This window comes from Streptomyces sp. NPDC048257 (assembly GCF_043201855.1).
In the GTDB taxonomy this organism is placed as follows: Bacteria; Actinomycetota; Actinomycetes; order Streptomycetales; family Streptomycetaceae; genus Streptomyces.
Map to the genome: position 1 here is coordinate 54,473 of NZ_JBICZI010000021.1, position 55,448 is coordinate 109,920.

Here is a 55,448-nt window from a genome sequence, read left to right on the forward strand (position 1 = left end):
GTGAGCGCACCGCCGTGTTCCGGGCCGTGCAGCCGGATTCCGCTCCGGCTCCGGCTCCGGCGGCCGAGGTCGAGAAGCCCGAGGTCGAGCAGCCCGTGGACGGTGAGCGCACCGCCGTGTTCCGGGCCGTGCAGCCGGATTCCGCTCCGGCTCCGGCTCCGGCGGCCGAGGTCGAGAAGCCCGAGGTCGAGCAGCCCGCGGACAGTGAGCGCACGGCTGTGTTCCGCGCCGTGAAGCCTGCTTCCGAGGCGGCGAAGCCGGCTGCCGAGGCCGAGAAGCCCGCGACTGAGGAGTCCGCGGACAGTGAGCGTACGGCCGTGTTCCGGGCCGTGAAGCTGGATTCCGCTTCAGCCCCCGCCCCGGAGCGGCCCAAGCCCGCGCCCGCGGCCGAAGAGTCCGCCGACAGTGAGCGTACGGCTGTCTTCCGGGCCGTGAAGCCCGATTCCGCTTCGGCTTCCGCTCCGGCTTCCGCTCCGGCTCCGGCTCCGGCCGGGAAGCCGGCGGACAGCGAGCGCACCGCCGTCTTCCGTGTCCCGAAGGTGGACGCGGTCAAGGCGGACACCCCGAAGCCCGCCGCCGTCAAGCCTGCTCTCTCCAAGCCGGCCCCGGCCAAGCCGGGCGAGGCCACCAAGCCCACCGAAGCCCGGCCCGCCGCCGAGGCGCCCAAGGGCAGCACCTTCGTGCCGCTGCGCCCGGAGGGCATCGCTCCGACGCCCACGGCCGGCCGGCCGCCCAAGCCCCCGGTGCCCGCCACCCCCCGGATCGACCTGTCCGACCGGTCCGAGCGGACCACGCAGCAGCCGCTGCCGCCCAAGCCGCCGCTCGACATGCTGGCGGACCTCACGAACAACCCGCCCCCGCCGCCGAGCCCCATGCGCACCGCCGTCCGGCGGTTCAAGATCTACGCGCCGCTCGTCGCGCTCCTGGCGATCATCCTGGCCGTCGTGCAGCTGGTGCGCCCGCTGCCCGAGCCGACGCTCGTGATGACCGAAAAGTCCTCGTACACCTTCGACGGTGCCAAGCCCCAGCTGCCGTGGCCCGCCGAGGGCCAGGCGTACATGGCGGCCGCCGGCCTCGGCACGCTCGGCCAGTCCGGCGAGCAGAAGCCCGTGCCGATCGCGAGCGTCACCAAGTCGATGACGGCGTACATCATCCTGCGCGACCACCCCATCAAGAAGGGTGAGCAGGGCCAGATGATCGACATCGACAAGACGGCCGAGACCGAGGGCAAGAAGAACAACTCGACCGACAACGAGTCGACCCTCGACACGGTCAAGGAGGGCGACAAGATCTCGGAGTACGACGCGATCGCGGCCCTCATGATCCCGTCGGCCAACAACATCGCGCGGCTGCTCGCGCGCTGGGACTCCGGTTCGCAGGAGGCGTTCGTCAAGAAGATGAACGACACCGCCAAGGAACTCGGCATGACCAAGACCACGTACACGGACCCCTCGGGTCTGGACGCGACCACGGTCAGCACCGCCGAGGACCAGGTGAAGCTGGGCCTGAGGCTCGTCGAGATCGAGACGCTGCTGGACATCACCAAGAAGCCCAGCTGGGTCGACCCGTCGGGCAAGAACTGGCCGAACTGGAACCGCCTGGTCCCGTACAACGACTCGCTCGGCATCAAGACCGGTACGACGACGAAGGCGGGCGGAAACCTCCTCTTCGCCGCGCAGAAGAAGGTCGGCGACACCAACCAGCTGATCGTCGGAGCCGTCCTCGGCCAGCACAAGGCGCCGATCATCGACACCGTCATCGCCGCGAGCAAGCAGCTGATGCTCGCCACCCAGAAGGCCCTCGAGGGCGCGACCGTCGTGAAGAAGGGCGCTGTCGTGGGCTACGTCGACGACGGTCTCGGCGGCCGGACCCCGGTCGTCGCCACCGCGGACGTGCAGGCGGTCGGCTGGGCCTCGCTGACCGTGGACGTCAAGCTCGGGGACGGTGGCGGCAAGCTGCCGCAGACCGCGAAGGCCGGTACCGAGGTCGGGTTCCTGACCGTGGGCGAGGGCGCCAGCCAGGTCAAGGTGCCGGTGGCGCTGAAGGGCGACCTCGCTGCACCGGGGATCGGCAGCAAGCTGACGCGCGTCGGCTGACATCCGGTGAGAACGTGGATCCGGCGCCCCGGGCAACCTCGGGGCGCCGGGCCGCGTCTTGGCTCCCGGGAAGTGTGGACTCATGTGTGGGGAGTGCGGCAGTGACCACCGCTGAGCAGCAGGGCCGACGCCAGGAGGCCAACGCGTCGGCCGTCGGCAGCGGTGACGACGGTCCCGGTACCGGGACCACTGTCATTTTCGCTCCCGGTGCCGGTGCGGGTGCCGGTACCGGGGGCGCCGCCGGTGCCGATGCCGCTTCTGCCGCCACTGGCGAGCCCGGCGGCATACGGCCGCTCCACGGGCGGCTGCGGGCCCTTCTCGACGGGGCCCGGCGCCGCCCGGTGGCCGTCGCCACCGTCGTCGCCGGGCTGCTGCACGTCGTCTGGTTCTTCGCCTTCGCCAACAGCGGCGGCGACCTGGCCGCGCAGGACGCCTGGGCCGAGTTCGTCGGCCGTCATCCCGACTCCGCGTACAACCTCGCCTGGTACGGCGGCATGCACCCCGTCTCGTACAGCGTGGTCTCGCCGTACCTCATGCACATGCTCGGCGTCCGGACCACGATGATGATCGCCGGTACCGTCTCGGCCGGGCTGTTCGCGTTGATCCTGACCCGCTGCCGCGGTGCCGTGCGCGAGCCTCTGTGGCCCGCGCTGGCCGGGGTCTACGGACTCTTCTGCAACGCCCTCTCGGGCCGCGTCACCTTCGGCCTCGGCGTGATGTTCGCGCTCGGCGCCGTCGCCGCCGTCTTCTGCTGGCCCCGCAAGTGGGCGGAGCGGCGCTGGGCCAAGGCCGCGGTCGCGGCCCCGCTGGCCGGCCTCGCGACCGCCGCGAGCCCCGTGGCCGGGCTGTTCCTCGGGGTGATCGCGGCCGCGCTGTTCCTGAGCGGGCGGCGCCCGGGTGCGTACGCGCTGGGGCTGGCCCCGGTGGCCGTGGTGGGGCTGTCGGCGTGGCTGTTCCCGTTCTCCGGGACGCAGCCGATGAAGCTGGGCTCGGCCGGGCTGCCGTTCGTGTTCGGGCTGCTGATCCTGTTCCTCGTACCGAGGCGGTGGAAGACCGTCCGGATCGCCTCGGCCGTCTACGCCCTCGGGGTCTTCCTCACCTGGGTGATCGACTCCCAGGTCGGCTCGAACGTCACCCGCCTGGTGATGCTGTTCGGCGGGGCCGTGCTGCTCGCGGCCCTCCCGTACGAGGTGCCGCGCTCGCGGCGCTGGTACGGGGTGCTGCTGGCGGTCGTCGGGCTGAACGCCTGGATCACCACCAACAGCGTCACGGACATCGTCCGCACCACCCCGCTGGCCTCCTGGAGCCGCGAGCTGGCCCCGCTCGTCGACCAGCTGCAGAAGGCGGGCGCCGAGCGCGGCCGGGTCGAGGTGGTCCCGGCCAGCAGTCACCGCGAGTCCTCCGCCTTCCCCTCGTACGTGAACCTCGCGCGCGGCTGGAACCGGCAGGCCGACCTGGAGCGCAACCCGCTCTTCTACGACGACAGCCTCACCGCCGACAGCTACCGGGGCTGGCTGGAGCGCTGGGCCGTGCATTACGTGGTGCTGCCGGCCGACAAACCCGACTCGGGCGGGGAGGACGAGGCGAAGCTGGTGCGCGCGGGGGTCCCGTACCTCCAGCAGGTGTGGGGCGACGCGAACTGGCAGCTCTTCAAGGTCCTCGCGCCGACCGACCTGGTGTCCGGGCCGGCGACCGTGGTGCGGGCGAGCGCCGACCGGCTGGTCGTCGACGTGAAGCAGCCGGGACGGGTGCTGGTGCGGATCCCGCACTCGCCGTGGCTCGGGCTGGTGGACGCGGCGGGCAAGCCGGTGCCGCCGCCGCAGGAGACCTTCGCCTCCAAGGCGCGGGGTGGGAGCGGGGAGGGCGGCGCGCTGCGGAAGCAGTACGCGAACACGGCGGGATGCCTGTTCAAGGCCGCTCCGGACGACACCGGGGACGTGTGGACGGAGCTGCTGGCGCCGGCGCCGGGGGAGTACCGGGTGGCGGCGAAGTACCAGCTGCCGCGGGGGACGCCCTGCCCGGAGGACCTGGTGCACCAGACGCTGGGGCAGCCGAACCGTCCGGCGCCGCCGCGTCCTTGATCAGGGCTCTTGATCAGGGCTCTTGATCGGAATTCTTTGCCACCGGTCCGGGTGCGTTGGTCCGTATATGTGCATACGATCCCAGTAGTCCGATTGGGTGCTTCCCGAAGGAGTTGACGACGGGATGAACAAAGAGCAGAAGCGGGATGTCCGGGCGGCCATCGCGAAGGCGCAGGAGCCGGTGCAACCGCCGCGCTCCGCGGGTCACGGCTTCGACGGTCCGGTACGGAGCAAGGTCAAGGGCGGACTGCACACGAAGGCCGCGCTCAAGCGGGCCGGGACTCCGCAGGGCGACCGTATCGGCGAACGCAGCAGTGGTCTGAGCTGACCGTGTGATGGCACAGCCCTTCCGGTCGCGGCCGGGAGGGCTTCGTGCGTCTTGGTGTGACGTCGTTGCGCGGGAGTGGCCGGACCGCCGTTACCTCACCGACGGAACATCCACATATGTCCTGCGTAGCGTCGAGTCCATGACCAGCCGATCTGCCCCCGACTCCGACTCCGACTCCGCCTCCGCTCCCGCCTCCCCTTCTGCCCCCGCCCTCGCTCACGGCCCGGTCCGCGGCGTCGGACGCATCCGCCGCGTGGTGGCGGCCGTGGCCCTCGCCGCGGCGGCCACCGGGGCCCTCGCGGCCTGTGGCGGCGGGCCGCAGCTGCCGCCGGCCCCCGAGGTCGGCAGCACCGCCGCCCCCGCCCTCGCCCCCGTGGCGGACGCCGTGGCGGCCCTGCCCCCGTCGAGGCCGACCGGCATGAAGATCGACGCGGCGGGCGTGGACGCGAGGAAGACGGTCGACCTGACGGTGGATCCGGCCTCCGGCGAGCTGGGCGTGCCGGACCCCGACACCGAAGCGGACACCCCCGGCTGGTGGACACAGGGGGTCACCCCGGGCGAGAAGGGCGTCTCCGTGCTCGTCGCGCACTTCGACACCGGGCACGGCCCGGCGCTGATGAAGGACGTCGGGAGGATCCGGCTCGGCGACCTCGTGGAGGTGCCGCGCGAGGACGGGCGGACGGCCAGGTTCACAATCCGCGAGATCGAGGACGTGAACAAGAAGGACTTCCCGACCGACAAGGTCTGCGGGCGCACCGACCGCCCCGAGCTGCGCCTGCTGACCTGTGGCGGCGAACTGAAGGACGGGCACCGCACCCACAACGTGATCTTCTACGCCGACCTGGTGGCATGACCTGATGCGATCTGGCCGGATCCGGTGCGATCCGGCCGGATCCCGCCGCTCGCCCGCCGGGGTGGCCGCATTACCGTGAGCTGACCATGAACGACATGCAGCGCGGCGAGCGGCTGCGGCCGCGCCTGCGGCTGCCCGCCTGGACCTCGACCCTGACCTGGAAGGCCACGGTCTTCATCACCCTCATGTGCTGCGGACTCGCGGCGCTGCTGGGCTGCCTCGTGCACGGCGCGATGACCCGCCAGACCGTCGGCACGGCCCGCGAGAAGGCGCTGACCAGGCTGGAACGGGCCATCGAGGCGTACGAGACCGGCGCGCGCATGCCGCGCGGCGAAGGCATCGACCCGCCGGGCCTCCCGCCGGAGCTGCGCGCCCTGGCGGTCGGCGGCAAGCGCGGAACGGCCGTCGGCACGCACCGCGGCCGCCCCGTGATGTGGGCGGCGGGCCCCGCCGCCCAGGGCACCGCGATAGCGGTCTCGGTGGACTTCCGCGCCAGCGAGCGGACCATCGCCGAACTGGACCGGGCCATTCTGGGCTCCTCCGGGCTCGCCATCGGCGGCACCCTCCTCATCGGCGCGTTCGTCGTCACCCGGATCACCCGGCGGCTGCACCTGACCGCGCAGGTCGCCCGGCGGATCAGCGCCGGTGACCTGGACGCGCGGGTCGACGACAGCACGCGCAGCAAGGACGAGGTGGCGGCGGTCTCCCGGGCCCTGGACACCATGGCCTCGTCGTTGCAGGGCAAGCTCGAAGCGGAACAACGGTTCACGGCGGACGTCGCCCACGAGCTGCGCACCCCGCTGACCGGCCTGAACGCGGCCGCCGAGCTCCTGCCGCCGGGCCGCCCGGCCGAGCTCGTACGGGACCGGGTGCAGGCGATGCGCGCGCTGACCGAGGACCTGCTGGAGATCTCCCGGCTGGAGACCCGCAGCGAGCGCGTGGACCTGGACTCCTACGACCTGGCCGACCTGGCGGGCCGGTGGGTCAGCGCCTCCGGCACCGACACGGCCCTGGAGGTGCGCGGCTCCCTGCGCGTGGACACGGACCGACGGCGCCTGGAGCGGATCCTGGGCAACCTCGTGGCCAACGCGCACCGTCACGGCGCGGCCCCGGTCACGCTCACGGTCGACGGCCGGACCCTGACGGTGACGGACGCCGGCCCCGGGTATCCGGAGTACCTGCTCACCGCCGGCCCGCAGCGGTTCCGTACGGAGGGCACGAACAAGGGCCACGGGCTGGGCCTGACCATCGCCGCCGGCCAGGCCCGGATCCTCGGCGCCACCCTCACCTTCCGCAACGGAGAGGCGGGCGGCGCCGAGGCCCGCGTCATGCTTCCAGGGCCCGCAGCACCGGGAGCAACTGCGCCTCCTCGCGGTCGAGATGAGCCTCAATCTCCCGGCTCATCCGCTCCACCCGCTCGCTGAATCCGGCGCCGGGCGCGTCCAGTGCGCGGACCAGCTCCTCCTGCAGCCGGGCGATGGTGGCGTGCTCGGCGCCGATCCGGTGGAAGAACTCCCGCATGTGCGGGTGCTGTTGCTCCAGGTACGGGAAGAGGCCGGCGTCCTCGCTCCGGTGGTGGAACTGCAGCGAGTGGCAGAACGCGAGGCAGTGTTGGCGCAGTTGCAGCCCGAGCGAGGCCGCCCCGGCGCCCTGCGACTCCGCCCGCGCGAGCTCCCGTACGCGGGCCAGCTGCGCCCGCAGCCAGCCGTGCACGTCGAGCAGCTTGCCGGCGATCCCGCCCTCCCCGGAGGCGACCTCGTGGGTGCGCTGGAGCGCGACGACGGGGATCACCCGCCGGGTGCGGGCCTGGTACTCCCCGTACCCGGGCTCCGCCCGGACGATCCGCGCGAACAGCGCATCGCGCCGCGCCCCTTCGGCGGGGGCGGCGACGGCCTCGTACTCCTCGGCCCCGGTCTCGACCCGTACGAGGGGCAGCGCGAGCAGGTTGTGGTACCAGGCGGGATGCCGGTCGGCCCGGGCGGCGGACCCGACGACGAACAGCTCCCCGTCATCGCCGCCCCCGCGGGTGAACCCGAGCGGGACGGTGTGCGGCTTGCCGGACCTGGCTCCGGTGGTGGTGAGCAGGATCAGCTCGGAACCTTCGAAGGGCCCGCCGACGCGGCCGGCGTTGGCCCTGAACTCTTCGATGACGGTGCGATTGAACGATGACACGGAGTGTGGATTCCTCACGGTGTGTGTGCGTGCGACGGCAGCGAAACAACCGAGGGAGATCACCCGTAGCCGGTGGCGTATGTGCCCATGGGCCCGGCCCTTCAACACCAGGTGCCTGCCCGACCACCGCCCGGCCCACATCTCAGTAGGCGGCGCCACGCGACACACGTGCCATGCAACCACAACGCGAAGAGGCCCCCCAGCCGATATCGGCTGAGGGACCTCGCTCGTGCCCTCGGCAGGATTCGAACCTGCGACACCGGCTTTAGGAGAGCCGTGCTCTATCCCCTGAGCTACGAAGGCGGGGGCTTGTCGCGAACCGTGTCGGAAACCCCGGTGGGGCAGGTCGACGCGGACTGACAAACGTCCTGGTCAGCTTGCGTACGTATGCGGGCGGGGCGGCGTCCTGGCGGACACTTTCCCGGGCACACGCCTGGTAGCCGTCTGACCGCTGACAGCCTAGCGGATCAGGCTGGCCGAGGTCGCCTCGATTGGCGTGCGCCTCGGCCACGTCCATCTCGGGCCCTGTGACCTGCGCGTTTCGGCGATGTCGGGTGCGTGGGGCCTCTGTCGGGACGGTGGCGGCGTTGCCGAAGCGCTGCTGGATGTCCGTTTCGCGTCCGGGGTGGCTCTGGTCGGCTGTGGACCCGGGGCACGAAAGACGGCCGCGCCCTCTGTGGGCACGGCCGTCGCGGTGTCTGCGGGGGCTGTGGATCTCGGTCTATGCGGCCTTGCTGAGGTGGAGCTGGTGGCTGGTGGCGTTCTGCGAGAGGGCGAAGCCCAGGACGAACAGCTTCTGGCGTTCGACGCCGTAGGCGATCATGCGGCGGTTCCAGAGGCCGAGGTCGAACTGGCTGTGGACCGACTCGGAGTCGGCGCGGTACGGGTAGACGAGTTGGTGGGCCAGGCTGGCCTCCGCCGTCAGGGCGTCGGCGCCCGTGTCATGGACGAGCTCCGTGCCCTGGCCTCCGCACGTCCCGGATGCAGCCGGGTCGAGTGGGTGACGGACCACGACAGCCCCGGCGCGCGCGCCTTGTGCAAGTCGTTGGGGTTCGCGGAGTTCGACGGGAAGATCGTCTGCCGTGTGGACACCGGTATGACGTGAGGGTGGGCGGGTACCGTGAAGGAAGAGCGTTGCGATCGCTGTCATTTCGTCATTGGGCGGGGCTGTGCATGCTTGCCGGTCGGATCCGTGCCAAGGGCGCGCCCTGTGACCTCACCTCAGCAAGAGTGGCGACGCTTCCGTGCGGACGCGATTCTGATCTCCCCGACGCAGTGCGCGCACCTTCCCGGAGCCTGCACTCACCTGACCGAGGAACTGGTGACCGCCCCGCGCTGGGGATGGATCCCCACACCTCCGACCGGGCTCTGGGACCGGTTGAGCAGTATCTATCCGGCGACCGGGGCATGAGGGACTTCTGCTGGTCGGTGGGGATGTCGCAATCCACACCGAACCCGGAAGGCCCTCACCCATTCAAGACGCCTCAGCCGAGACCTGCATCACCCGTCCATAACCTGCCAGGGCAATACAACTAGGGGCCCGCTTGCCCACCTTAGTGTCCGTTCCGTCCCGACGGGTTGTCACGGCGGTCGTCGGCGTCCGCGTAGTTGATCTTTGCTTGTTCTTTGAGCTCTCCATAGTTGCGGACGATCAGGCGCGGTTAGGGTCAAATGGCCGCGAGTGCAACGGGAGGGGACACAAGTGGGCGACGACGGCAAGATCCTTGACATCAAGATGGCGGATCTGAAGGCGACAGCACCGACGTTCCACGATCAGAGCGAGGCGCTTGGCAAGGCTCTGGGTACGCTTCGCACGTCGCTGGCGAAAGCTGGGGCGGCCTGGGGAGATGACGACCCGGGGAAGCAGTTCCACGACAAGTACGGGCCGATCGTGGCCCGGATCGAGGAGTCTGCCGGCATCATCAAGGACGGCCTGGCGAGCATCCACACGGCAATGACCGACATGGCCGACGGGCACATAGAGAACGACGCCCTGATCGGGGCCATGTTCCGCAAGATCACACCTCAGCCCCACGGTGAGCCCGAGGCCCCAGGGCACCAGCAGTGAGCACCGGTGACAAGGTCCGGGAGATAGTCACCGACATCACCGGAATCGAGTGGCCTGCTGGCAATGTAGGCAAACTGCGTAACATCGCCAACGCGTGGCGAACGTTCGCCGACGACATGGAAGACATCGCGGCGGCCGCCAACAAGGCGGCTGAGACGCTGATTCACAACAACAGTGGAGAGGCGATCTCCGCGTTCGCCGACCCCTTCTGGGCCCGCTACTACCACGACAAGAAGGGGTGGCTCCAGGACCTCGTCGACGGTCCCCGCTCGCTTGCGGACGGGATCGACAAGTATGCCGATGCCGTGGCCGATGCGAAGAAGAAGCTCGACCGCGAACTGGAGCTCGCCGGCGCCGTCATCGTCGCCGGCACAGGCCTGGCGTTCTTCACCCTGGGTGCTACCGAAGTCGCCGCGGCTGCGGCCACCGCCACCATCGTCGAGCTCGCCGCGACCGTGGGCGTGGCCCTCACCACCGAGGTCGCCACCATCGCCGGCACCGTCTTCGCGACCGCTGCCATTGCAGGCATCGAATCCGTCACCGTCGACCTCGCCGTCGCCCAACCGCTCAAAGTAGCCGCGGGCCTTCAGACCGGCATTAATCTCGATGAGGCGAAGGACGCAGCATTCTACGGAACCTTGACTGGTGGAGCCTTTGGCGGCGCCGGAAAGGCGTTCCAGCTCGCCCAGGAGGGAGGCGGACTCGCCGGGCTGTTTCCTGGGCTGGCGAACGGTTTAGGTGGGCCTCGGACCGCCTTCGCCGGTCTTCCCGATGGGCTCCCTGCTGGTGACCCCTACGCCTTCCGAACGGGGACGTCTTCCGGGGCTGCCAGCGGATCGGGCCCCGGCCGCGGTCCCTGGCCGGCATCGAGCGAGCTCGCAGGACCTGCCGCAGGGAAGGAGCTCAAACCACCCAACGCGCGGCACACTGTCTCGGGGTCGGCCAGCGGCGAGGTGAAAAAAGACAACAGCGTCATCCTGCGGGGCCAACAGGAGTCTGTTTCCAAGGACATCGCTGACATAGCCAGCGGTAAGGCGAAATATGTCCCGGAGACTGACCGCTACGAGGTGAACGGGCGCACCTATGGCGTAGAAGGTTCGGGAAGGGTCTATCCGGACTCCGGCCCAGGCATTGTGAAGCTCGACAGGAACGAGTACGCCGCCTTGCAGCAGATTGCCAAAGCGAAAGGAGACCTCAGCGCCGCGCCGCAATTGACTAAGAATCCGCGATTCACGAACAATCCAGGCATCGTCGAGAAAGCGCTGGCCATCTACAACGGGACGTATCCGTGACATACAACCTCCTTACCGTCGACCCCGTCAGCCCCGAGACCATGGCCCTCGCACTTGCCGGATGCCTCGGTATCGCGGTAGGTGACGTGGACGTGGCGGATTCTGACGGCGACCCCGACCTCCGCAACTGGGATGCGCCCGTCTCGTGCGAATACCGGGCAGTTCAAGGTGATGTGGCCTGGTCGCTAGACGTCTATGCCCAGGAACACGTCGCTGATCAGCCGCCCGAGTCCGACCTCGCCGCAGGGTTCGCGAAGGCCGCCATGACGACCGTCCTGTTTCCCGCTGAGGAAGCACCACCCAGTGCCTACTGGGCGGTGACGCCGGAAGGCGTTCTCACCCGAGCCCGGCTCGAACTCTCCGACGACGAGCCTCCCCTTTACGCGATCACTGCCGTCGAGGCGCCAGTGACGCAACTGCCCGGGGCGACCGTGACGAGATTCGCCGAGATCGTACGGGAACAGCGGCCGGACACGCCGGTGGCCTGGGCCTTCGCGGCATCGGTGGAGAAGGTGCGGCAGGCCGCCTCGGGCCTCGCGAGGCTTTCCCTCGACGATGGCACCGGCAGCCCCGTCTGGACCGCGAAGGGCAACCTGGTGGTTTGGGAAAGGGTCATCACGCAGATGGAATCCGGGTGGGCGCCGTCGGGGTGGTATCCGGCCGACCTTTACCGGGAGCGGCTGGAATCGCGTGACGAGCTGGCCGGAATTCGTGCCCACCTGCCGCTTGATGTCTCTGAGCTACTCGATGAGGCCTTGGAGCAGCTGGACAGGCGGTTTGCCGCTGCGACAGAGGATGACCCGTCAGGGAGTCTCCGCAGAGAGCTGACCGGCGGCTCCGCAGGGCAGACGCCGGTCGGCTGGTGGTGGCACCGCCGCCCGAATCCCGCACCTTGGGAACAGGCCTGACTTTGTCTCGATGGCGACGCCACAGGCCTGGTGCGCGATTGGAGTCGCGTATCGGGCCTGCTCGGGGTCTGGGGGCGTGGAGACTGAGTGCGAGGGATCAGCCTCAGCAGCCGCCCTCCGGGCGGAAGGCATGGATTGGCTCCAGGTGGTGATACCGAGCGGCGACTTCAGGATCAGCCGTCAGGGATGGTGTCTCTGGGCACTGGACATCACGTGAGTCGGCCTACGCACCACACCCGCACCGGAGCTACGCCACCCGCGCGGTGACCCGTCGCCGACTGCCCTTCTGATCGTCGCCGGCGAACAGCAGCCCCGCAGGTGCCCACGGCCGTGGCTGGTGGGCCGTCACTACCGGGACTTCACGCCTCCATCTGGGGACCCGGAAGGGCATCCAGCCCCTGAGAGCCGCGGCATGGATGCGCTGGCGGGTGAGGTTTCAGCGTGCGCTCTGACCTGGGGCGTTGCGTACTGCGTTCCAGAAAGGACGGCACAGCGTTCTGAGTGACCTGGGTGCCAGGTTTCTGACCTGCGGTTTTGGTATTTCCGTCAAGCCCCACGAAGGCGACGAAGGCGGGGCTTGCGGACGCGTTCCCGGGCGGGCGCCGGGTGGTCAGCTGACCGACCGCTGACAGCCTGGCGGATCGCCCGGCGCGAGGTCGCCCCGATTCGGCAGCGTCGTCGGCGTGGCTGTGACCTGGATGTTCCGGGCGTGCGCGGCGGCGAGGGGGATGGGCTGATCTTTGCGGCTCCGCAATGACCAACTGCCGGACTGGGTCCGGCCGTCGGCGGTTTCGGTGCGGGAGTCAGCGGGTGACCTCGCGGTTGAAGGCCGCGCGGGACCAGAGGTAGCCGATCGCGGCGAGGGCCGCGCACCAGGCCAGGGCGATCCAGCCGTCGTTGCCGATCGGGGTGCCGAGCAGCAGGCCGCGCAGGGTCTCGTTGATCGGGGTGAAGGGCTGGTACTCGGCGAACCAGCGCAGGGCGGTCGGCATGGAGTCCGGGGTGACGACCGCGCTGCCGAGGAAGGGCAGGAAGGTCAGCGGCAGCGGGGCGTTGCTCGCGGACTCGACGGTCTTGGCGCCCATGCCCATCGCGGCGGACAGCCAGGCCATGCCGAAGGACAGGAAGAGGAGCAGGCCCAGCGCGGCCAGCCACTCGATCGGCGAGGCGTCCGGCCGGAAGCCGATCGCGAGGGACACGCCGGTGACCAGGACGAGGACCGCCGTGACCTGGATGACGCTGCCGAGGACGTGGCCCGTGAGGATGGAGCCGCGGGAGATCGACATGGTACGGAAGCGCTTGACGATGCCTTCCGTCATGTCGGTGCAGACGGACACGGCCGTGGCGACGGCCCCCGAGGTCGCGGACATCAGGATGATGCCGGGCACCAGGTAGTTGACGTAGTCGCCGCGGCCGCCGCCCGCCCCGATGCCGGTGCCGAGCGCGCCGCCGAAGACGTACACGAACAGCAGCAGCATCAGGAGCGGCATCACGAGGATCGAGATCGTCATCGACGGGTAGCGCTGCATGTGCTTGATGTTGCGGCGCAGCATCGTCATGGAGTCGCGCAGGGCGTACGAGGGGGCGGTGGTGTGCGTGGTGCTCATCGGGTCGACTCCTTCTGGGCGGTGTTCTGCCGGCCGGTGAGGGTGAGGAAGACGTCGTCGAGGTCGGGGGTGTGCACGGTGAGCGACTCGGCCCGGGCCCCGCTGTGGTCGAGGGCGTCGAGGACGGCCCGGAGGTGGGTGGGGGAGCCGTCGCCGGGGATCTGCAGGGTGAGCGTCTCGTCGTCGCGGGCGGCGATGCCGAAGAGCGCGGCCGCGGTGGCGAGGTGGGCCTCGTCGGTGAACCGGAGGCGTACGTGTCCGCCGGGGATCAGCCGCTTCAGCTCCTCCGCGGTGCCCTCGGCGACGAGCTTGCCGTGGTCCAGGACCGCGATGCGGTCGGCGAGCTGGTCGGCCTCCTCCAGGTACTGGGTGGTGAGGAAGATGGTCACGCCCTGATCCGTGACCAGGTTGCGGATGAGCTCCCACATGACGCGGCGGCTGCGCGGGTCGAGGCCGGTGGTGGGCTCGTCGAGGAAGATGATCTTCGGTCGGCCGACCAGGGTCATCGCCAGGTCGAGCTTGCGGCGCATACCGCCGGAGAAGGTGGCGACGTTCTTGCGGGCCGCCTCGGTGAGTTCGAACCGCTCCAGGAGTTCGCCGGTGCGGCGGCGGCCCTCGCTGCGGCTCAGGTGGTGCAGGTCGGCCATGAGGAGCAGGTTCTCCTCGGCGGTGAGCAGTCCGTCGACGGCGGCGAACTGTCCGGTGACACCGATCCGCCGGCGTACGGAGTCGGCGTCGGTGGCCACGTCGTGGCCGGCGATCCGGGCCTCGCCCGCGTCGGCCGTGATCAGCGTGGAGAGGATCTCCACCGTCGTGGTCTTGCCCGCTCCGTTGGGGCCGAGCAGGGCGAAGACCGTGCCCTCAGGGATCCGCAGGTCGATGCCGTCGAGCACCACCTTCTCGCCGTACGACTTGCGCAGGCCGATCGCGGAGATCGCCGCGGGGGGCGTGCCGTCGGTCTCGTTCGTCGCGGTGGCGGTGGCGGTGGCGGTGGCGGTGGCGGCGGCGGTGGCGGTGGCCGTCGCGGTGTTCGCGGTGTTCGCGGGCTTCATGGTGGGCGGGCCTTTCTTCCGGGGCCGGTGAGGCGTGGCGTTGGTTTGGCGCCAAGACTGCGCCTTGCTTGCGCCATCATCGTGGCATAAGGTTGGCGCCATGTCGAGCCTTTGTGGCGCCATGAATGTCGCCATGCGGCGCCGGGGTGGCGGCGCGCGCTCCGTACGCGGTTCGGTACGCGGTTCAGGACGCGGTGGTGAGCAACTCGCGGCGGGCCGGGGCGGCGCGCAGGTCGAGCGTGACCGGGGCGGGCTGCCGGCGGGTCGTCGCGAAGACGTACAGGCGCAGCGCCAGGAAGCGGCCGATGCCGGCGAGGGCCGAGGCCGAGAGGTAGACGGTCTGCTCGACGGCGAGACCGGGCGCGCTCGCGAAGGCGTGCAGGGCGAGCGTCGCGAGGGTGGTGACGGCGAAGGCGGCCGCGGCCGTCGCGGCGGACTGCAGGTGGTGGCGGAGGCCGCAGCGCAGCGGACCGCGCCCGGTGGGCCCCGGCCCCGACCCCGGCCCCGGCCCCGACGCCGACGCGAAGGTGAACCGGGCGTGCAGTTCGGTCGCGAGGATCGTCGAGACCGCCGTGACCAGGGCGTTGGCCAGGGTGAAGGGGAGGACGGCGGCGAGCAGGGCGACGGCCGCGCTGGACGCGAGGCCGACCCCGCCACCGAAGATCACGAAGCGGACGAAGGAGGCCGAGGCGCCGGGGGCGTCAGGGGTGCCGGGGGTGCTGCGGCCGGTCTGCTGCGGTGCGCGTTCCATCGGGCTTCCCCTCCCCTCGGCCCGACCGCGCCTATGCGCGGCGGATGACGATGTCGCCGATGCTCGTGCGGCCCCGGACCTCGACGGTGTCCCGGGACTGCCCCGGACCGTCCGCCGTCCCCAGCTCGTTGCGTACGCGGCCGGCCGTGGACCGTACGTCCAGCCAGGCCGCGGACCCCTCGGCGATGCCGATCTCGAGGGCTCCGGCAGCGGTGTCCAGCGTGATCCGGCCGCGTACCACCTCTTCGAGGCGGATCGCGCCGTTGGCGGACTTGGCGGTGACCGAGGACTCCGCGCGGGAGACGCTGATGGGCCCGTTGGACGAGTTCACCCGCAGCTCCCCGCCGACCTCGCCGATCACGGTCTCGCCGTTGAGGTTCTTGATGCTCGCCGCGCCGTCGATCCGGCCGATCCGCACGCGGCCCGACCCCTGGATCTCGGTCTCGCCCGTCGCGTGGTCCATGAGGACGTCACCGAGCGCGGTCTTCAGCCGTACGGCCGCGGCCTCCTCCAGCTGGATGTCCCCGGCGCCGGTGGAGAGGCGGCAGTTGCCGAACCGTCCCTCGCCGACCAGCTCGCCGAGGCCCGTGGCGGCGGTCAGTTCCGAGCCCGCGGGCAGTTCGACGGTCACGTCGACGGCCCCGACCTTGCCGAAGAGCGAGCGCTTCTTGGGGCCCTTGACCAGCAGCTTCCCGCCCGCGCAGGTGACCTTGGTGTCCTCGGCGGCCTGTACGTCCAGCTTGTTGCCGGGGTCGCTCGGTGCCACCTCGACCACGGTGTCGGTGCGCTTGCCCGCGACGATCCGGGCCCGGCCGATCTCGATCTCGACGGTGGCGGAGAGGGGTTCGGGTGTTTCGAAAGCAGGCATGGCTGTGCCGTCCTTTGGCTGCGTGTGGTGGGGAGCTCGGGTGGAGTGCGGTGCCTGCGGCGCCTAGGGCCCGTCTTGTCGATCAGGTCGGTGGGCCCGGCCTGATCGGCAAGACACCCCCTAGCGGACCCAGCCGGTGAAGCCCTGGCCCACGGCGGAGCCCGGGCCGGTCGCCTCCCTGCGGCTCCGGCTCCGGCCAGCGGTGCCGGGTTCGAGGGCTGCTGCCACGGCGCGGACCAGCCAGGCGTTGACGGACAGCCCCTCGCGGCTCGCAGCCTCCTCGACCCGGGCCTTGAGCTGGGCCGGCGGCCGGAAGTTGATGCGCGAGGTGGCGCCGTCCTCGCCCTCCACGGGGACCGGTGCCGGGGGAGGCGGGGTCTGCACCGCGGTGTCGGCCTCCTCGAAGACGTCGGCGGCGGGCGGTGCGGTCACCACGAACTCGGGGTTCAGGCCGCGCAGCCGCACGTCGACCGAGCCGGGCGCCAGGTCACGGGTGACCTCGTCCATGGCGTCGGACAGGGCGTTGAGGAGCGTCAGGCGGGCCGCCGACTCCAGCTGACCGGTGAGCCGGTCGGCGAGGGCACGGGCTTCGTCGCCGCCGGCCCCGGCGGCCACTCCGAGCTCGTGGCGGAGGTTGTCGACGTACGGTGTGAGGTCCATGACGCAATGGTGGCACCACCGTGGCGCCATTGCAAGTCAACTGGCGCCACGAAGTGCCGCGATGTGCCGCGAGGCGCCACGGTGCGCCACCACGTGCCGTGGCGTGCCACGGCGTGTCACCCACAGGCAGCGGTCAGAGCTCCGCCACCGCCTCCAGGGGGCTGAGGCGGGACGCGTGGCGAGCCGGGAGGGCGGCTGCCGCCGTGCCCGTGATCAGGGAGACCAGGCAGAGGAGGAGCAGCGTGTCCCAAGGGAGCGTCAGGGAGTACTCCTTCAGCGCCCCGTTGGTCAGGGCGCCGACCGCCCAGGCTCCGAACAGGCCGGCCGCCAGGCCCAGGAGGGTGCCGAAGGCGGCCACGGTCAGGGATTCGAGGCGGATCATCCGGCGGATGCCGGTGCGGTCCATGCCGATGGCGCGCAGGACCCCGATCTCGCGGGTGCGGTCCGAGACCGACATGGCCAGGGTGTTCATGATGCCGAGGGCGGCGATCACACCGCCGATGGCGAGCAGGCCGTACATCAGGGTCAGCAGCGTGCCGAGGGAGCCGGCGGCCTCCCGGACGATTTCCTGCCGGTCCTGGACCTTGAGCAGCGGGTTGTTGCCCGTGGCGGCGCGCAGGCGGTCCTTGGTGGCGCCGCCGTCGGCGCGGACGAGGACGCGCTGCACGGAGCCGGGGTTCAGGCTCTTCTGCTGCACCTCGGTACGGGCGCCCAGGGCGTCCTGCGCGGTGGGGTCGTCCTCGTAGACACCGACGACCGTGTACGGGGTGAGGTCCTGACCGGGGCCGCCGATACGGGCGTTGACGCGCCCGCCGGTGCTCACGCCGTTCTCGCCGGCGAGGGTGCGGGACAGGGCGATGCGCCCCGGTCCGAGGTCCTTCAGCGAGCCGCTGACGAAGTCGAGCTTCAGGACGGACGGGGCGGCGGCCGGGTCGACCCCGGAGATCTGGCGGACGCCGCCGCCAATGAACACGGAGGAGTCGGTGACGGCGGTCGCCGTCCGCACCCCGGGGACGTCGGTCACCCGCTGCACGGCGGCCGGGTCGATGCCGGTCATCGAGGTGCGGGTGCCGATCACGTAGTCGGCGCTCAGGCCGGCCGCGGCCTGCCGGTCGAGGGCCTCGCCGGTGGAGTGGCCGAGGACGGCGAGCCCGGCGACCAGCGCCGTGCTGACCATCAGGGCGGAGGCGGTCGCGGCGGTGCGCCGCGGGTCGCGCAGTGCGTTGCGGTGGGCGAGGTGCCCGGTGATGCCGAGACGTCCGGTCAGCCGTCCGCTCAGCCGGATCACGGGGACGGCGAGGAGCGGCGCCAGCACGATCACGGCGACGACGACGAGGGCGCAGCCGAACATCGCACTGCGCAGGTTCTCCTCGGAGGCGTCCTTCGCCCCCGCGAGCGACAGCAGCAGACCGGCGCCGAGGGCGAGCAGCAGCGCTCCCGCCGCGCCGCGGACCCGGGACGCGGTGGCGGTGGGCGGCTGTTCGGCCGAGCGCATGGCCTCGACCGGCGCGATCCGCGCCGCCCTGCGGGAGGGGAGCCACGCGGCGAGCACGGTGATGCCCACCCCGACGGCGAGCGCGGCCACCACGGGCAGCGGGCCGATCACCAGGGGCCCGCGCGGCAGCGCCTCCCGGGTGGTGCTGAGGATCTGCGGGAGTACGGAGGCGATCCCGAGGCCGAGCAGGAATCCGAGGGCCGACGCGGCGAGGCCGAGGAGGACTGCCTCCCAGAGGAGGGAGCGGACGACCTGGCGGCGCGTGGCGCCGATCGCGCGCAGCAGGGCGATCTCACGGGTGCGCCGGGCGACGAGCATGGTGAAGGTGTTGACGATGAGGAACGACCTGATGAACAGGGCGACTCCGGCGAAGATCAGCGACAGCTTCTCGTCGCCGCGGGTGAGGGAGTCGACGAGGACGCTCTGCTGGGCGGCCAGGGCGCTGCCGGTGGTGGCCTCGGCCCGGTCGGCGGGGAGCAGGGCGGCGACCCGGCGGGAGAGTTCGGCCTCGTCGGCGCCGGGTTCGGCGGTCAGGTCGATCGAGGTGTAGCGGCCCGGGGAGGCGAACAGCTGCTGTGCGGTGGCCTTGTCGAAGAGGGCGAGGGTGCCGCCGGCGGTCACCCGGGTGTCCCGGGTGGTGACGATGCCGACGAGCCGCTTCGTCATGACCGGGCCGTCGGTGGCCAGGGTGATCGCGTCGCCGATACGGAACCCGCCCGCGGCGGCGGTACCCCTGTCCACGGCGATCTCGTCGCCGGTGCGCGGGGCACGGCCCTCGGTCAGCGGGTAGCGGCTGTCCTTGCCGTCGGCTCCGGGTACGTACGCGGCCGCGCGCTGCGCCCACATCCTGCCGGTGCGCAGCGGGGCGCCGTCCGAGGCGTTCAGGGCGGCAGAGCCGTCGGCGGAGGGCCGTACGGCGGCGACGCCGGGCAGCGCGGCCAGCGTGCGGGCGAGGGCGTCGTCGAGCACGGTGGCGTGTTCGGACCCGGCGGACCCGGACGACCCGGCAGCCCCCGGCGGGGGGTCCTTCGGGGTCACGGAGACGGCGATGTCGGCGTAGTCCTTCGACACGGCGGCCCGGTGGGCCGCGGTGGAGGAGTCCGCGAAGACGAGGGTGCCGGAGACGAAGGCGACGCCGAGGGTGACGGCGAGCACCGTCATCAGCAGCCGGGCCTTGTGCGCCAGGACGTTGCGCAGGGCGGTTTTCAGCATGGGTGGGTGGCTTTCGGGGACGTGGGCGTACGGGGCGGGGGCGTACGGGGCGTGGGCGCGCGGAGCGCAGGTGGCGGGGACGGCGGCGGGTCAGCTCGTGCGCGCGCGGGTGTCGAACTGCTTCATCCGGTCCAGCACCCGGTCCGGGGTGGGGTGCACCATCTCGTCGACCAGTCGGCCGTCGGACAGGAAGACGACACGGTCCGCGAAGCCGGCGGCGACCGGGTCGTGGGTCACCATCACCACGGTCTGGCCCAGCTCGCGCACGGAGTCGCGCAGGAAGCCCAGGACCTCGGCCCCGGCACGGGAGTCGAGGTTGCCGGTGGGCTCGTCCCCGAAGACCATCGCGGGCCGGGTGACCAGGGCCCGGGCCACCGCGACGCGCTGCTGCTGCCCGCCGGAGAGCTGTCCGGGCCGGGGGCCCAGGCGTTCGGCGAGGCCGACCATGGACACCACGCGGTCCAGCCACTGCCGGTCGGGGCGGCGTCCGGCGATGGACAGCGGAAGCGTGATGTTCTCCAGGGCCGTCAGGGTGGGCAGCAGGTTGAACGCCTGGAAGACGAAGCCGATCCGGTCCCGGCGCAGCTCGGTGAGCTGCCGGTCGCCCAGGCTGCTCAGTTCGGTGGTGCCGATGCGCACGGAGCCGGAGCTGACGGAGTCGAGGCCCGCGGCGCAGTGCATGAGGGTGGATTTGCCGCAGCCGGAGGGGCCCATGATCGCGGTGAACTCGGCCTCCCGGAAGGAGAGGGAGACGTCCTCCAGGGCCACCAACCGGGTGTCGCCGCTGCCGTAGACCTTCGACAGACCGGTGGTGGAGGCCGCGATACCGGGCGTCGGGTGCGGCAGACGGGGGGCGAACGGGTCGGCGGTCACGGGGACTCCACTTCGGGTGCGGTGCGAGCGAAAGGGGTGCACGCCGAAGGCTGTCGGGGAAACGTATCCGGGCCCGGGCCGCCGTGTATCGGACTGCGCGCCGTTGTGCCGCAGTCGTGTACGGGGCCCGCGCGAGCGGTCGCTCAGAGCGGGAGGCGCAGGGTGGCGACGGCCCCGCCGTCCGGGGCGTTGTCCAGGCACAGCTCCGCGCCGAGCACCCGGGCCTGGCCCAGGGCGATGGTCAGGCCGAGGCCGTGCCCCGCGCCGCGCTCCGTGGCGCCGGTGCGGAAGCGGCGCGGGCCCTCGCGCAGCAGGTCGGCGGGGAAACCGGGGCCGTGGTCGCGTACGACGACGGTGCGGCCCCGGACGGTGACCCGTACCGGGCTGCCCCCGTGCCGGTGGGCGTTGACGACGAGGTTGCCGACGATCCGCTCCAGGCGCCGCGGGTCGGTCTCCACGCGTTCCACCGCTGCGGCGGGGTCCCCGGGTTCCGCGGGGTCCCCGGTCTCCACCTCCGTGTCGAGGCCGGTACGGGCCACCGCCTCGCGGACCACCGCGTCGAGCGGGACCCGGGCGTGCACGGGTGCCTCGGCGCCCGCGTCCAGCCGGGAGATCTCCAGCAGGTCCTCGACCAGGCCGCGCAGATCGCGTACGCGGGCCCGGAGCAGGTCCTCCGTCTCGCCGGGCGGCAGCAGGTCGGCGGCGGCCAGCAGACCGCCGACCGGGGTGCGCAGTTCGTGGGCCACGTCCGCCGTGAACTGCCGCTCGATGCGCAGCCGTCGGCCGAGGCGGTCGGCCATGAGGTCGACGGTGGCGGCGATGTCGGCCACCTCGTCGCGGCCCTTGCCCGTGCGGTCCTGCTCCGTGCCGCCCTGCCCCGTACCGGGTCCGGAGCCGGGTCCCGTACCGGCCCCGGTGCGGGCGTCGAGGTCCCCGGCGGAGATCCGGCTCGCGGTCTCGGCGACCCGGCGCAGTCGGCGGGCGACCAGCCCGGCCCCGTAGACCGCCAGCGGCAGGGCCGCCGCGAGCGAGACGACGGAAGCCACGGCCATGCTCGCGTCGAGGCGGCGCAGGTCGTGGAGTTGCGGGCTCATGTTGATCCGGACGGCCAGGACCGGGCTGCCCGGTCCGCCGACCCGCTGGGCGCCCCAGACGCTCGGCCCCAGGTTCCCGTCGACGCGTCCGTCGTAGGCCACGCGCCGGTCGCCGTGGGACGGGCGGCGCAGGGTGGCGGGCAGCTCGACGGGATCGAGCTCGGCGCCGCCCGCCAGGGCTCCGGTGCGCCGGTAGACGTCCATTGAGGAGTACACCGTGTTGGTGGCGTCCATCTCGGCCCGGCCGCGGATGTCCTGTGCGGTCCACAGGTGGACGAGTACGCCCACCGCCAGGGCGACCAGGCAGGCCGTGGCCGCCGCCAGCGCGGCGATCTTCCAGCGCAGGGGCACGCGGGCCGGCCACCACGGCCGGCGGAGGGGGTGCACCGGCCTCAGCGCCTGAGCTTGTAGCCGAAGCCGCGGACCGTCTCGATCCGCTCCCGGCCGAGCTTCTTGCGCAGTCGCTGCACGGCCAGGTCCACGACCCGGCTGTCGCCGTCCCAGCCGTACTCCCAGACGTTGCGCAGCAGGGTGTGCCGTTCCAGTACGATGCCCGGGTGGGCGGCGAACTCCAGCAGCAGCTTCAGTTCGGTGGGGGTGAGCGCCACGGGGCTGCCGGAGACGGACACCTCCATTCCGCCGGTGTCGACGGTCAGGTCCCCGAAGACCAGTACGTCCTCCTGGCCGGCCGTGGGCTCGCTGCCCGGGGCGGGCGCGTAGGACGCCCGCCGCAGCAGCGAGCGGATGCGTGCCACGAGTACGTACGTGTCCACGGGCTTGACCACGTAGTCGTCGGCTCCGGCCTCCAGACCGGCGACGACATCGAGGCCGTCGCCGCGGGCGGACATCATCAGCACCGGCACCAGGCTGGTCTCCCGGACCCTGCGGCACAGGCCGATCCCGTCGAGGCCGGGCAGCATCACGTCCAGGGTCAGCAGGTCGAAGCCGTCGTCGTCGCGGAAGGCCTCCAGGCCGGTGAGTCCGTCGGCGGCGGCCGTGACCCGGTAGCCGTAGCGTTCGAGGGCGACGGCGAAGGACCGGCGCATCAGGTCGTCGTCCTCGACCAGCAGCACACGGACCGGAGGGGAAGATTCCGGGGCCGGGGCGGACGGGGGCACGGGCGGGACTCCTGTTCGTACGGGCCGGGCGAAGCGCCGTTCCCGCATGCGTCCACAGGCGGCCGGCGGCCCGAAGGGAACGATACGGGAGACACCGGGCGCGGCGGCCGCCGTCGGGGCCCGGGGCGCGATCCGATCGGCAGCCGAGCGTCCGGTGATACACGGCGGATACAAAGACCCCGGCTGCCCGGCCCGCGGGGTGGCGGGCCGGACAGCCGGGCCTTTGATCGGTCTCAACGCGAGGAGAAGGGCAGCCCAGGTCGAGCACGAAGGGGTCGAAGCCGGGATGGGTCGCCGCGCGCGCACCGAGGACGCACGTCCCTCCGCAGTCCCGGGCCGCGGACGCCGCCCCCGGCACGTCGGGACCGGAAGCAGCGCGGGCCTGGGGGCACGGCCAGGCACAGTGCACCGGCCGCGACGGCGACGGTGGACGCCATGGAGACGAAGGGTGTGTCCAGGACGCGGGCCCGGTCCGAGGCGTCCCCGGCGACCGTGATGCAGTGGCCGTTGGTGCCGGTGAGGGTTACGGGACCGGCGTAGTACTTGTAGTCGCCCATGTCCTGCGGCTACTTCCGGCCGACCCCCAGCTGCGCGTTGAGCGCCGTCGCGTCCCCGTAGTGGTACACGGCGGTGTTGATCGCACCGTTGGTGCCGTCGTCCGCCGACGAGTAGTACGGCGAAATCCGGCTGAGCACGCGCCCCAGGTTCGTCCGGATTTCGCACGTGTCGATCAAGACCCCGAACAGCCGGAGGCCGCCGAGGCCGTTGCCGCCGTTCCCATCGTGAGCCCAGCGGTCATCAGACCGGTGGCCGCCGCGCTGGTGAGGGTTTCGCGCATCGCCCCACGCACCCGGAAGTAACCGCAGGTGAGTGGAGTTTCGCGGGCGCCTCGCCACGGACCGCGCTTGTCGCGGGCGGTGCGCCGCGCAGTGGTCCAGAGGCCGCCCGGGTGGTGCGCGTGGTGCCTTCGATGCCACCCGGGCGCGGCCTCCGGCCGGCTCGGGGGCGGCCGCGGGCCCGCCCGGATCGCACCGTGGGATATCCGGTTCGGAGCCATTCATCCGGCCGTCGGGGGCAGGTTTCACGCCGTTCGAAGTTGGCTTGAATCAGCGGACGGACGGACGGACGAGGCGCTCGCGACCTACGGCAGGGTCCGGCGGAACCTGGTCGAGGACCACGGGATCGAGCATGCTCCGCGCCTCCAGCGCCTCCAGCACGCGATCCTGACCCATGCGCCGGCCCGGGACGGCTGTGGCGCGGATCAACTGGTCGGCGTGAACGCCGCGTGAGGGCGGTCGGCCCGCTGCATAGGCTGACCATGGGTCAATCCGGATCCGCATCGGGTCCACGGAGCGAGGAGAAACACTGATGGTCGGGTCCCGTGTCCTTTCCTTCGGGCACTATCAGCCGTCAAAGGTCTTGACCAATGCGGATCTTGAGCAAATGGTCGAGACCAATGACGAATGGATTCAGAGCCGGGTCGGTATCAAGACGCGCCGTGTGGCGGCCGCGGACGAGTCGGTTTCGGACATGGCCACCAAGGCTGCCGAGCACGCTCTCGCCAATGCCGGACTCACCGGAGCGGATATCGATTTCGTCATCGTGGCCACCTGCACGGCCCTCGACCGCTCGCCCAACATGGCGGCCCGGGTGGCCGCCGCGGTCGGCGCGAAGGCACCTGCCTCCATCGACGTGAACACGGCCTGCTCCGGCTTCCCGCACGCCATGGCGCTGGCCGACCAGAGCATCCGGACCGGATCCGCGACGAAGGCCCTGGTCATCGGAGTGGAGAAGCTCACCGACTTCGCCGACTGGACCGACCGCACCACCTGCGTGCTCATCGGCGACGGTGCGGGCGCGGCCGTCGTGGTCGCCTCCGAGGAGCCGGAGATCAGCCCCGTCGTGTGGGGGTCCGTCCCCGAGATGGGCCGGGCCGTGCGCATCGAGGCCCCGTCCCACACCTTCGCCCAGGAGGGGCAGTCGGTCTACCGCTGGGCCACCACGACGCTGCCGCAGGTCGCGCTCCAGGTCTGCGAACGGGCCGGCGTGAAGCCCGAGGAACTGGGCGGCGTCGTCCTGCACCAGGCCAACCTGCGGATCATCGAACCCCTCGCGCGCAAGATCGGTGCGGTCAACGCCGTCGTGGCCAGGGACGTCGTCGACTCCGGCAACACCTCGGCCGCGAGCATCCCGCTGGCGCTGTCCAAGCTCATCGAGCGGGGTGAGATCAAGAAGGGATCGCCCGTACTGCTCTTCGCGTTCGGCGGGGGTCTGTCCTACGCCGGCCAGATCGTCAACTGCCCGTGACCGCGGCCAGGGGACCGGTGACGACGAGGTCCGCCTCCGTGCCGTGGTGGCCGCTGCTGCGGCTGCGGGAGACGGTGGCCACGCCCCGGGTGCGGCTGCTGGTGTTCCCGCATTCCGGGGCCGGCCCCAACACGCTCTTCCCCGTGGTCGAGTCACTGCCCGACCACGTGGAAGTGCTCGGGCTGTGCCTGCCCGGGCGCGAGCGCCGCTACGGCGAGCCGCCCGGCTGCCGGCTCGACGAGGTCCTGGACTCCGTGTCCGACGAGGTCCTCGGCCGCGACCCGCTGCCCACCGTGGTGTTCGGGCACAGCCTCGGCGCGCTCCTCGCCACCCGCGCCGCGCGCCTGCTCGGCCCGCACTGCCGGGCGGCCGTCGTCAGCGGGCAGGTACCCGGCCGGACCCCGCGCCGGGCCCATGCGACCAGCACCGAGCAGGACGCCGTCCGGCTGCTGCGGGACGGCGGGGGCACGCCCGAGTGGGTCATGCACGACCCGGAGATGCTGGCCCACGTGACGCGCGTCCTGCGGGCCGACATCGAACTCGGCCGGCAGGCCGCGGTGGGGTTCGAGGACGTACGGCTCGACGTGCCCCTGCACGTGCTGGGCGGCACGGCGGACCCACTGGTCCCGCACGAGCCGCTGGACGGCTGGGCCGCCCACACGACCGGGCCGTGCGAGGTCCTCCGGTTCGACGGCGACCACTTCTTCCTGCTGACCGACGAACACCGCCCCACGGTCGCGAACGTCCTGCGGCAGGCGCTCGCGCAGGACTGAGCGGCCGTCTGCCGTGGCATCGCCGGTCATCCGGTAACCAGGTCGTGGTGACCCCGTGCTCGCGGACCAGCCGGACCGCCTCGCCGCTGACGAACATCCGCATCGTGACGTTGGTGACGCCCGCGTTGAAGCCCTGCGTGGCCCACCACAGGCCGCCGATGTGGAATCCGGGGATGCCGATGAGGCCGACGTCGTCCTCCCGGCAGTCGATCCTCCGCAGCTCCTCGGAGGCGAGGGCGTCGCGCACCTTGAAGGAGCTGCGGTGCGCGAGCACCACGCACTTGGGCGGGCCCGTGGTGCCGCTCGTGTAGGTCTGGGCGGTCGGGTCGTCCCGGGCCGCTGCCGTCTCCGGGCCGGCGTCCGGGCGTCCGGCCTGCCGGGCGGTGAAGCCGCTGCCCGGGCCGTCCGGGTCGTCCGGGCCGTCCGGGCCGTCCGGGCCGTCGAGCGCGACGATCCGTACCTCCGTGGGCAGTTCGGCGGCCGCCTTGCGCGTACGTCCAGGAACTCGTCCTCGACGAAGAGCAGCCCGGTGCCCGGGTCGCGCAGGATCTGGTCCACCTCGGTGGCCGTCAGCCGCCGGTTGATGGGCACCGGGACCGTGCCGGCCTTCGCGCAGCCGAAGAGCAGGCCGGCCGCGCCCGACCCCGAGGCCACCGGTGAGGTCAACCGGGTCACCGCGCACGACGTCCGGAAAGGCTGACGGCACGGCCGCGGGCCCGGCGGGGCCCTACGGCCGCGTGACGCGGACCTGATAGCTGCCGTTGCGCAGTTCACCGACCACGGAGACGCTGATGCCCGCCTTGTCGTCGGTGAACGTCTCGCCCGGCCGGAACGGCGCGTCGGACAGCTCCGCGTGCACATTGGGCCGGCGGGTGCAGCCGCCGCTCGCGTTCGCGCTGTCCGACACCGTCACCGGGCCGTGCCCGGTGTCCACGTCGGAGTCCACCTTGTAGATGAGGACGCCGGGCTTGCAGACGGCCTCGTCGTTCCCGGCCTGGGTCCGCACCTCCACCGCGTACCCCACGCTCTCCGACACCGGGATGAAGGCCAGTTTGGTGCCGCCGCGCACCCCGATCGGGGACAGGGTGTGGTCGCTGGTGCCCGGCTTGGACGCGCAGCTGATCTGGGTGCTGTCCAGCCAGCCCAGCTTCCACTTGTGCCAGCCCATCAGGTCGTTGTTGGCGCCCCAGTCCTCGCTCATGATGTCCCAGTGCCCGACCGTGCTCCCGCCGTCGGAGGTGTAGAGGTCGGGCAGCCCGAAGACGTGCCCGTTCTCGTGCGGGAGCACCCGGTACCCGGTCTCCCGGTAGGTGCCCGAGCCGTCGTCCTGCCGGCTGTAGACGAAGGACGTGTTGGCCAGCGGCACCCCGTCGGCGACGGGCGCCTCGCCGTTGCCCGAGAAGGTCACCGACAGGACGGTGTCCAGGGCGGAGGGCCCGGCGTTCGGCGTGACCAGGATGTTGATCAGGTCGTACCGGCTGAAGTCCACCTCGGGGTCGGCGGCCTTCGCTATGTGCTCGACGAGCTGCCGGTAGCCCGGCTCGTACGCGGACCCGCGCTCGATCCCGTACGCCGCGAAGGGCATCGGCATCCGCAGCCAGTCCTTTATCGGCGCCTCGGCCCGGTAGGCCATGCGGCCGTAGGAGCTGGTGCGGAACCAGTCGGCCGTCTGGGGGAAGAATTCCGCCATCCGGTCCGCCGCCGTGCCCTCTCCTTTGGCGTCGGGGAAGTCGATCATCAGGTTCAGGGCCCGGATCTCGCCGGTGGAGCGCGAGTACCCGGATGGGGTCGGCATCCCCTCGGACATCTGGACACCCATGGTGCCCGCGATCCGGCAGGGCGCCAGAGCGGATTCGACGGTCGTGGCCACCGCGCCGGCCGCCGAGTGCCCGCGGCTGGATATGCCCGTGCTCGCCGTCGTCGTGACACCGAGGGCCAGCGCGGTGAGGCCGATGTACGCGCCGGTGCGGTGTGGTCGGCGTATCCGGCGGCGGGTCTGCGGCATGGAGATCGCCTTCGGGTCCGCGGCAGCCGGCCCTGCCCGGTCTGCGCTCTGTTCGATCACCCTCCGCCGGGCGCGCCGCCCCCGCGCGCCGGAAGAGGCCGAACGTGGACGGGGTTGTGGGTCAGGTCACACGAGGGGGTGAAATAACCGGGGACCCGATCCCCGTTTGCATGGGAGTCCCGCTAAGCGGGGAGCGGCTCCCCGTTTGGGCGGGATGGTCGCGCCGTCCGCACCACGAGTCCGCGAGTCCGCGCCAGGGAGGCCCCGGAATGAAGAGCTCCACCGCCACCGCACCGGCGGTCCGGCCCGCCCCCGGGGCGATCGTGGACCCCGTGCAGGTGCAGGCGCAGGCCTGCGTACGGGCGCATGCGCAGGCGCAGGTGCCCGCGACCGGTGTCCCGCGCCCGCGCGCCGACGCCGTCCGCAACCGGGAGCGGATCCTGAGGGTGGCCCGCGAGGCCTTCGTCGAGTCCGGCTCCACGATCCCCTTCGACGAGGTGGCCCGCCGGGCCGGCATCGGCAACGCCACGCTCTACCGGCACTTCCCCGACCGGGCCACCCTCGTCCACCACGTCGTGCTCTTCACCATGGGCCGGGTGACGGCCTCGGCCGAGGCCTCCCTCGCCGAGGAGCCCGACGCCTTCGCCGCACTGTGCCGGTTCACGCACGCCGCCGCGGACGAGCGGATCGGCGCCCTGTGCCCGATGCTCGCCGACGGCTTCGATCGTGAGCACCCCGAACTCCTCGCGGCGCGCACCGCGCTGGAGGCGGCCGTGGTCACCCTGCTGACCGCCGGCCAGGAGGCCGGACTGGTCCGCACGGACATCGGCGTCGGCGACCTGATGGTCGCCCTCTCCCAGCTCAGCCGCCCCCTCCCGGGCACCGCCTGCCTCGACACCGACCGCTTCGCCCACCGCCATCTCCAGCTCTTCCTCGACGGTTTGCGGGCCCCGGCCCGCTCCGAGCTCCCGGGGTCGGCGAGCACGCTGGACGACCTGCGGCAGCAGAAAACCATGTGACCCGCACAGAGCTTTAGAACTAGCCTTTTTCAGTCATTCCGCACAGTGAAGTGGGTACCTCCATGTCAAAAACAGCCGCGACTCTCGCGCCGGCTGCCGATCCCAGCCGCTGGAAGGCACTCGTCTTCATAGCCCTGGCCCAGCTGATGGTCGTCCTCGACGCGACCATCGTGAACATCGCCCTCCCCTCCGCCCAGACCGATCTCGGCATCTCGGACGGCAACCGCCAGTGGGTCATCACCGCGTACGCGCTGGCCTTCGGCGGGCTGCTCCTCTTCGGCGGCCGCATCGCCGACAAGTGGGGCCGCAGGAACGCCTTCGTCGTCGGCCTCATCGGCTTCGCCCTGGCCTCCGCGCTCGGCGGCGCCGCGAACGGCGAGGCCATGATGCTCGGCGCCCGCGCCCTCCAGGGTGCCTTCGGCGCACTGCTCGCACCGGCGGCCCTCTCGCTGCTCGCGGTCATGTTCACCGACGCCAAGGAGCGCGCCAAGGCCTTCGGCATCTACGGCGCGATCGCGGGCGGCGGCGGCGCCGTCGGCCTGATCCTCGGCGGCTTCCTGACCGAGTACCTCAACTGGCGCTGGACCTTCTTCGTCAACATCCCCTTCGCGATCGTCGCGGCCGTGGGTGCCTGGATGGTCATCCGTGAGCCCGCCGGCTCCCGCAACCGCGCGCCGCTCGACATCCCGGGCGTGGTCCTGTCCACCACCGGTCTCGTCGCCCTCGTGTACGGCTTCACCCGCGCCGAGTCCGCCGGCTGGTCGGACGGCCTGACGGTCACCATGTTCGTCGCCTCGGTGCTGCTGCTGGCCGCCTTCGTCCTCGTCGAGTCCAAGGTGAAGTCCCCGCTGCTGCCGCTGCGCGTGCTGCTGGAGCGCAACCGCGGCGGTGTCTACCTCTCGCTCGGCCTCGCCGTCATCTCGATGTTCGGCCTGTTCCTCTTCCTCACCTACTACCTGCAGGTCGTGAAGGGCTTCTCGCCCGTCAAGACCGGCTTCGCCTTCCTGCCGATGATCGCGGGCATGATCACGGGCTCCACCCAGGTCGGCGCCCGCCTGATGACGCGGGTCCCGCCGCGCCTGCTGATGGGCCCCGGCTTCCTGGTCGCCGCCCTCGGCATGCTGCTGCTGACCCAGCTGGAGGTCGGGTCCTCGTACCCGGCGCTGATCCTGCCGGCGCAGCTGCTGCTCGGCCTCGGCATGGGTACGGCGTTCATGCCGGCGATGTCCCTGGCCACCCACGGGGTGAACCCGGCCGACGCCGGTGTCGCCTCCGCCATGGTCAACACCTCGCAGCAGGTCGGCGGCGCCATCGGCACCGCGCTGCTGAACACCATCGCCGCCTCGGCGACCACCGCGTACCTGACCGACCACGCGGCCGAGGCCGCGGCGGGCGGGCCGGCCGCGCAGCTGATCCAGGCGCAGGCCATGGTCGAGGGCTACGCCTCCGCCATCTGGTGGGCGGTCGGCATCCTGGTCGCCAGCTCGGCCATCGCGCTGACGCTGATCAACACCGGCCGTCCGGGTGCGGGCGGCCCGGTGGCCGCCGGTTCGCCCGAGGAGGCCGAGCTCAAGGTGCCGGTGATCGCGCACTGATCAGGGTCGAGGGCCCTGGGGAATGACTGATGACCCCGTCTCGTTCAAATTTGAACGAGACGGGGTTAGTCTGTTTTCACTACGTGTTTCAACTACGTGGTCCGCGTCCCCGTACCAGCGGCACCGACGAACGAGGAGCGCCCCGTGACCCGCATACCGGCCCTGTACCTGAGCCACGGCGCACCCCCGCTGGCCGACGACCCGCTCTGGCCGGGCGAGCTCGCCGCCTGGTCCGCCGGGCTGCCGCGGCCCCGGGCGATCCTGATGGTCTCCGCCCACTGGGAAGAGGCCCCGCTCGCCCTCGGCGCCACGGAGCGCGTCCCGCTCGTCCACGACTTCTGGGGCTTCCCGGAGCACTACTACCAGGTCCGCTACGACGCCCCCGGCGCCCCGGAGCTGGCCGCCTCGGTCCGCAAACTCCTGCGGGCCCCCGGCACCCCCGTCCAGGACATCCCCCACCGGGGCCTGGATCACGGGGCGTACGTTCCCCTGGTGGAGATGTACCCGGAGGCAGACATCCCGGTCCTCCAGATCTCCCTGCCCACGCTGGACCCGGCCCGGCTGCTGGACCTCGGCCGCAAGCTGGCCCCGCTGCGCGACGAGGGCGTCCTGATCGTCGGCAGCGGCTTCTTCACGCACAACCTGGCGGCGCTGCGCCACACGGGCCCGGGCGTCCCCGCCTGGTCGGCGGAGTTCGACGCGTGGGGCCGCGAGGCCCTGGCCGCGTCCGACGTGGACGCCCTGCTGGACTTCGAGCACAAGTCCCCCGCGGGCCGCCTGGCCCACCCCCGCACGGAACACTTCGCCCCGCTCTTCGTCACCCTCGGCGCGGCCGAATCCGACCTGACCTCGGCCCGCACCCCGGTGGACGGCTTCTGGATGGGCCTCTCCAAGCGCTCCCTCCAGTTCGGCTAGGGCCTTTCTCCTTGAAGGGCTACGGGCGCCATTCTTGGCGGTAGGCGGGGTGCTCGGCGTAGGGCTGGGCAAGGACCCGAATGGCGTATGCCAGGCCTGCCGAGCGGAGCGTCACCGGCCTGGCCGGCGGTGACAGTGAACGCCAGAGGCCGTGCACGGCCGTCCGCAGCCCAGTGGACCTTCGTGCTCAGGCCACCGCGGGATCGTCCGATGGTGATCGGCGGGTTCGCTGCGCGCTGCCGCCCCCTTTTGAGTGCTCCGGCGGCGGGCTGGTGGGCCCGGACGACGGTGGAGTCGACCGACACGGTCCACTCGATGTCGTCGTCTACATCCGCGGCGGCCAGGGCAGAGGCCAGGATCCGTTCCCAGGTTCCGTCGACGGCCCATCTGATCAGCCGTTTGTGGGCGGCCTGGAACGGGCCGAGCTCGTCGGGCAGGTCCGCCAGGGCGAGTTGGTGCGGTACTTCCACGCGATGGCCACGAGCGTCGGCGGTGATCAGCCCACCGCCGTCCACGGACCGGACCGGCCGGCATCAGCGGCTCGATCCGGCCCCACATCGCATCAGTGATCACTCATCGCGCCCTGGTCAGATCGTGACCGGGCCGTGGGCGGTGGCGAACTCGACCGAGACCAGGCCCGGTTCCTCATCCTCGGCCCAGGTGACGTCGATCTGATCGAGGGGGTGGTCGGCCGGTTCGCCGAGGAATTCGGCGATGGAGGCGGCGTCGCCGGCGATGGAGACCCCGTGGATGGTGGTGGAGGTGCGCGGGTCGGCGCTCGGGCGCTCCTCGACGGGGACCAACCACTGAAGGAAGTAGGGCAGTTGCGGGTCCTCCAGCAGTTCCAGCAGGCCGATCTGCTTCCACCTCAGGTCGAACCCGTCGGGGCGGACACGGTGGCCCTCGGCCGAGGTGCGGCCGAGGCGGGCCTCGACCGGGGCGATGTCGTCGACGGAGACCACCCAACCGAGCCAGCCGCCGCCCTCGGCGGCGCGGCGCGCGACCGCCTGGCCGAAGGGTGCGCGGTCGGCGGCGGGGTGGTCGAGGGTGGTGACGACCTCGACGTAGGTGCCGCCGCTCAGCGGGAGAATGAAATTGCGGGTGCCGAATCGCGGGTGCACGCCCCCGTCGACGAACCCGCCGCCGAGGGCCGATCCGATCCACTGGACGGTCGAGACGAAGCTGTCGCGGGCCACCGCATAGGACACGTGATCAAGTCGCACTGCGCCATCATCACCCGACAACCCGCACAAATCCCGACGCCACGCACGCCGCCCCGGCCGCGTCCGCCGTGGATTCAGCCGTGGAGCGGATCGATCATCGTCATTCCGGCGGGGGAGGCCCGGTCGAAGCCGGGCAGCAGCGCTGCCGCCTCGTCGAGGCCCACGACCCGCTCGATCGGCCGCTGCGGGGCGAGCGCTGCCGCCACAGGAAGTCGATCCGGCATGCAGCACCATGCGCACCGCACTTCCACGAGACAGGCTCCAGCTAGGGGTGTCCGGCCTGATACGTAAGGATTCGGTGATCGCGAACCCGGCACCGCGATGAACCCCTCGACGGGCGAGAGCCGTCATGTGCAGCACCTCCTCTGAGCGTGGGCCTCGCCGGGCGGGCCGCACAAGCGACTCCTCGACGCCAAGGAGGGATGGTCCTATGCCGCACGGATATGCCGGGCTCCTCACCCGGACGGGCGGATCGGATGCGGGCGAAACGGTGTGGATGCTGGTTTTACGGGTACTCGCGCGTCAGTCCAGGCAACCGGAAGCCGGCGGGTGCCGTCTTCCGGGGCGGAGTGCAGCCGAGGTCGGTGCTGTTCCGGGGGAACGGGTCCCGTCAAGGGTGACGGTGGTCTCAGAGGTTTGGTGGGTGTAAAGACCCGCAGGCGTTCCGAATCCGCCCCCGCACCCGGCCTGACCTGCGCTCCTTCGAGCTCTCACGGCGTTCCGGCTCCTCAGGGGGAGCGGCACGGCGGGGCAGGATACTGCAAGATCTCGGAAAAGAGGGAGCGGCGAGGGAATTCTGTCCCGATACCAGTCGTTGTTTCCTTCGGAAGCGGGCACTCGGGAGAGTGTCCGTGACGTACCGGACCGGTTGGCAGCCGTCCCGGTGGCGTCCACCAGCCGCACCGCGACCGAACACTTCGCAAGGGAGCACGCATGGCAACCCGCGCCGTCGCCCGTCGTCAGTCCACGAGCAGCGCCCGCGCTGTGGGCGGGGAGATCGCAGACCGCGACCTGGTCGGCATGTACCTGGACGAGATCGCGCGCACCCCGCTGCTCGACGCGGCCAAGGAAGTGGAGCTCTCCCAGATCATCGAGGCGGGCGTCTACGCCCGGCAGATCCTCGACGGGGCGATAGAGCGGGACGGGGACGCCCCGGCCCGTGAGGAGCTGGAGGCGCTGGCCGCCGAGGGCGAGCGCGCCAAGGAAGTCTTCATCCGCTCCAACCTCCGCCTCGTCGTCGCCGTCGCCCGGCGGTACCCGCGCAGCGGTCTGCCCCTGCTCGACCTGGTCCAGGAGGGCAATGCGGGCCTGGTCCGCGCGGTCGAGAAGTTCGACTACGCCAAGGGCTTCAAGTTCTCCACCTACGCCACGTGGTGGATCCGCCAGGCGATCACCCGGTCCATCGCGGACCAGTCCCGCACCATCCGTCTCCCCGTCCACCTGGTCGAGGAGCTCGGCCGGATCCGCCGCGTCCAGCGCGAGTTCAACCGTGAGAACGGCCGCGACCCGGAGCACGCCGAGATCGCCGCCGAGCTGGACTCGACGGAGAAGCGCGTGGGCGACGTACTGGACTGGGCGCGCGACCCGGTCAGCCTCAACATGTCGGTCGACGACGACGGTGACACGCAGTTCGGCGACCTCCTGGAGGACACCTCGGCGATCTCGCCCGAGCAGTCCGTGCTCTCGCTGCTGCGCAGCGAGGAGCTGGAGGACCTGCTGGGCAAGCTCGACCAGCGCACGGCCTCGATCATCAAGATGCGGTACGGCATCGACGACGGCCGCGAGCGGACCCTGACGGAGGTCGGCAAGCAGCACGGCCTGACCCGTGAGCGGATCCGCCAGATCGAGAAGCACGCGCTGCTGGAGCTCAAGCGGATGGCGCGCGACACCGGCTTCGACGCGGTGGCCTGACCCGCCCCGCCCCCATACGAGCCCCGGTGCCTACCCCCCCAGGCGCCGGGGCTCTCTCCTGCCCGGCCGGCCGCCGGCCGCCCGCCCGCCGGCGGGTCAGGCCGGGCCCGCCACCGCTCCCGCGAGCCGCGCGGCCAGTGCACCGGCCGCCGCGCGCAGCACCGCCGGCTCCCGCACGGTGAACGGCAGCCCCGTCAGGGCGAGGCGCGCCACCAGCCATTCCGGCGCGTCCGCACTCTCGAAGCGCACCGAGGTGGGCGCCCCGTCACCCGCCACGGCCACGGCCTGCAGCCAGGCCGGCAGCTCCGCCGGGCCCGCCGCGAAGTCGACCTCCACCGGATAGGGCTGCTTCTCCCCGCCCTGCAGCCCCCGCCGCACGAACTCCTCCGCCTCCATCGGCAGGTCCCGCCGTGTGAAGCGGGCCCCCGTCGCGAACGCCTCGCCGACCCGGTCCACCCGGAAGGTCCGCCAGTCCTCGCGCTCCAGGTCGTAGGCGACCAGGTACCACCGGCTCCCGGTGCTCACCAGCCGGTACGGCTCCACCAGCCGCCGGGTCTCGGCCCCGCTCCCCGCCCGGTAGGCGAACCGCAGCCGCTCGGGCCCCGCCACCGCCGCCGCCATCGTCGTCAGCGTCCGCGGGTCCACGCTCGCCCCGTCCCCCCGCGTCAGCGCGATGGTGGCCGACTGCAGCGCGCTCACCCGGTGCCGCAGCCGCGAGGGCAGGACCTGCTCGAGCTTCGCCAGGGCCCGTACGGAGGCCTCCTCTACCCCTTCGATCGCGTGGCCGGCCCCCGCCCGCAGTCCCACCGCGATCGCGACGGCCTCCTCGTCGTCGAGCAGCAGCGGGGGCATCGCCGCCCCCGCCACCAGCCGGTATCCGCCCTCGGCGCCCAGCGTGGCCTCGACCGGGTACCCGAGCTCGCGCAGCCGTTCGATGTCGCGCCGGATGGTGCGGGCGCTCACCCGCAGCCGCTGCGCCAGCTCGCTCCCGGGCCATTCGCGCGGGGTCTGGAGGAGGGAGAGGAGGGAGAGCAGCCGTGCGGGTGTGTCGGTCATGAAACAACCCTGCCAGCGAAATAGGACACGGACTGACCTATACCCCGTCTAGGTTTCTCCTCATGAGCACCGAGACGTCCAAGACATCGCCCGAAAGAGAGAACGGGCCCACACAAGAAGAGCGGAACGACGTAGCCCACGACGCACCCAGCTCGACCGCCGACCGCCGCCGCTGGCTGGCGCTCGCCATCGTGATGACCGCGGCCTTCATGGACCTGGTCGACGTCACGATCGTCAACATAGCCATCCGCACCATGCGTGAGGACTTCGGCGCCTCCACCAGTGCGATCCAGTGGATCACCGCGGGCTACGCCCTCGCCTTCGCCGCCGGTCTGATCACCGGCGGCCGTCTCGGTGACATCTACGGCCGCAAGCGCGTCTTCCTCATCGGCATCGCCGGGTTCACCGCAGCCTCGCTGCTCTGCGGCATCGCCGCCAACCCGGACATGCTCGTCGCCTCCCGCCTCCTCCAGGGCGCCATGGCCGCCCTGATGGTGCCGCAGGTACTGGCGATCATCCACGTCACCTTCCCGCCCCAGGAGCGCGGCAAGGTCTTCGGCATGTTCGGCGCGATCGTGGGCCTCGCCGCCGTCTCGGGCCCGCTGTTCGGCGCGCTGCTCATCGAGTGGAACCTCTTCGACCTCGGATGGCGCCCGATCTTCCTGATCAACCTGCCCGTCGGCATCATGGGCGTGATCCTGGGCCGCAAGTTCATCGCCGAGTCCAAGGCCCCGCAGGCGCTGCGCCTGGACCTGATCGGCGTCGTCCTCGCCACCCTCGCCCTGGTCCTGCTGATCTTCCCGCTGACCCACGGCCACGAGAACGACTGGCCGCTGTGGGGCTTCGGCTGCATGATCGCGGCGCCGTTCGTCTTCGCCGCCTTCATCGCGTACGAGAAGTACAAGATCAAGAAGGACGGCTCCCCGCTCGTCGAGCTCTCCCTCTTCAAGGTCAAGAGCTTCGCCGGCGGCATCGCCGTCCAGCTGACCTTCGGCATCGCGACCGGCATCTTCTTCCTGGTCTGGACGATGTACATGCAGATGGGCCTCGGCTGGAGCGTGCTGCGCGCCGGTCTCACCGGCATCCCGTTCTCCATCGCGGTCTCGGCCGCCGCGGGTCTGTCGGTCGAGAAGTTCGTCCCGCGCTTCGGCCGCAAGGTGCTCCAGGCCGGTGCCCTGATCATGGCCGCCGGTCTGCTCCTGTACATCTGGGAGTCGGAGCACTACGGCATGGAGATCGCCTCCTGGCAGATGGCCGCGCCGCTGATCGTCATGGGCATCGGCATGGGCCTGATCGTGGCCCCGCTGAACGACACCGTGCTCTCCGAGGTGCCGCGCGAGCACGCCGGGTCGGCCTCGGGCCTGATCAACACCACCGGCCAGATGGGCAACGCCCTGGGTCTCGCCCTGACCTCCGTCGTCTTCTTCGGTCTGATCGCCGATGACATGGTCTTCGGCCCGCCGTACGTCGAGGCCTTCCGCGGTGCGCTGTGGTGGGTCGTGGCCGTACTGGTCGTGATCTTCGCGCTGATGTTCGTACTGCCCCGCAGGGCGCTCCCGATGGAGCAGCGCGAGGGCGGCGCCGAACACGCCGGCCGCATCCCCGAGCAGGTCCCGGCCGGCTGAGCCGGTCACCGCGCACCACCGCACGGACACGTCCGCCCTCCCGGGCGGGCGTGTCCGTTCTTTTTTGTTTCCCTCCACATATGCGCGTACGGTGGGGTGAAACCACTCATTCGGGTATGAAACGGACGTAAATCCACATGTACGCACCGGAGCGACGCCAGGCGATCCTCCGCCTCGCCCGCGAGGCGGGCAGTGTCGACGTGCTCTCCCTCGCCGACCGGTTCCGGGTCACCGCCGAGACCGTACGCCGCGACCTCACGGCTCTCGACCGCTCCGGCCTCCTGCGCCGCGTGCACGGCGGGGCCATCCCGGCCGGCCGTCTCGACTTCGAGCCCGACCTGACCGAGCGCGAGGCCACCGCCGCCGACGAGAAGCACCGCATCGCGGCCGCCGCACTGGCCGAACTCTCCGACGGCGGCAGCGTCGTCCTGGACGCAGGCAGCACCATCGCCCGGCTCGCCGCCGCGATCCCCGTCGACGTCGCGCTCACCGTGGTCACCCACGCGCTCCCCGTCGCCGCCCGGCTCGCCGACCACACCGGCATCGACCTCCACCTCGTCGGAGGCCGCATCCGCCACCGCACCCGCGCCGCCGTCGACGCGTGGGCGCTGCGCGCGTACGCCGAGATCCGCGCCGACGTCCTCTTCCTCGCGACCAACGGCTTCACGGCCGAGGGCGGCCTGACCACCCCCGACCTTGCCGAGGCGGCCGTCAAACGCGCCGCGATGGCCGCCGCCCGCCGCGTCGTCCTCCTCGCCGACTCCACGAAGGCCGGACAGGAGCACTTCGCGCGCTTCGGCTCCTTCACCGAGGTCGACCTGCTCATCACGGACACCGGACTCACCCCCGCTCACAAGGCGTCGATCGAGGCCGCCGGTACGGAAGTTGCGCTCGTATGATCCTCACCGTCACCCCCAACCCCTCCCTCGACCGCACCTACGAGGTCCCCCCGCTGGACCGCGGCCGGGTGCTGCGCGCCGACGGCGAGCGGGTCGACCCCGGGGGCAAGGGCGTCAACGTCTCCCGCGCGGTGGCCGCAGCGGGCGTCCGCACGACGGCGGTCCTCCCGCTCGGCGGCGCCCCCGGTGTCCTGCTCGCCGAACTGCTCGGCGCGCAGGGCGTGGACGTCACGGCCGTCTCGATCGCCGGTCAGACCCGCTCGAACATCTCGCTCGCCGAACCGGACGGCACCCTCACCAAGATCAACTCACCCGGCCCGGAGCTCTCGGGGGAGGAATCCGCCCTCCTCCTGGGCACCGTCCGCCAAGCGGCCGCCGAAGCCGCCTGGATCGCCTGCTGCGGCAGCCTCCCGCGCGGCCTCGAACCCCGGTGGTACGCCGACCTGGTCGACCGGGCGCACGCGGCGGGCGCCCGCATCGCCCTGGACACCTCGGGCCCCGCACTGTCCGCGGCGCTGGCGGCCTGCCCGGAGGTGATCAAGCCCAACGTGTCCGAGCTGGCGGCGGCGGTGGGACACCCGCTGGCCACCCTGGGGGACGTGGTCAAGGCCGCGGAGGAACTCCGCGCCCTGGGCGCGGGAGCCGTGCTCGCCTCCCTCGGCGGCGACGGCCAGCTCCTGGTCTCGGCGGAGGGCACCTACTACGGCACCGCTCCGACCGCGGCGGTGCGCAGCACCGTAGGGGCGGGGGACGCCTCGCTGGCCGGATTCCTGATCGCGGGCGGCGCCGGCCCGGACGCCCTCGCCTCGGCCCTGGCCCACGGAGCGGCCGCGGTCCAACTACCGGGCAGCGCCATGCCCACCCCCGCGGACCTGCGCCCCGACCGGGTCCACATCACCGAGAACCCGCCGCTCGACCTTCCGCTCGCCGAACCGGGGACGCCCTGAGCGGGTGCCTTGCCGATCAGGCCCTCGGTCACCGGACGCGGGCGCGCAGCTCCATCGCTTCGCGCGCGGCCGCCTCGCTCTCGTACACCTCGCACATGTGCCGGCCGTCGGGCGTCGCCGTGTGCTCGACCTCCCACAGGCTGAGCTCGGTCCCGTCCAGCAGCACGAAGGCGTGCTCGTACAGGCTGAAACCGGCGCCCCGCCCCTCCGAAAGGCCCTGCCGTGCACCGAACGCCTGCGTGATCTGGTGCGCGTACGCCGACCGCAGGAGCGTCGTCACCGGCTCGCCGGGCCGGTCGGCGTTCTCCGCGCGGCGCAGCACCCGCCGGGCGTGGTCGGCGGACTGCTCCGCCACGTACTCCCGGTGCCGCTGCACCGGGGCCGACGCCGCGTACAGCGCGCTCAGCGCCGCCACATCGTCTGCGGGCTCCTCCTCGCCCGGCACCAGCACCGGATCCGGGGACGCCCCGGCCGGCGCCTCGCCGAACAGCCGGGTCACGGCCAGGCAGGTCTCCGCCTTGCTCGCGAAGATCTCGTGCCGCACGCCCCGGTCGCCCACCAGCCGGTACGTCAGCTCCCACAGCGAGACCGAACCGCCGTCGGCCAGCAGGTAGGTGTGCCGATGGGTCTCCCGCCAGATGCCCGCCTCCGGGCTGTGGTGGGTGGTGTACAGCGAAGAGCTGTGGGCGAGCGCCGTACCGAGGCGCTCGACCAACCGGTCCGGCAGGTCGAAGGAGTTCAGGGCGCGGCCGAGGAGTCGTTCGAGGTGCGCCTCGGTTGTCTCGTACGGATCGCTCAAGGTGGGTCTCCAGGCCGTCGCAGCTTGTTACTTCGCGGAAGCTCAACGTAACCCCTGGTTCTGACATCACGTCCGGGGTTCGGTAAAACGTCCGGGAAGCATCGGAGGTTCCCGCCACACCTTCAGGTCAACTTGCGTACGGATGCGCATGGTTGGGCCCGATCTGGGGGGAAGCGGGGGATTATGGCCCACATGGCAACGAATACAGTGGGCCTCCCGCGCCAGCAGGTACGGCCCCGCAGTGGACACGAGGGCGAACGGGACACCGCCCCCAGGGGGTTGGCCTGGCTGCTGGCCGTCACCGGCGCGGCCGGGCTGCTGGCCTCCTGGGTGATCACCCTCGACAAGTTCCTCCTGCTGGAGGACCCGGACTTCAAGCCCGCCTGCAGTCTCAACCCGGTCGTCTCCTGCGGCAGCGTGATGACGAGCGAGCAGGCGGCGGCCTTCGGCTTCCCCAATCCGATGCTCGGGCTCGTCGCGTACGCCGTCGTGGTCTGCGTCGGCGCGGGGGTGCTCGCCGGCGCCCGTTACCGGGGCTGGTTCTGGCTGGGACTGAACGCCGGCACGCTCTTCGGCGTCGGCTTCTGCACCTGGCTGATGGTCCAGTCGCTCTACGAGATCAACGCGCTCTGCCTGTGGTGCTGCCTGGCCTGGGTGGCGACCCTGCTGATGTTCTGGGCGGTCACCGCGCACAACGTCCGGACGCGCGTCCTGCCCGCCCCCGGCCCGCTGCGGAGCTTCTTCACCGAGTTCGGCTGGGCTCCGCCCGCCCTGCACATCGGAGTGATCGGCATGCTGATCCTCACCCGCTGGTGGGACTTCTGGACCGGCTGACCGCCGGGGGCGGCGTACGAAGAGGGCCCCGGCGGCTGGACGCTGCCGGGGCCCTCCTCGTTCACTCCACAGGCTCAGCGGCCCGCGATCGCCCGAAGGGCGGAGGGAGCGGTGTTCAGCTGTTGGCCGAGAGGTTGCCCGAGAGGACCGGGATGTTGTCCAGGATGTGCGAGAGCGGCTCGTCGCCCTTGGCCTGGGTGGAGTTCTCGGTGCACTGCTGGTTCTGCGGGTTGGACAGGACGTTGATGTCCTGGACGCCGATGTTGAGCGCGGCGATCAGCGACTGGGCGTTGAGCTTCGCCGGCAGGCCGATGCAGGGCTTGTTGAGGGTGCCCTGGACCAGGCCGAGCTGCGGGCTCAGGTCGCCCGAGGTCTTCTGGTTGCCGTAGATCTGCTGGGCACCGTTGCCGTTGACGGTGTTGACCCCGTTGTCGTTGCCGATGGCCATGGCCGGGGCCGCGGCGGCAGCGCCCGCGCCGATCGCAACGGCGGAGACCGCGGCGGCGGTCATGAACTTCTTGAACATCTTGATCCTTCTGTCGCACGAGTGCCCGCTGATGGAGCGCCCTGGTCAACTGCCCGGTCGGGGGGTTGGTTCCGGTGCTTCACTCAAACGGCCTGCGCGCCCCGAGGTTTTCCCCGGCCGGGGTGAGCGGCCTCCGGACGCGTGCGCGAAGCCCGTACGCAGCCCGCATCCGTTCAGGCTCCGGTTGCGCTCCGTGCGAGGTGTTCGCACGGTGGGTGAGGAAGCGGATCATTTGGGTCCGTTTGTGTGTCCCCACCGAGAAGGAACATCCATGCACCGCACGAAGCCGTCCCGCGCCCGCCTCCTCGTCCCGTCGGCCCTCGCCGTCGTCATACTGTCCGGCGCGGCCGCCCCCGCGGGCGCCGCGGACGGTGACGGCTCCGCCGCCCTCGACGGCCGGGTCGCCTCCGTCCAGCGCCAGGTCGAGAAGATCGAACAGCGCGCCAAAGCCGGCCCCATCGACGATCTGCTCGCGGGTCTCACCAAGACCCTCCAGGACCTCCTCGCCTCGGTCGGGGGCCTGCTGCCCGCCGGGGTGACGCTGCCGCCGATCGAGCTGCCGAAGCTGCCGGACCTGAACCTCCCCGACCTGTCCGGGCTCATCCCCAAGCTGCCCCCGGTGGAGCTCCCGCCGGTCGACGGGCTGGTGCCCGCGGTGCCGGAGGTTCCGGCGATCCCGGAGGTCCCCGCGATTCCCGAACTCCCGGACGTCCCCACCGTCCCCACCGTCCCGAGCGTCCCCACCGTCCCGTAGGGGCAGTGGTGGCGGAGAACTCGTCGAATGGTTACGACAATTGAGCCGAACAGGTCTCATCGTGCGCGTGGCCGTGTCGTCTGGGATGCTGGACCGTTTCGCTCGGTGTGAGCCCCGGATCGGGGCAGAACATCGAACAGAAGGTGCACTTCCCATGAACTCTGCCAAGAAGGCCGCCCTGGTCCTGGCCACCGCCGGTCTCGCTGCGGCCGGTGCCGCCGGCTCCGCCGTCGCCGACTCGTCGGCCGAGGGCGCGGCCGTGGGTTCCCCCGGCGTCCTGTCCGGCAACCTGGCCCAGGTGCCGGTGCACATCCCGGTCAACGTCTGCGGCAACACCGTGAACGTCATCGGCCTGCTGAACCCGGCGTTCGGCAACGTCTGCCTCAACCACTGACGCTCCGCCGAACAACCGACTGTGGGCGCCCCGGCCTTGCCGGTGGCGCCCACAGTCGTGTCGGCGGGTGGTCAGCCGGGACGGTTCAGCCCTGGCCGCCGTTGAGCTTCACGCCGCCGAGCATCGGGTTCGACTGGGTGGCGCCGTTCGCGAGGCCGAGCACGGTGCCGGGCACGTCGTTGCGGACCTTGTTGACCTTCTGGGCGGTGCCCACGACCTTGTTGACGGTGTCGCCCTGCTCGGCCAGCCCGTTGCCCACGGTCTGCGGAAGCGACTCGGAGACGGGCCCGACGGCGTTCAGCGTCTCGGTCACCCCGCCGGTCAGGCTCATGGGGGGCATCGCGGCCGCGGGCTCGGCGGCGAAGGCGGTGGTGGAGGCGCCGAGGGCGGCGACGGAGCCGACGACGACAGCGGCGACCTTCGTGAGCTTCATTATCGAAAATCCTCTTCTTTCGTTGACAGAGGCGTCAGCGACGACCGTCGCGCCGCTTTCGCCCTGGGTAACGATTCCCCGCCGCTGCGGAAACGCGAACACGCGAGTACATGACAGCGGCCGGAGAATCCGACGAGGATTCTCCGGCCGACATTTCTTCTGATTACCGGTATTGCCGGTCAGGCGATGCGCGACCGCCGGTACAGAATGGCGCCGCCCAGGATCAGGGCGCTGGCGAGGGCCGCCGCGGCCGCGGGCTGACCCGCGCCGGTCTCGGCCAGCACGGGCCCGGTCACGTGCGCCGGCGCGGGGGCCGGCAGCGTGTGCGGAGCCTCCGGGGCAGGAGCCGGCGCGGGCGCCGGTGCCGGTGCCGGGGGGAGGTCGACAGGGGTGTCGCCGGCGGGGGCGGCCGGTGGCTGGTCCGCCGGGGGGACGACCTCGGGCGCCGGAGCCGGAGCCGGGTGCTCCACGGGCATGCTGCCGTGCGGCGGGCCGGGCGCCGGTCCCTCCTCCACGACGGGAGCCGGGCCGGGGGCCGGGGCCGGCAGCGGGTGCGGTGCCTCCGGGGCGGGGGCGGGCTCCGGGGCGGGCAGCGGGGCCGGGTGCTCCTCCACCGGTTCCGGCATGGGGTGCGGCTGCTCGGGCGCGGGGGGAGCGTGGTGCGCCGGCGGGGACGGGGGCGGTGGCGCGGACCCGGGGTGGTCGTCGCACTCCTCCTCCTTGCCCTGCTCGGCACCGGGGCCGCCGTAGCCGCCCTCGTGGCGCGGCTCCTCCTGGCGGGGCTTCGCGTGCCGCGGTCCCTCCTGCCGGGGCCGCTCGTGCCGCGGCTGCTCGTACCCGTTCTCGTGGCGCTGCTCCGGGACGGCGTGCCGGCCGCCCCCGCGCTCGTCCAGGTAGCGCTCGAAGGCCTGGGCGTTCTCGGGGCTGAGGTGGCGCCCGTAGTCGTACCCGTCGTCCGTGTGCGAGCCGGTGCTGGTGGCGCACGTGTTCCCCATGGCGGGGTTGAGCGCCGCACCGCCGTCCACGCTGTTGCCGCACACGTTCGGTGCGAAGGTGATCGGTACCGAGACGCTGTTGCCGGCCAGCACACCCGGCGAATGCGAGACCTCGGCCGTCGCCCCGGGGTGCGCGTAGGCCGCGCCGGTCGCGATCGACAGCAGACTCGACGCGGCTGCCGCCGTGAGCATCCCCTTGCCCAGTACCTGTCGGCTCAGTACCTGTCGCATGGGTCCTTCCCTGTCTACCGGCGCCACGGCCGGTGTGGAATCGAAGGTGGCCCCGAAGTGCACCGCCGTGCACTCCGAGGCCACCCCGAGGAGGCTTGCCCTCACGGGCTCAAGCGCTTGGTCAGGCGTTGACGCAGGTGTTGCCGAACGCCGGGTTCAGCAGGGCGATGACGTTCACGGTGTTGCCGCAGACGTTGACCGGGACGTGCACCGGAACCTGGGCCAGGTTGCCGGACAGGACGCCGGGGGAACCCACGGCCGCGCCCTGTGCCGACGAGTCGGCCATGGCGGGGGAGGCGGCACCGGCGAGCATGAGAGCGCCGGCGGCCAGCACCACTGCCTTCTTGTACGTCATTTTGATTTCTTTCCTTCCCGCAGAGGCGTGTCCACTGCAGAATTAACAACGAGCGGTCGAGGAAAAAGAAACCGCGTATTTTCGGCGGCCTGTCGGTAATTCACCCCGATGCTCGGCCCGAAGTCCGGGCCGAATTCTTGGTGCCGACGGATTTGTATCGACAATTCGCGCGGCCGGGGAGGCCCCCGGCCGGCCCTACATGCGGCGAGGCCGCCGCGACCCCGGGGGTGCGACGGCCTCGCGGGCGCGGGCCTCGGTCAGCTGCCGTTCGAGACGTTGCCGGAGAGGACCGGGATGTTGTCCAGGATGTGCGAGAGGGCCTCGTCGCCCTTGGCCTGGGTGGAGTTCTCGGTGCACTGCTGGTTCTGCGGGCTGGACAGGACGGGGATGTCCTGGACGCCGACGTTGACCAGGGCCAGCACGGACTGCACGTTGGCCTTCGCGGGCAGGGCGATGCAGGGCTTGTTGAACGAGCCCTGGATCAGCGCCATCTGCGGGCTCATGTTGCCGTAGGTGGCCTGGTTGCCGTAGATCTGCGCGGCGCCGTTCCCCTGGACGGTGTTGACGCCGTTGTCGTTGCCGATGGCCATCGCCTGCGGGGCCATGCCGGCACCGATGCCCACGACCGAGGCGGCAACCGCGGCCGAGGCCATCATCTTCTTGATCATTGTCGTCCCTTTTTTGCAGGATTGCCCGGTAGTGGAGCACCTGGATCAACGGCGCTGCCCCGGTCCGGGTTGCGTGACTTCACTCGGATGCGGGCGTTTCGGCCAGCACGGTTGACGATCAGGCGCTGATGCAGGTGTTGCCGAACGCCGGGTTCAGCAGGGCGATCACGTTCACGGTGAGGCCGCAGGCGTTCACCGGAACGTCGACGGGCGCCTGGAGCAGGTTGCCGCTCAGGACGCCGGGGGAGCCGGCGGTGCCGCCGTGGGCCGTCGCGCCGCCCCCGCCGTGCGCGGAGGCGAGGCCCGCGCCGCCGATCAGGGCGGCGGTGCCCGCGGCGGCGATGGTGGAGGCGCGCATCAGCCTCTTCTTCATCTCCGCATTTCCTTTCGGTTCGAACAATGGTGCACCCATAACGACCCGCCCGTTGTGAGGGTGCGAGCCATCGCCCAAAAGGCCGTACGAGCGAGTCCGACGTGATTTCCAGCCCGATTTCTGACAAAGTTCACTCCTGTTTTGTCCCCTTGATCGAAAATGGAGACAGGGTCATGGGTTCCTCCCGCAGAATCCTCGGCACGCTCGGTCTGCTGTCCTGCCTCACCCTTTCCGTGAACGCCCCCGTCGCGGGGGCGGCGGCTCCAGCGCCCAAGGAGCTGCCCCGGATCCCGTTCACCCAGCGTTACCAAGCCGTGCAGCACGGCGGGCTGGTGCGCGCCTCCAACTCCGGAATCAGCTGCCGCAAGGAGGAGTCCCCGCAGGCCGAGCCGTGCGCCGAGGTCAAGAAGGGCGCGGCCGGGGTCAACAGCGACTTCGAGATGTTCTACAGCGAGGTCGACAAGGACCCGGACACCTACAACTCCACCCGGGCCGAGCTCAAGGTCCCGCAGGGCGCGAAGGTCTCGTACGCCCGTCTGTACTGGGGCGGGAACCTGCGGGTGGGCGAGCAGAAACCGCCGCAGGACAACGGCCGGGTGCTGGTCGCCGAGCCCGGCGGCGCGTACAAGGAGGTCCTGGCCGACACGGTCATCGGTCACCGTACGGACGCGGGCAGCGATGCCTACCAGGCCTCCGCCGACGTGACCCCGCTGGTCCGCAAGGGTGGCGCCGGCCTGTGGACGGTGGCCCAGCTCAACATCGCCATGGGGCACTCCGAGGTCGGGGCCTGGGGCGGCTGGACGCTGGTCGTCGCCTACGAGCACCCGCAGGAGCCGGTGCGCCGGATCTCGCTGTGGGACGGCTTCGAGCCGCTCGCCGCCCGCGCCGGTGACGGGACGGTCGAGATCGAGGGGCTGGACGCGCCGGCCGGGTCCGCGGGCCGGGCCGGGGTGGTCGCGTACGACGGGGACCGCGGCATCCTCGGAGACTCACTCACCGTGACGGCCGACAGCGGGCGCCGGGTGAGCCTCAGTGACGGAGAAAATCCTTTTAATGATGTTATGAATTCCACGATCACGGAATTCGGTGATCAGTCGTTCGTGCGACAGCCCGAACATATGAATAATCTCGGATATGACGCGGACGTGTTCGACCTGAGTCCCGCCCTATCCGGTGGTGCCCGCAGCCTGAACTTCAGGTTCACGGGTGAAAGTCAGGGTCATTTCCTCGGTGTGCTCTTCGTTCAGACAGACGCGCGCCGCTGAACGTAGGAGACCACTCCACGTGCCCAGTGAACCTCGGGCGGTACAGCCCACGACCGTTCTCCATCTCGTACAGCCCGTCGACGGCGGTGTGGCCAGGGTCGTCACCGACCTCGTCCGCGCCCAGACCGCCGAAGGCCTGCGTGCCGTCGTCGGCTGTCCGCCCGGCGGCACGCTCGGCGCATCCGCCCGGTCGGCCGGGGCCGAGGTGCTCACCTGGCGCGCCGGGCGGGCCCCCGGACCCGGGCTGCCCGCCGAGGTCATCGGCGCCCGGCAGGTGATCCGTCAGGTGCGGCCCGACCTCCTGCACGCCCACAGCGCCAAGGCGGGACTGGCCGGACGGCTCGCCGCACGAGGGACGGTACCCACCGTCTTCCAGCCCCACGCCTGGTCCTTCGACGCCGTCGGCGGGGCCACCGCGGCGCTCGCGCTGCGCTGGGAGCGGTACGGGGCCCGCTGGGCCGACCGGGTGCTCTGCGTCAGCGAGGCCGAACGCCGCGCCGGCGAGACCGAGGGGATCACCGCCCGCTGGTCGGTGATCCGCAACGGCGTGGACCTGGACCACTTCCGCCCCGGCGGACCGGACCCCGACCGGGACAAGGCCCGGGCACGCGCCGAACTGCCGCTGCCCGCCGGGTTCCCGGCCGACGGGCCGCTCGCCGTGTGCGTGGGCCGGATCTGCCTCCAGAAGGGGCAGGACATCCTGCTCCGTGCCTGGCCGGAGCTGCTCGCCACCGTTCCGGGAGCCCGCCTCGCCCTCGTCGGGGACGGCCCCGACACCGAACGGCTGCGCGCCACCGCCCCGCCCGGGGTGCACTTCGCGGGCGCCGCCGCCGACATCCGACCGTGGCTTCGGGCCGCCGATCTCGTTGTACTGCCGTCGCGGTGGGAAGGCATGGCGCTCGCCCCGCTCGAAGCCATGGCGTGTGGCCGCCCGGTCCTGGTCTCCGACGTCAGCGGTGCCAGGGAGAGCCTGCCGCCGGGCCAGGGGCGCCTGTGCCTCGTGCCGCCGGAGGACCCGACGGCCCTGGCCCGGGCCCTGGGACGGCTGCTCGCCGAGCCGCGGCTCCTCGCCGAACTGGGGGAGCAGGCCCGGCAGCACGCCCGGACCGACTTCGACGTGCGGCGGACCACGGACGCGGTCACCGGCCTGTACCACGAACTGCTGGGCAGGCCCCGGCCCTTGAACCAGGAGCGCATCAGCCGATGACGATGGACAGCGCACCCGCCCGGCACACCGGGCAGGGCGGCACGGGGCCCACCGGCGGCAGCGCCTTCGCGCCCGCGCCCCCCGCGGCGGCCCGCCGTTCGGCGACCGCCATCCACCCCCCGCGCGGGCCCAGGATCGACCAGGCCCGCTCCGCCGTACGCCCCCGGCGGGTCCGTCGCCGCGGCCGCGTGCTCCCGCTGCTCACCGCCGACGCGCTGGCCGCCGTACTCACCGCGACGACCCTGCCCCAAGCGGTGCTGCCGCCCCTGGCCGCGGTGCCGGCCGTCGTCGCCCTGCCCGCCCTGCTCGCCGCGCTGCACGCGCAGGCAGGGCTCTACCGGCCGCGGCTCGCCCCCTCCGCGCTCCTCGAACTGCCCGCGCTGGCCGGGCGCTCCGCCGTCCTGTGGTGCTCCGTGGCCGCCGTCGTGGCCGCCGTCGACCCGGCCCGGGCCGTGGGCTGGAGCGTGCTGCTCACCGCCGTCTGCCTCCAGGTCGTCCTGGTCTGCGCGGGCCGCGGCTTCGCCAACCAGCTCCAGCGGCGCGCGGCCGTACGCCAGCCCGCCTCCGCCCTCGTCGTCGGACCCGGCGCCGGGGCGAGCGCGGTGGCCGCGGCCCTGCACGGCCGCCCCGAGTTCGGGCTGCGTCCCGTCGGGCTCGCCGACACCGCGGCGGCCGCCGAGGGCGACGGCGGCCCCCTGCCGCTGCTCGCCACCCACGAGGACATCCGGCGCGCGGTCATCCAGAACTCCGTCGGGCACGCGGTGTTCACCCGCCCCCCGGAGGCCGACGAGCGCACCGCCTCCCTGGTCCGGCTCTTCCACGACCACGGCTGCCGGCTGTGGCTCGCCGACCCGGCCGGTACCGCCAAGGTCACCGGCATGCGGGTGGCGCACCCCACCGACCAGCTGTGGGGCTACGCCGTGCAGCCGCTGCTGCCGCGGCCGGCCCGGCCGCTGGAACGCGGGGTCAAGCGGGGCATCGACACCGTGCTCGCCCTGCTCGCCCTGCTCGCCGCCGCGCCCGTGATGGGGGCGTGCGCGCTGGCCGTGCGGGTCTGGGACGGGCCGGGGGTGATCTTCCGGCAGGAGCGGGTCGGCCTGTACGGGCGCCCCTTCACCCTGCTGAAGTTCCGTACCCTGCGGGCCGACGAGCACGAGGCCGCCACCCGCTGGACCGTCGCGGGCGACCGCGGGATGAGCCCGGTCGGCTCCTTCCTGCGCAAGTCCTCGCTGGACGAGCTGCCGCAGTTGTGGAACGTCGTACGCGGCGACATGGCCCTGGTCGGCCCGCGCCCCGAACGGCCCTTCTTCGTGGCCAAGTTCTCCACCGTCCACCCCGGCTACGAGGCCCGGCACCGGATGCCCGTCGGCATCACCGGCCTCGCCCAGATCAACGGCCTGCGCGGGGACACCTCCATCGAGGACCGGGCCCGCTTCGACAACCACTACATCGACACCTGGTCGCTGTGGCAGGACCTGTGGATCCTCGCCCGCACCGCGGCCTCCTTCTTCCGTTTCCGGCTGGGGGGCAGCTGATGAGTCTCGTCGTCGCCGGTCCGTGGAGCTCGCACGATGTGCCGGGTCTGCTGCGCCGGCACTGGCCGCTGCTGCCGCTCGCCGCGACCGTGCTGTTCCTCCTCGCCCCGCTCCCGGCGGGGGACGCGACCGCCTCCGGGAAGGTCGGCCCGGCCGACGCCGCCTCGCTGCTGCTGGTGTTCGTCTGCGCGGTGCAGGCGCTGCGCGGCCGGGTGCGGGCGCTGACCCCGCTGGGCGTGCTCGTGCTCGGCATGCCCGCCGTGGGCCTCGCGGTCGCCACGATGACCGCGGGGGATCCCTACGCCGCCCTGCCGGGCTTCGTGCGCTACCTCCAGGTGTTCGTCCTCGTCCCGGCGGCCGTGGTGCTGCTGGTGCGCGACGCGGGGGAGTTCCGGCTGGCGGCCGGATGCTTCGTGGTCCTGGCGCTGGTGCAGGGCGCGGTGGGGGTCGTGCAGTACGCCACCCACACCGGGGCCTCGTACCAGGGCGAGGACGTCCGGGCCGTCGGCACCTTCGGCCCCGGCGACGTCATGGGCATGGCCACGGTGGTGGCGTACGGGCTGATCGTGGCGACCGCCGCCGCACTGGCTCCGGGGCTGCCGCGGCGCCTGCGGCGGATCGGCGGCGGCTGCGCGCTGGCGCTGGTGCTCCCGCTGGTGCTGTCCTTCAGCCGGGGCGCGTGGATCGCCACCTTCGGCGCGGCGGTGCTGGTGATGGCGCTGGCCGGGATCCGGCGGGCCCTGAAGGTGGTCGCCGCGCTGGCGGCCGCCGGGGTGGTCCTGGTCGGCGGGTTCGGGGTCGGCTCGGAGATGGTCGCCGAGCGGCTGACCTCCATCACCCAGGTCTCCAGCGCCCCCGACCAGTCGGTGACGGACCGGTACACGATGTGGGCCGCCGCCGAGTCGATGTGGCGGGAGCGGCCGGCGGTGGGGGTGGGGCTCAAGGGCTTCCCGGCCAACCGTGACGGGCACGCCTCGCTGGGACTCTCCTCCGGCAGCGACACCGCGGGCGCGGGGCAGGCGTACCTGCGCCAGCCGCTGCTCTCCCCGCACAACATGTACCTGCTGATCCTGAGCGAGCAGGGCCTGATCGGGCTGATCGCGCTCGCGGGCGGCTGGGCGGCCCTGCTGGTCGCGGGCCTCCGCCGGCTCGCCTCCGGCGAGGGGGTGCGGGACTGCGGGCTGATCGCGCTCGGGCTGTTCGTCTGGCAGCTGACCGACTTCCTCTACGCGGACATCGGCGGGCCGTCCACGGTGCTGACCGGAGTGATCATCGGCTTGGCGGCCTGGTGGGCGCTTCCCTCCCGGGGGGTTGCGGATTCCGGGGCCGCCTCCGCCGTTCCACTGCGTGGCGCCGCGGCGGGTTCACGGGGTAGGGCCCCCGGGGTTGCGGCTCGCCGGTGACCGATACGACGCCTTGGCGGCCCGCCTCCGGCTCCCCGGCCGGGGCGGGCCACGCCCGTGTCCCGGGTGCCCCGGACCCCGGTCCGTTGCGCTTCCCCGCGGGCACGGACCCCGCCTCCGCCGGCTCCCCGCGGACCGTGCCCGTGCCCGGCGCTCCCGTTTCGGTCGCCGGGTCCCCGCGGAGCACGCCCGTGGACGGGCGGCCCGCCGGTGGGTCCGCGACCCCTGGTGGGCCCAGGGCCTCGGGTTCGGTCGCCGGCTCCCCGCGGAGCACGCCCGTGCCCGGGCGGCCCGCCGGAGGGTCCGCGACCCCTGGTGGGCCCAGGGCCTCGGGTTCGGTCGCCGGGTCCCCGCGGAGCACGCCCGCGGACGGGCGGCCCGCCGGAGGGCCGTCCGTACCGCCCGCTGCCGACCCGGGATTCGTTGCCGGGGGCCTGCCGGGCCGTGACGACGCCGCGGCGGACCGCGGGTTCGTCGCCGGAGGGCGCCCGGGCGGTGAGCCGGCTGTCCGCAGGCCTGTGTTCGGCTCCGCCGGCTACTCGGGCGGCGCCTCGGACAAGCACAGCGTGCGGGTGGCTGCGCGGGCCGACAGCGGCCCGGCCGCCGAGCCCGAGCCCCGGGAGCGGGCCGGGAGCCGGCTGCGCCGGCCCGGTCGCGCGGGCGAGCCTTCGGCCACCCCCGGCGGGAGCCGACCGGCGGCGGGCGAGCCATCCGGATCCGCCACCCCCGGCGGGAGCCGAACCGGCGGGAGCCGAACCGGCGGGAGCCAGCCGCTCGGGCGGTTCCTGGCCAAGGCCGCCGCCGTCACCGCCGGACTCACCGCCGCCGGGGCCGTGTTCGGGCTGGTGCGGGACCAGACCATCGCGCACCTCTTCGGGGCCGGGCACGACAGCGACGCCTTCCTGATCGCCTGGACCGTGCCCGAGATGGCCTCGACGCTGCTCATCGAGGACGCCATGGCGCTGCTGATGGTGCCCGCCTTCAGCCATGCCCTGGCCCGGCGGGCCGCCAGCAGGGCCGGGCTCACCCGCAGGGAGGCCCGCGCCCAGGACCCCGTACGGCTCCTGGTGGGGGCGACCCTGCCACGGCTCGTCGTGCTCCTGGCCGCCGTCGCCACCCTGCTCGTCGTGGCCGCCCCGGCCGTCGTCGCCGTGCTCGCCCCCGGTCTGCCCGACCCCCGGCTGGCCATCGAGTGCACCCGGCTCACCGCGCTGACCGTGCTCTCCTTCGGCATCGCCGGATACTTCAGCGCGGCACTGCGCGCGCACCGGTCCTTCCTCCCGCCCGCCGCGATCTACGTGTCGTACAACGTCGGCATCATCGGCACGATGGTGGCCCTGCACGCCCTGTGGGGCGTCCGGGCCGCCGCCGCGGGCGTCGCCGTCGGCGGACTGCTGATGGCGCTCGTCCAACTGCCCGCCTTCATCCGGAACGTGGGCTTCGGCCCGCCCCGCGCCAAGGGCGCCCCGCGCAGCCAGCGCGACCGGGACCGTCCCACCCTCATCGCCTTCGGGGTCATCGCCCCCGTGATCTTCTTCGCCGTGTTCCGGCAGTCGCAGGTGCTCGTCGAGAGGTTCCTGGCCGCCTCGCTGCCGTCCGGGGCGATCTCGCACCTCAACTACGCGCAGAAGGTCGCGCAGATGCCGATGGTGCTCTCCCTGATGATCTGCACCGTCACCTTCCCCGTCGTCGCCCAGGCCATGGCCGGGGGAGAGCTGGAGAAGGCCCGGCGGCGGGTGGAGCAGGACCTCGCGCTGGCCTCGCTCGCCGTCCTGATGGGCACCGCCCTCGTCGTCGGCTACGCGCCCCAGATCATCCAGGTCCTCTTCGAGCGCGGCGCCTTCACCCACCAGGACACCCTCGCCACCGCCTCCGTCATGCGGGTCTACGCCCTCGGACTCCTCGGCCACTGCCTCGTCGGCGCACTGTCCCGGCCCTTCTTCTCGACCGCCCGGCCCACCTGGTTCCCGGCGTTCGCGATGGGTGCCGGGCTGCTCGTCAACATCGTGGCCGGAGCCTTCGCCGTCGGCTGGTGGGGCACCTACGGGATCGCCGCCGCCAACGCCGCCGGCATCACCACCACCGCCGTCCTGCTGCTCACCGGCCTCGGCTCCCGGATCATCGCCATCCAGGTCCGCCGGGTCGCCGTCAGCATCGGCCGGCTCGCCGTCGCCGCCGTCGCCGCCGGCGCCACCGGCTGGATCGCCGGCCCGATGATCCCCGATCCGAAGCTGAGCGCCGCCCTCGGCTGCCTGCTGGTCCCGGCCATGTTCGGAGCCACCGGCACGGCCATACGCGCCCTCGAAGTCACCGCCCTGCCCGGTCAGATCTCCCAGCTCACGCAGAGGTTCCGCAATGTCCGCTGACACCGACACGGCCCCCGCCGCCGTGGTGGTCCCCGCCCGCCGGGCCGCTTCGCCGTGGGTCCTGATGTACCACTCGGTCGCCGAGTTCACCGACCCCGCGGAGGACCCGTACGGCATCACCGTCACCCCGCTCGCCCTGGAGGCCCAGCTGCTGTGGCTGCGCTCCCGCGGCCTGCGCGGGGTATCCGTCGGCGAGCTGCTGCGGGCTCGCGCGGCAGGGGGCGGAGCCGGACTGGTCGGGCTGACCTTCGACGACGGCTACACCGACTTCCTGTCGCACGCCCTGCCCCTGCTGCACCGCTACGACTGCACCTCCACCCTCTTCGTACTGCCCGGGCGGCTCGGCGTGGACAACGTGTGGGACCCGCTGGGCCCGCGCAAGTCCCTGCTCACCGCCGAGGGCATCCGCGAAGTCGCCGACGCCGGACAGGAGATCGGCTCGCACGGGCTGCTCCACCAGGACCTCACCGCGACCGCCGACGACGTGCTCCAGCAGGAGCTGCGGGGCAGCCGTGACCTGCTGCGCGAGCTGACCGGAACCCTGCCCGAAGGGTTCTGCTACCCGTACGGGCACCTCGACGCCCGTGTCGTCGGCGCCACGCGCGCCGCCGGTTACGGCTACGCCTGTGCCATCGACCCGGGACGGCTCGCCGGCCCGCACGCACTGCCGCGTACGCACGTCAGCCAGGCCGACGGCGGTGCCCGGCTGCGGATCAAGCAGCTCCGCCACCAGGTGCGGGAGCTGCGGCGGGGAGTGCAGCGGTGAAGACGCTCGAGTCGGTCAAGGCCCTGCACATCATCACCGGGCTCGGCGTCGGCGGCGCCGAGCAGCAACTGCGGCTGCTGCTGCGCCACATGCCCATGCGCTGCGACGTACTGACGCTGACCAACCCCGGCCCGGTGGCCGAGGGGCTGCGCTCCGACGGGGTCCGGGTCGTGCACCTCGGGATGCGGGGCAACCGCGACCTGGGGGCGCTGCCCCGGCTGGTGAAGTTCATCCGCCGCGGCCGGTACGACCTCGTACACACGCACCTGTACCGGGCCTGCGTCTACGGGCGCCTCGCAGCCCGGCTCGCGGGCACGGGGGCGACCGTGGCCACCGAACACTCCCTCGGCGAGGGCGAGATCGAGGGCAGGCCGCTGTCGCGCGGCGTCCGCACCCTCTACCTGGCCAGTGAACGCCTCGGCGCGGCGACGGTGGCCGTGTCGGACACCGTGGCCGCCCGGCTGGAGGGGTGGGGGGTGCCGGCCGCCCGGGTGCACGTCGTACCCAACGGGATCGAGGCGGTCCGCTTCCGCTTCGACGAGGGCGTCCGGCGGGCCACCCGGGCCCGCACCGGGCTGCCCGAGCGGGCCTTCGTGGTCGGCGGGGTCGGCCGGCTGGTCCCGGGCAAGCGGTTCGACGTCCTGGTGCGGGCCGTGGCCGCGCTGCCGGGGGCTCACCTGCTGCTGGCCGGGGACGGACCGGAGCGGGCCGGCCTGCGGCGGCTGGCCGCCGAGCTCGGCGCGCAGAGCCGGATCCACCTGCTGGGGGAGCGGGACCCGCTGGGCGACAGCGCGGACGGCCGTACCCCCGGGATTCCGGCGCTGCTGGCCGCCATGGACGTCTTCGTGTCCCCGTCGCGGGAGGAGGCCTTCGGGCTCGCCGTCGTCGAGGCCCTGGCCGCCGGACTCCCCGTGCTGCACGTGACCTGCCCGGCCATCGACGACCTGCCCGCCGCGCAGGCCCCCGGGGCCCGCCGCATCGGCACCGGCACGGAGGAACTGGTCGCGGCGCTGCGCGGTCACATGGAGGCGGGCGCGCGCCGGCTGCCCCCTCCGCCGGTGGTCCGCCGCTACGACATCGCCCGCAGCGCGCGGCAGCTGCTGGACGTGTACGACCTCGCCCTCTCGGCGGCCCCGGGCGCCGGCGGGGCGGTCCGGGGCGGCACCGCCGCGCCCGCAGCCGGGGCCGCGACCGTCGTCGGTGCCCGGCGCGAGCAGGCCGGCCCCGGACCGGCGGAGCCGAACGGCACCGGCTGATCCCTCCCCTCCCGACGGGTCCCGACGGGACCCGCAGGAACTCCCCTCCACCCAGGAAGCGAGCACGTTCATGGCCGATACCGCCGACCAGAAGAAGTCCGAGAAGAAGGCCGAGAACCGGCCCGAGGGCCGGTCCGAGGGCCGGTCCGAGAGCCGGGCCGAGCGGAAGCAGGAGCGGAAGCCGGACCACCGGTCCGAGCGGAAGCCGCGCCGCCGCAGGCTCTCACCGCCCCTGTGGTGGCCGCTGCCCGCCTGCGCCCTGCTGGGCCTGGCCGCGGGCGGCGCCTACGGAGTGCTCAAGGCCCCCGAGTACGCCGCCACCAGCTATGTCGTCGCCGTCCCCGACGACACCACCGAGCCGGCCACCGCCCTCGGCTTCGCCCAGGCCTACGCCCGTATCGCGACCAGCAGTTCCACCCTCGCCTACGCCCAGCCGCGCGCGGGCATCGGCGCCCGGCAGCTGCGCACCCAGGTACGGGCCGAGA

General features: G+C 72.2%; 54 protein-coding genes, 1 tRNA gene and 2 pseudogenes (1 of these 57 cut by a window edge). 30 read left to right on the forward strand and 27 right to left on the reverse strand.

Going from position 1 to position 55,448, the window contains the following annotated elements:
* From ACGFZK_RS29400 to ACGFZK_RS29420, 5 genes are all read left to right on the forward strand, one after another.
* The coding region (locus ACGFZK_RS29400; RefSeq protein WP_393851881.1) for a hypothetical protein at window positions 1-2,096 on the forward strand (2,096 nt) is incomplete at its 5' end.
* 101 nt (window positions 2,097-2,197) lie between these two features.
* A complete protein-coding gene (locus ACGFZK_RS29405) occupies window positions 2,198-4,177 on the forward strand; it encodes an MFS transporter (protein ID WP_393851882.1) in 1,980 nt (659 codons plus the stop codon).
* Between the two features lie 124 nt (window positions 4,178-4,301).
* On the forward strand, window positions 4,302-4,505 hold the full coding sequence (locus ACGFZK_RS29410; protein WP_393851883.1) for a hypothetical protein: 204 nt from the start codon (window positions 4,302-4,304) through the stop codon (window positions 4,503-4,505).
* Between the two features lie 139 nt (window positions 4,506-4,644).
* Window positions 4,645-5,358, forward strand: a complete 714-nt coding sequence (locus ACGFZK_RS29415) for a sortase domain-bontaining protein (RefSeq protein WP_393851884.1) — start codon at window positions 4,645-4,647, stop codon at window positions 5,356-5,358.
* Between the two features lie 86 nt (window positions 5,359-5,444).
* Window positions 5,445-6,782: an ATP-binding protein gene (locus ACGFZK_RS29420; protein ID WP_393851885.1), complete on the forward strand. Its 1,338-nt coding sequence runs from the start codon at window positions 5,445-5,447 to the stop codon at window positions 6,780-6,782.
* On the opposite strand, the gene ACGFZK_RS29425 is transcribed toward ACGFZK_RS29420, so the two are convergent.
* The 3 genes from ACGFZK_RS29425 to ACGFZK_RS29435 all read right to left on the reverse strand — a co-directional run bounded on the left by ACGFZK_RS29425 (window position 6,685) and on the right by ACGFZK_RS29435 (window position 8,542).
* Window positions 6,685-7,530, reverse strand: a complete 846-nt coding sequence (locus ACGFZK_RS29425) for a nitroreductase/quinone reductase family protein (protein WP_393851886.1) — start codon at window positions 7,528-7,530, stop codon at window positions 6,685-6,687. The two genes, ACGFZK_RS29420 and ACGFZK_RS29425, sit on opposite strands and share 98 nt — an antisense overlap.
* A 230-nt stretch (window positions 7,531-7,760) precedes the next feature.
* Window positions 7,761-7,833, reverse strand: a tRNA-Arg gene (locus tag ACGFZK_RS29430).
* Between the two features lie 418 nt (window positions 7,834-8,251).
* Window positions 8,252-8,542, reverse strand: a complete 291-nt coding sequence (locus ACGFZK_RS29435) for a hypothetical protein (protein ID WP_393851956.1) — start codon at window positions 8,540-8,542, stop codon at window positions 8,252-8,254.
* On the opposite strand from ACGFZK_RS29435, the gene ACGFZK_RS29440 reads away from it, so the two are divergent.
* The 4 genes from ACGFZK_RS29440 (at window position 8,474) to ACGFZK_RS29455 (ending at window position 11,798) form a co-directional block, all read left to right on the forward strand.
* On the forward strand, window positions 8,474-8,635 hold the full coding sequence (locus ACGFZK_RS29440; protein WP_393851887.1) for a hypothetical protein: 162 nt from the start codon (window positions 8,474-8,476) through the stop codon (window positions 8,633-8,635). The two genes, ACGFZK_RS29435 and ACGFZK_RS29440, sit on opposite strands and share 69 nt — an antisense overlap.
* Before the next feature lie 597 nt (window positions 8,636-9,232).
* Window positions 9,233-9,598: a hypothetical protein gene (locus ACGFZK_RS29445; RefSeq protein WP_393851888.1), complete on the forward strand. Its 366-nt coding sequence runs from the start codon at window positions 9,233-9,235 to the stop codon at window positions 9,596-9,598.
* Entirely contained in the window at window positions 9,595-10,890 is a 1,296-nt protein-coding gene (locus ACGFZK_RS29450) for a hypothetical protein (RefSeq protein WP_393851889.1), read from the forward strand. Before ACGFZK_RS29445 ends, ACGFZK_RS29450 begins: the two co-directional genes overlap by 4 nt.
* Window positions 10,887-11,798: a hypothetical protein gene (locus tag ACGFZK_RS29455; protein WP_393851890.1), complete on the forward strand. Its 912-nt coding sequence runs from the start codon at window positions 10,887-10,889 to the stop codon at window positions 11,796-11,798. The genes ACGFZK_RS29450 and ACGFZK_RS29455 overlap by 4 nt, the downstream gene beginning before the upstream one ends.
* Window positions 11,799-12,601: 803 nt before the next feature.
* On the opposite strand, the gene ACGFZK_RS29460 is transcribed toward ACGFZK_RS29455, so the two are convergent.
* The 10 genes from ACGFZK_RS29460 to ACGFZK_RS29505 all read right to left on the reverse strand — a co-directional run bounded on the left by ACGFZK_RS29460 (window position 12,602) and on the right by ACGFZK_RS29505 (window position 23,223).
* Window positions 12,602-13,405, reverse strand: a complete 804-nt coding sequence (locus ACGFZK_RS29460) for an ABC transporter permease (protein ID WP_393851891.1) — start codon at window positions 13,403-13,405, stop codon at window positions 12,602-12,604.
* Window positions 13,402-14,457, reverse strand: coding sequence for an ATP-binding cassette domain-containing protein (locus ACGFZK_RS29465; RefSeq protein WP_393851892.1), 1,056 nt, complete (start codon window positions 14,455-14,457; stop codon window positions 13,402-13,404). Before ACGFZK_RS29465 ends, ACGFZK_RS29460 begins: the two co-directional genes overlap by 4 nt.
* A 184-nt stretch (window positions 14,458-14,641) precedes the next feature.
* Entirely contained in the window at window positions 14,642-15,208 is a 567-nt protein-coding gene (locus ACGFZK_RS29470; RefSeq protein WP_393851893.1) for a hypothetical protein, read from the reverse strand.
* A 31-nt stretch (window positions 15,209-15,239) separates the two neighbouring features.
* On the reverse strand, window positions 15,240-16,076 hold the full coding sequence (locus ACGFZK_RS29475) for a DUF4097 domain-containing protein (RefSeq protein WP_393851894.1): 837 nt from the start codon (window positions 16,074-16,076) through the stop codon (window positions 15,240-15,242).
* Window positions 16,077-16,196: 120 nt separating this feature from the next.
* Window positions 16,197-16,736 (reverse strand): hypothetical protein, encoded by a 540-nt coding sequence (locus ACGFZK_RS29480; RefSeq protein WP_393851895.1) that lies wholly within the window; start codon window positions 16,734-16,736, stop codon window positions 16,197-16,199.
* Between the two features lie 133 nt (window positions 16,737-16,869).
* Window positions 16,870-19,443, reverse strand: coding sequence for an ABC transporter permease (locus ACGFZK_RS29485; protein WP_393851896.1), 2,574 nt, complete (start codon window positions 19,441-19,443; stop codon window positions 16,870-16,872).
* A gap of 90 nt (window positions 19,444-19,533) precedes the next feature.
* A complete protein-coding gene (locus ACGFZK_RS29490; protein ID WP_393851897.1) occupies window positions 19,534-20,316 on the reverse strand; it encodes an ABC transporter ATP-binding protein in 783 nt (260 codons plus the stop codon).
* A 143-nt stretch (window positions 20,317-20,459) separates the two neighbouring features.
* The gene (locus tag ACGFZK_RS29495) at window positions 20,460-21,761 is read right to left on the reverse strand and encodes a sensor histidine kinase (protein ID WP_393851898.1); all 1,302 of its coding nucleotides are present in this window, start codon (window positions 21,759-21,761) and stop codon (window positions 20,460-20,462) included.
* A gap of 41 nt (window positions 21,762-21,802) precedes the next feature.
* Window positions 21,803-22,456 carry a two-component system response regulator CseB gene (gene cseB, locus ACGFZK_RS29500; RefSeq protein WP_393851951.1) on the reverse strand — a complete coding sequence of 218 codons (654 nt, stop codon included), beginning with the start codon at window positions 22,454-22,456 and terminating at the stop codon, window positions 21,803-21,805.
* A 638-nt stretch (window positions 22,457-23,094) separates the two neighbouring features.
* Window positions 23,095-23,223: a hypothetical protein gene (locus tag ACGFZK_RS29505; protein ID WP_393851899.1), complete on the reverse strand. Its 129-nt coding sequence runs from the start codon at window positions 23,221-23,223 to the stop codon at window positions 23,095-23,097.
* 234 nt (window positions 23,224-23,457) lie between these two features.
* Between ACGFZK_RS29505 and ACGFZK_RS29510 the strand changes: the two genes are divergently transcribed.
* From ACGFZK_RS29510 to ACGFZK_RS29520, 3 genes are all read left to right on the forward strand, one after another.
* A complete protein-coding gene (locus ACGFZK_RS29510; RefSeq protein WP_393851952.1) occupies window positions 23,458-23,817 on the forward strand; it encodes a BTAD domain-containing putative transcriptional regulator in 360 nt (119 codons plus the stop codon).
* A gap of 79 nt (window positions 23,818-23,896) precedes the next feature.
* Complete coding sequence (locus ACGFZK_RS29515) at window positions 23,897-24,835, forward strand: beta-ketoacyl-ACP synthase III (protein WP_393851900.1); 939 nt, start codon at window positions 23,897-23,899, stop codon at window positions 24,833-24,835.
* A gap of 17 nt (window positions 24,836-24,852) precedes the next feature.
* Complete coding sequence (locus ACGFZK_RS29520; RefSeq protein ID WP_393851901.1) at window positions 24,853-25,608, forward strand: thioesterase II family protein; 756 nt, start codon at window positions 24,853-24,855, stop codon at window positions 25,606-25,608.
* A gap of 94 nt (window positions 25,609-25,702) precedes the next feature.
* Here ACGFZK_RS29520 and ACGFZK_RS29525 read toward each other — a convergent pair.
* Together ACGFZK_RS29525 and ACGFZK_RS29530 are read right to left on the reverse strand one after the other, a co-directional pair.
* Window positions 25,703-26,314: pseudogene (locus tag ACGFZK_RS29525) on the reverse strand (AMP-binding protein); the annotation flags it as partial.
* 21 nt (window positions 26,315-26,335) lie between these two features.
* Window positions 26,336-27,613 (reverse strand): M6 family metalloprotease domain-containing protein, encoded by a 1,278-nt coding sequence (locus ACGFZK_RS29530; protein ID WP_393851902.1) that lies wholly within the window; start codon window positions 27,611-27,613, stop codon window positions 26,336-26,338.
* 269 nt (window positions 27,614-27,882) lie between these two features.
* Between ACGFZK_RS29530 and ACGFZK_RS29535 the strand changes: the two genes are divergently transcribed.
* From ACGFZK_RS29535 to ACGFZK_RS29545, 3 genes are all read left to right on the forward strand, one after another.
* Window positions 27,883-28,632: a TetR/AcrR family transcriptional regulator gene (locus tag ACGFZK_RS29535; protein ID WP_393851903.1), complete on the forward strand. Its 750-nt coding sequence runs from the start codon at window positions 27,883-27,885 to the stop codon at window positions 28,630-28,632.
* A gap of 62 nt (window positions 28,633-28,694) precedes the next feature.
* Window positions 28,695-30,227, forward strand: a complete 1,533-nt coding sequence (locus tag ACGFZK_RS29540) for an MFS transporter (protein ID WP_393851904.1) — start codon at window positions 28,695-28,697, stop codon at window positions 30,225-30,227.
* Between the two features lie 153 nt (window positions 30,228-30,380).
* Entirely contained in the window at window positions 30,381-31,142 is a 762-nt protein-coding gene (locus ACGFZK_RS29545; protein ID WP_393851953.1) for a dioxygenase, read from the forward strand.
* 19 nt (window positions 31,143-31,161) lie between these two features.
* Here ACGFZK_RS29545 and ACGFZK_RS29550 read toward each other — a convergent pair whose 3' ends face one another.
* The 4 genes and pseudogenes from ACGFZK_RS29550 to ACGFZK_RS29565 all read right to left on the reverse strand — a co-directional run bounded on the left by ACGFZK_RS29550 (window position 31,162) and on the right by ACGFZK_RS29565 (window position 32,589).
* Window positions 31,162-31,299, reverse strand: coding sequence for a DUF6221 family protein (locus ACGFZK_RS29550; protein ID WP_393851905.1), 138 nt, complete (start codon window positions 31,297-31,299; stop codon window positions 31,162-31,164).
* A pseudogene (locus ACGFZK_RS29555) lies at window positions 31,247-31,700 on the reverse strand (IS5 family transposase); the annotation flags it as partial. The gene ACGFZK_RS29550 and the pseudogene ACGFZK_RS29555, both read right to left, overlap by 53 nt.
* Window positions 31,701-31,729: 29 nt before the next feature.
* The gene (locus ACGFZK_RS29560; protein WP_393851906.1) at window positions 31,730-32,365 is read right to left on the reverse strand and encodes a VOC family protein; all 636 of its coding nucleotides are present in this window, start codon (window positions 32,363-32,365) and stop codon (window positions 31,730-31,732) included.
* A 74-nt stretch (window positions 32,366-32,439) separates the two neighbouring features.
* Window positions 32,440-32,589, reverse strand: a complete 150-nt coding sequence (locus ACGFZK_RS29565) for a hypothetical protein (RefSeq protein WP_393851907.1) — start codon at window positions 32,587-32,589, stop codon at window positions 32,440-32,442.
* Window positions 32,590-33,298: 709 nt separating this feature from the next.
* On the opposite strand from ACGFZK_RS29565, the gene ACGFZK_RS29570 reads away from it, so the two are divergent.
* A complete protein-coding gene (locus ACGFZK_RS29570) occupies window positions 33,299-34,276 on the forward strand; it encodes an RNA polymerase sigma factor RpoD/SigA (RefSeq protein WP_393851908.1) in 978 nt (325 codons plus the stop codon).
* A 96-nt stretch (window positions 34,277-34,372) separates the two neighbouring features.
* Here the strand turns inward: ACGFZK_RS29570 and ACGFZK_RS29575 are convergent, their stop codons facing one another.
* Window positions 34,373-35,332, reverse strand: a complete 960-nt coding sequence (locus tag ACGFZK_RS29575) for a helix-turn-helix transcriptional regulator (protein WP_393851909.1) — start codon at window positions 35,330-35,332, stop codon at window positions 34,373-34,375.
* A gap of 62 nt (window positions 35,333-35,394) precedes the next feature.
* Here ACGFZK_RS29575 and ACGFZK_RS29580 point away from each other — a divergent pair, with 62 nt between their 5' ends.
* The 3 genes from ACGFZK_RS29580 to pfkB all read left to right on the forward strand — a co-directional run bounded on the left by ACGFZK_RS29580 (window position 35,395) and on the right by pfkB (window position 38,803).
* The gene (locus ACGFZK_RS29580; RefSeq protein WP_393851910.1) at window positions 35,395-36,957 is read left to right on the forward strand and encodes an MFS transporter; all 1,563 of its coding nucleotides are present in this window, start codon (window positions 35,395-35,397) and stop codon (window positions 36,955-36,957) included.
* 137 nt (window positions 36,958-37,094) lie between these two features.
* On the forward strand, window positions 37,095-37,856 hold the full coding sequence (locus ACGFZK_RS29585) for a DeoR/GlpR family DNA-binding transcription regulator (protein WP_393851911.1): 762 nt from the start codon (window positions 37,095-37,097) through the stop codon (window positions 37,854-37,856).
* Window positions 37,853-38,803: a 1-phosphofructokinase gene (pfkB, locus tag ACGFZK_RS29590; RefSeq protein WP_393851912.1), complete on the forward strand. Its 951-nt coding sequence runs from the start codon at window positions 37,853-37,855 to the stop codon at window positions 38,801-38,803. Before ACGFZK_RS29585 ends, pfkB begins: the two co-directional genes overlap by 4 nt.
* 28 nt (window positions 38,804-38,831) lie before the next feature.
* On the opposite strand, the gene ACGFZK_RS29595 is transcribed toward pfkB, so the two are convergent.
* Window positions 38,832-39,602 carry a DUF6227 family protein gene (locus tag ACGFZK_RS29595; RefSeq protein WP_393851913.1) on the reverse strand — a complete coding sequence of 257 codons (771 nt, stop codon included), beginning with the start codon at window positions 39,600-39,602 and terminating at the stop codon, window positions 38,832-38,834.
* Between the two features lie 192 nt (window positions 39,603-39,794).
* On the opposite strand from ACGFZK_RS29595, the gene ACGFZK_RS29600 reads away from it, so the two are divergent.
* The gene (locus tag ACGFZK_RS29600; RefSeq protein ID WP_393851914.1) at window positions 39,795-40,436 is read left to right on the forward strand and encodes a vitamin K epoxide reductase family protein; all 642 of its coding nucleotides are present in this window, start codon (window positions 39,795-39,797) and stop codon (window positions 40,434-40,436) included.
* A 115-nt stretch (window positions 40,437-40,551) separates the two neighbouring features.
* Here the strand turns inward: ACGFZK_RS29600 and ACGFZK_RS29605 are convergent, their stop codons facing one another.
* Window positions 40,552-40,962, reverse strand: coding sequence for a rodlin (locus ACGFZK_RS29605; RefSeq protein ID WP_393851915.1), 411 nt, complete (start codon window positions 40,960-40,962; stop codon window positions 40,552-40,554).
* 271 nt (window positions 40,963-41,233) lie between these two features.
* Here ACGFZK_RS29605 and ACGFZK_RS29610 point away from each other — a divergent pair, with 271 nt between their 5' ends.
* Window positions 41,234-41,716: a hypothetical protein gene (locus tag ACGFZK_RS29610; protein WP_393851916.1), complete on the forward strand. Its 483-nt coding sequence runs from the start codon at window positions 41,234-41,236 to the stop codon at window positions 41,714-41,716.
* A 154-nt stretch (window positions 41,717-41,870) separates the two neighbouring features.
* Window positions 41,871-42,110 (forward strand): chaplin, encoded by a 240-nt coding sequence (locus ACGFZK_RS29615; RefSeq protein ID WP_327262923.1) that lies wholly within the window; start codon window positions 41,871-41,873, stop codon window positions 42,108-42,110.
* A gap of 85 nt (window positions 42,111-42,195) precedes the next feature.
* Here ACGFZK_RS29615 and ACGFZK_RS29620 read toward each other — a convergent pair whose 3' ends face one another.
* From ACGFZK_RS29620 to ACGFZK_RS29640, 5 genes are all read right to left on the reverse strand, one after another.
* Window positions 42,196-42,543: a hypothetical protein gene (locus ACGFZK_RS29620; protein ID WP_393851917.1), complete on the reverse strand. Its 348-nt coding sequence runs from the start codon at window positions 42,541-42,543 to the stop codon at window positions 42,196-42,198.
* 179 nt (window positions 42,544-42,722) lie between these two features.
* Window positions 42,723-43,769 carry a chaplin gene (locus ACGFZK_RS29625; RefSeq protein ID WP_393851918.1) on the reverse strand — a complete coding sequence of 349 codons (1,047 nt, stop codon included), beginning with the start codon at window positions 43,767-43,769 and terminating at the stop codon, window positions 42,723-42,725.
* A gap of 121 nt (window positions 43,770-43,890) precedes the next feature.
* On the reverse strand, window positions 43,891-44,124 hold the full coding sequence (locus tag ACGFZK_RS29630; RefSeq protein WP_393851919.1) for a chaplin: 234 nt from the start codon (window positions 44,122-44,124) through the stop codon (window positions 43,891-43,893).
* A 257-nt stretch (window positions 44,125-44,381) separates the two neighbouring features.
* Window positions 44,382-44,792 carry a rodlin gene (locus ACGFZK_RS29635; protein WP_393851920.1) on the reverse strand — a complete coding sequence of 137 codons (411 nt, stop codon included), beginning with the start codon at window positions 44,790-44,792 and terminating at the stop codon, window positions 44,382-44,384.
* A gap of 118 nt (window positions 44,793-44,910) precedes the next feature.
* Complete coding sequence (locus ACGFZK_RS29640) at window positions 44,911-45,165, reverse strand: chaplin (RefSeq protein WP_393851921.1); 255 nt, start codon at window positions 45,163-45,165, stop codon at window positions 44,911-44,913.
* A gap of 101 nt (window positions 45,166-45,266) precedes the next feature.
* On the opposite strand from ACGFZK_RS29640, the gene ACGFZK_RS29645 reads away from it, so the two are divergent.
* The 8 genes from ACGFZK_RS29645 to ACGFZK_RS29680 form a co-directional block, all read left to right on the forward strand.
* Window positions 45,267-46,430 carry a DUF3344 domain-containing protein gene (locus ACGFZK_RS29645; protein ID WP_393851922.1) on the forward strand — a complete coding sequence of 388 codons (1,164 nt, stop codon included), beginning with the start codon at window positions 45,267-45,269 and terminating at the stop codon, window positions 46,428-46,430.
* Window positions 46,431-46,449: 19 nt separating this feature from the next.
* Window positions 46,450-47,637 (forward strand): glycosyltransferase, encoded by a 1,188-nt coding sequence (locus tag ACGFZK_RS29650; protein WP_393851923.1) that lies wholly within the window; start codon window positions 46,450-46,452, stop codon window positions 47,635-47,637.
* Window positions 47,634-49,172: an exopolysaccharide biosynthesis polyprenyl glycosylphosphotransferase gene (locus tag ACGFZK_RS29655; RefSeq protein ID WP_393851924.1), complete on the forward strand. Its 1,539-nt coding sequence runs from the start codon at window positions 47,634-47,636 to the stop codon at window positions 49,170-49,172. The genes ACGFZK_RS29650 and ACGFZK_RS29655 overlap by 4 nt, the downstream gene beginning before the upstream one ends.
* Window positions 49,172-50,575 (forward strand): O-antigen ligase family protein, encoded by a 1,404-nt coding sequence (locus ACGFZK_RS29660; RefSeq protein WP_393851925.1) that lies wholly within the window; start codon window positions 49,172-49,174, stop codon window positions 50,573-50,575. The genes ACGFZK_RS29655 and ACGFZK_RS29660 overlap by 1 nt, the downstream gene beginning before the upstream one ends.
* Before the next feature lie 638 nt (window positions 50,576-51,213).
* Window positions 51,214-52,941 (forward strand): lipid II flippase MurJ, encoded by a 1,728-nt coding sequence (locus ACGFZK_RS29665; protein ID WP_393851954.1) that lies wholly within the window; start codon window positions 51,214-51,216, stop codon window positions 52,939-52,941.
* Window positions 52,931-53,707 carry a polysaccharide deacetylase family protein gene (locus tag ACGFZK_RS29670; RefSeq protein WP_393851926.1) on the forward strand — a complete coding sequence of 259 codons (777 nt, stop codon included), beginning with the start codon at window positions 52,931-52,933 and terminating at the stop codon, window positions 53,705-53,707. The genes ACGFZK_RS29665 and ACGFZK_RS29670 overlap by 11 nt, the downstream gene beginning before the upstream one ends.
* The gene (locus tag ACGFZK_RS29675) at window positions 53,704-54,963 is read left to right on the forward strand and encodes a glycosyltransferase (protein WP_393851927.1); all 1,260 of its coding nucleotides are present in this window, start codon (window positions 53,704-53,706) and stop codon (window positions 54,961-54,963) included. The genes ACGFZK_RS29670 and ACGFZK_RS29675 overlap by 4 nt, the downstream gene beginning before the upstream one ends.
* Before the next feature lie 70 nt (window positions 54,964-55,033).
* Window positions 55,034-55,448, forward strand: the 5' portion of a protein-coding gene (locus ACGFZK_RS29680) for a lipopolysaccharide biosynthesis protein (protein WP_393851928.1). Its footprint extends 410 nt past the window's final position; only the first 415 of its 825 coding nucleotides appear in the window; its start codon is at window positions 55,034-55,036; its stop codon lies beyond the right edge, outside the window.

Excerpts from the sequence above, each read along its gene's own strand:
- ACGFZK_RS29410 (WP_393851883.1), top strand. The coding sequence starts at position 4,302 with ATGAACAAAGAGCAGAAGCGGGATGTCCGGGCGGCCATCGCGAAGGCG.
- ACGFZK_RS29415 (WP_393851884.1), top strand. The coding sequence starts at position 4,645 with ATGACCAGCCGATCTGCCCCCGACTCCGACTCCGACTCCGCCTCCGCT.
- ACGFZK_RS29420 (WP_393851885.1), top strand. The coding sequence starts at position 5,445 with ATGAACGACATGCAGCGCGGCGAGCGGCTGCGGCCGCGCCTGCGGCTG.
- ACGFZK_RS29440 (WP_393851887.1), top strand. The coding sequence starts at position 8,474 with ATGGACGAGCTCCGTGCCCTGGCCTCCGCACGTCCCGGATGCAGCCGG.
- ACGFZK_RS29460 (WP_393851891.1), bottom strand. The coding sequence starts at position 13,405 with ATGAGCACCACGCACACCACCGCCCCCTCGTACGCCCTGCGCGACTCC.
- ACGFZK_RS29465 (WP_393851892.1), bottom strand. The coding sequence starts at position 14,457 with ATGAAGCCCGCGAACACCGCGAACACCGCGACGGCCACCGCCACCGCC.
- ACGFZK_RS29470 (WP_393851893.1), bottom strand. The coding sequence starts at position 15,208 with ATGGAACGCGCACCGCAGCAGACCGGCCGCAGCACCCCCGGCACCCCT.
- ACGFZK_RS29475 (WP_393851894.1), bottom strand. The coding sequence starts at position 16,076 with ATGCCTGCTTTCGAAACACCCGAACCCCTCTCCGCCACCGTCGAGATC.
- ACGFZK_RS29480 (WP_393851895.1), bottom strand. The coding sequence starts at position 16,736 with ATGGACCTCACACCGTACGTCGACAACCTCCGCCACGAGCTCGGAGTG.
- ACGFZK_RS29485 (WP_393851896.1), bottom strand. The coding sequence starts at position 19,443 with ATGCTGAAAACCGCCCTGCGCAACGTCCTGGCGCACAAGGCCCGGCTG.
- cseB (WP_393851951.1), bottom strand. The coding sequence starts at position 22,456 with ATGCGCCGGTCCTTCGCCGTCGCCCTCGAACGCTACGGCTACCGGGTC.
- ACGFZK_RS29515 (WP_393851900.1), top strand. The coding sequence starts at position 23,897 with ATGGTCGGGTCCCGTGTCCTTTCCTTCGGGCACTATCAGCCGTCAAAG.
- ACGFZK_RS29530 (WP_393851902.1), bottom strand. The coding sequence starts at position 27,613 with ATGCCGCAGACCCGCCGCCGGATACGCCGACCACACCGCACCGGCGCG.
- ACGFZK_RS29535 (WP_393851903.1), top strand. The coding sequence starts at position 27,883 with ATGAAGAGCTCCACCGCCACCGCACCGGCGGTCCGGCCCGCCCCCGGG.
- ACGFZK_RS29540 (WP_393851904.1), top strand. The coding sequence starts at position 28,695 with ATGTCAAAAACAGCCGCGACTCTCGCGCCGGCTGCCGATCCCAGCCGC.
- ACGFZK_RS29565 (WP_393851907.1), bottom strand. The coding sequence starts at position 32,589 with ATGCCGGATCGACTTCCTGTGGCGGCAGCGCTCGCCCCGCAGCGGCCG.
- ACGFZK_RS29570 (WP_393851908.1), top strand. The coding sequence starts at position 33,299 with ATGGCAACCCGCGCCGTCGCCCGTCGTCAGTCCACGAGCAGCGCCCGC.
- ACGFZK_RS29575 (WP_393851909.1), bottom strand. The coding sequence starts at position 35,332 with ATGACCGACACACCCGCACGGCTGCTCTCCCTCCTCTCCCTCCTCCAG.
- ACGFZK_RS29580 (WP_393851910.1), top strand. The coding sequence starts at position 35,395 with ATGAGCACCGAGACGTCCAAGACATCGCCCGAAAGAGAGAACGGGCCC.
- ACGFZK_RS29585 (WP_393851911.1), top strand. The coding sequence starts at position 37,095 with ATGTACGCACCGGAGCGACGCCAGGCGATCCTCCGCCTCGCCCGCGAG.
- pfkB (WP_393851912.1), top strand. The coding sequence starts at position 37,853 with ATGATCCTCACCGTCACCCCCAACCCCTCCCTCGACCGCACCTACGAG.
- ACGFZK_RS29600 (WP_393851914.1), top strand. The coding sequence starts at position 39,795 with ATGGCAACGAATACAGTGGGCCTCCCGCGCCAGCAGGTACGGCCCCGC.
- ACGFZK_RS29605 (WP_393851915.1), bottom strand. The coding sequence starts at position 40,962 with ATGTTCAAGAAGTTCATGACCGCCGCCGCGGTCTCCGCCGTTGCGATC.
- ACGFZK_RS29610 (WP_393851916.1), top strand. The coding sequence starts at position 41,234 with ATGCACCGCACGAAGCCGTCCCGCGCCCGCCTCCTCGTCCCGTCGGCC.
- ACGFZK_RS29615 (WP_327262923.1), top strand. The coding sequence starts at position 41,871 with ATGAACTCTGCCAAGAAGGCCGCCCTGGTCCTGGCCACCGCCGGTCTC.
- ACGFZK_RS29620 (WP_393851917.1), bottom strand. The coding sequence starts at position 42,543 with ATGAAGCTCACGAAGGTCGCCGCTGTCGTCGTCGGCTCCGTCGCCGCC.
- ACGFZK_RS29625 (WP_393851918.1), bottom strand. The coding sequence starts at position 43,769 with ATGCGACAGGTACTGAGCCGACAGGTACTGGGCAAGGGGATGCTCACG.
- ACGFZK_RS29630 (WP_393851919.1), bottom strand. The coding sequence starts at position 44,124 with ATGACGTACAAGAAGGCAGTGGTGCTGGCCGCCGGCGCTCTCATGCTC.
- ACGFZK_RS29635 (WP_393851920.1), bottom strand. The coding sequence starts at position 44,792 with ATGATCAAGAAGATGATGGCCTCGGCCGCGGTTGCCGCCTCGGTCGTG.
- ACGFZK_RS29640 (WP_393851921.1), bottom strand. The coding sequence starts at position 45,165 with ATGAAGAAGAGGCTGATGCGCGCCTCCACCATCGCCGCCGCGGGCACC.
- ACGFZK_RS29655 (WP_393851924.1), top strand. The coding sequence starts at position 47,634 with ATGACGATGGACAGCGCACCCGCCCGGCACACCGGGCAGGGCGGCACG.
- ACGFZK_RS29660 (WP_393851925.1), top strand. The coding sequence starts at position 49,172 with ATGAGTCTCGTCGTCGCCGGTCCGTGGAGCTCGCACGATGTGCCGGGT.
- ACGFZK_RS29670 (WP_393851926.1), top strand. The coding sequence starts at position 52,931 with ATGTCCGCTGACACCGACACGGCCCCCGCCGCCGTGGTGGTCCCCGCC.